This is a genomic window from Roseovarius conchicola (assembly GCF_041403425.1).
In the GTDB taxonomy this organism is placed as follows: Bacteria; Pseudomonadota; Alphaproteobacteria; order Rhodobacterales; family Rhodobacteraceae; genus Roseovarius; species Roseovarius conchicola.
The window spans coordinates 115,343-170,908 of the sequence record NZ_JBGEHK010000008.1; the positions used below are offsets into that span (position 1 = coordinate 115,343).

The 55,566-nt window shown below is 55.9% G+C and carries 55 protein-coding genes; 22 read left to right on the forward strand and 33 right to left on the reverse strand.

All coding sequences use genetic code 11. The features are described from left to right. Window positions 1–34: 34 nt before the first annotated feature. From V6N02_RS18640 to V6N02_RS18650, 3 genes are all read right to left on the reverse strand, one after another. Window positions 35–1,882, reverse strand: a complete 1,848-nt coding sequence (locus V6N02_RS18640; protein ID WP_371228082.1) for a ParB/RepB/Spo0J family partition protein — start codon at window positions 1,880–1,882, stop codon at window positions 35–37. 107 nt (window positions 1,883–1,989) lie between these two features. After that, window positions 1,990–2,364, reverse strand: coding sequence for a DUF3768 domain-containing protein (locus tag V6N02_RS18645; protein WP_371228084.1), 375 nt, complete (start codon window positions 2,362–2,364; stop codon window positions 1,990–1,992). Between the two features lie 5 nt (window positions 2,365–2,369). Then, window positions 2,370–2,729, reverse strand: coding sequence for a hypothetical protein (locus tag V6N02_RS18650; protein ID WP_371228086.1), 360 nt, complete (start codon window positions 2,727–2,729; stop codon window positions 2,370–2,372). Window positions 2,730–3,326: 597 nt separating this feature from the next. Here V6N02_RS18650 and V6N02_RS18655 point away from each other — a divergent pair. The 5 genes from V6N02_RS18655 (at window position 3,327) to V6N02_RS18675 (ending at window position 6,537) form a co-directional block, all read left to right on the forward strand. Continuing rightward, the gene (locus V6N02_RS18655; RefSeq protein WP_371228088.1) at window positions 3,327–4,262 is read left to right on the forward strand and encodes a tyrosine-type recombinase/integrase; all 936 of its coding nucleotides are present in this window, start codon (window positions 3,327–3,329) and stop codon (window positions 4,260–4,262) included. Window positions 4,263–4,480: 218 nt separating this feature from the next. After that, window positions 4,481–4,735, forward strand: coding sequence for a hypothetical protein (locus tag V6N02_RS18660; protein ID WP_371228090.1), 255 nt, complete (start codon window positions 4,481–4,483; stop codon window positions 4,733–4,735). A 292-nt stretch (window positions 4,736–5,027) separates the two neighbouring features. Then, on the forward strand, window positions 5,028–5,399 hold the full coding sequence (locus tag V6N02_RS18665; RefSeq protein ID WP_371228092.1) for a helix-turn-helix domain-containing protein: 372 nt from the start codon (window positions 5,028–5,030) through the stop codon (window positions 5,397–5,399). Next, a complete protein-coding gene (locus tag V6N02_RS18670; RefSeq protein WP_371228094.1) occupies window positions 5,383–5,958 on the forward strand; it encodes an ImmA/IrrE family metallo-endopeptidase in 576 nt (191 codons plus the stop codon). The genes V6N02_RS18665 and V6N02_RS18670 overlap by 17 nt, the downstream gene beginning before the upstream one ends. Window positions 5,959–6,003: 45 nt before the next feature. Next, entirely contained in the window at window positions 6,004–6,537 is a 534-nt protein-coding gene (locus V6N02_RS18675; protein WP_371228096.1) for a gamma-glutamylcyclotransferase family protein, read from the forward strand. Between the two features lie 55 nt (window positions 6,538–6,592). Here the strand turns inward: V6N02_RS18675 and qatD are convergent, their stop codons facing one another. The 9 genes from qatD to V6N02_RS18720 form a co-directional block, all read right to left on the reverse strand. Further along, window positions 6,593–7,354, reverse strand: coding sequence for a Qat anti-phage system TatD family nuclease QatD (gene qatD / locus V6N02_RS18680; RefSeq protein ID WP_371228098.1), 762 nt, complete (start codon window positions 7,352–7,354; stop codon window positions 6,593–6,595). Next, window positions 7,344–8,687 carry a Qat anti-phage system QueC-like protein QatC gene (gene qatC / locus V6N02_RS18685; RefSeq protein ID WP_371228100.1) on the reverse strand — a complete coding sequence of 448 codons (1,344 nt, stop codon included), beginning with the start codon at window positions 8,685–8,687 and terminating at the stop codon, window positions 7,344–7,346. Before qatC ends, qatD begins: the two co-directional genes overlap by 11 nt. Further along, entirely contained in the window at window positions 8,684–9,547 is an 864-nt protein-coding gene (gene qatB / locus V6N02_RS18690) for a Qat anti-phage system associated protein QatB (protein WP_371228102.1), read from the reverse strand. The genes qatC and qatB overlap by 4 nt, the downstream gene beginning before the upstream one ends. Next, on the reverse strand, window positions 9,547–11,475 hold the full coding sequence (gene qatA, locus V6N02_RS18695) for a Qat anti-phage system ATPase QatA (RefSeq protein ID WP_371228104.1): 1,929 nt from the start codon (window positions 11,473–11,475) through the stop codon (window positions 9,547–9,549). The genes qatB and qatA overlap by 1 nt, the downstream gene beginning before the upstream one ends. A gap of 178 nt (window positions 11,476–11,653) precedes the next feature. Continuing rightward, window positions 11,654–12,565, reverse strand: a complete 912-nt coding sequence (locus tag V6N02_RS18700; RefSeq protein WP_371228106.1) for a restriction endonuclease — start codon at window positions 12,563–12,565, stop codon at window positions 11,654–11,656. Further along, window positions 12,562–13,788, reverse strand: coding sequence for an ATP-binding protein (locus tag V6N02_RS18705; RefSeq protein ID WP_371228108.1), 1,227 nt, complete (start codon window positions 13,786–13,788; stop codon window positions 12,562–12,564). Before V6N02_RS18705 ends, V6N02_RS18700 begins: the two co-directional genes overlap by 4 nt. Before the next feature lie 133 nt (window positions 13,789–13,921). After that, window positions 13,922–14,551: a peptide arginase family protein gene (locus tag V6N02_RS18710; protein WP_371228110.1), complete on the reverse strand. Its 630-nt coding sequence runs from the start codon at window positions 14,549–14,551 to the stop codon at window positions 13,922–13,924. A gap of 162 nt (window positions 14,552–14,713) precedes the next feature. Continuing rightward, on the reverse strand, window positions 14,714–15,304 hold the full coding sequence (gene scpB / locus V6N02_RS18715; protein WP_371228195.1) for an SMC-Scp complex subunit ScpB: 591 nt from the start codon (window positions 15,302–15,304) through the stop codon (window positions 14,714–14,716). Between the two features lie 17 nt (window positions 15,305–15,321). Further along, the gene (locus V6N02_RS18720; protein WP_371228112.1) at window positions 15,322–16,281 is read right to left on the reverse strand and encodes a DUF1403 family protein; all 960 of its coding nucleotides are present in this window, start codon (window positions 16,279–16,281) and stop codon (window positions 15,322–15,324) included. Between the two features lie 157 nt (window positions 16,282–16,438). Between V6N02_RS18720 and V6N02_RS18725 the strand changes: the two genes are divergently transcribed. Both V6N02_RS18725 and V6N02_RS18730 read left to right on the forward strand, forming a co-directional pair. Further along, window positions 16,439–17,536 carry a tyrosine-type recombinase/integrase gene (locus tag V6N02_RS18725; RefSeq protein WP_371228114.1) on the forward strand — a complete coding sequence of 366 codons (1,098 nt, stop codon included), beginning with the start codon at window positions 16,439–16,441 and terminating at the stop codon, window positions 17,534–17,536. A gap of 49 nt (window positions 17,537–17,585) precedes the next feature. Next, complete coding sequence (locus V6N02_RS18730) at window positions 17,586–18,149, forward strand: hypothetical protein (RefSeq protein WP_371228116.1); 564 nt, start codon at window positions 17,586–17,588, stop codon at window positions 18,147–18,149. 87 nt (window positions 18,150–18,236) lie between these two features. Here V6N02_RS18730 and repC read toward each other — a convergent pair whose 3' ends face one another. The 8 genes from repC to pqqA form a co-directional block, all read right to left on the reverse strand. Further along, on the reverse strand, window positions 18,237–19,475 hold the full coding sequence (gene repC, locus V6N02_RS18735) for a plasmid replication protein RepC (RefSeq protein ID WP_371228197.1): 1,239 nt from the start codon (window positions 19,473–19,475) through the stop codon (window positions 18,237–18,239). 176 nt (window positions 19,476–19,651) lie between these two features. Beyond that, window positions 19,652–20,671, reverse strand: coding sequence for a plasmid partitioning protein RepB (gene repB / locus V6N02_RS18740; protein WP_371228118.1), 1,020 nt, complete (start codon window positions 20,669–20,671; stop codon window positions 19,652–19,654). After that, a complete protein-coding gene (gene repA, locus V6N02_RS18745) occupies window positions 20,668–21,855 on the reverse strand; it encodes a plasmid partitioning protein RepA (protein ID WP_371228120.1) in 1,188 nt (395 codons plus the stop codon). Before repA ends, repB begins: the two co-directional genes overlap by 4 nt. Window positions 21,856–22,904: 1,049 nt before the next feature. Continuing rightward, window positions 22,905–23,987 carry a pyrroloquinoline quinone biosynthesis protein PqqE gene (gene pqqE, locus V6N02_RS18750; RefSeq protein WP_371228122.1) on the reverse strand — a complete coding sequence of 361 codons (1,083 nt, stop codon included), beginning with the start codon at window positions 23,985–23,987 and terminating at the stop codon, window positions 22,905–22,907. Further along, the gene (gene pqqD, locus V6N02_RS18755) at window positions 23,984–24,271 is read right to left on the reverse strand and encodes a pyrroloquinoline quinone biosynthesis peptide chaperone PqqD (protein WP_371228124.1); all 288 of its coding nucleotides are present in this window, start codon (window positions 24,269–24,271) and stop codon (window positions 23,984–23,986) included. The genes pqqE and pqqD overlap by 4 nt, the downstream gene beginning before the upstream one ends. Continuing rightward, window positions 24,268–25,020, reverse strand: coding sequence for a pyrroloquinoline-quinone synthase PqqC (gene pqqC, locus V6N02_RS18760; RefSeq protein ID WP_371228126.1), 753 nt, complete (start codon window positions 25,018–25,020; stop codon window positions 24,268–24,270). The genes pqqD and pqqC overlap by 4 nt, the downstream gene beginning before the upstream one ends. Continuing rightward, a complete protein-coding gene (gene pqqB, locus V6N02_RS18765; protein WP_371228128.1) occupies window positions 25,017–25,904 on the reverse strand; it encodes a pyrroloquinoline quinone biosynthesis protein PqqB in 888 nt (295 codons plus the stop codon). The genes pqqC and pqqB overlap by 4 nt, the downstream gene beginning before the upstream one ends. A gap of 21 nt (window positions 25,905–25,925) precedes the next feature. Next, window positions 25,926–26,033, reverse strand: a complete 108-nt coding sequence (gene pqqA / locus V6N02_RS18770) for a pyrroloquinoline quinone precursor peptide PqqA (RefSeq protein ID WP_371228130.1) — start codon at window positions 26,031–26,033, stop codon at window positions 25,926–25,928. A 138-nt stretch (window positions 26,034–26,171) separates the two neighbouring features. Between pqqA and V6N02_RS18775 the strand changes: the two genes are divergently transcribed. Both V6N02_RS18775 and V6N02_RS18780 read left to right on the forward strand, forming a co-directional pair. Continuing rightward, the gene (locus V6N02_RS18775; RefSeq protein ID WP_371228132.1) at window positions 26,172–28,253 is read left to right on the forward strand and encodes a 4Fe-4S binding protein; all 2,082 of its coding nucleotides are present in this window, start codon (window positions 26,172–26,174) and stop codon (window positions 28,251–28,253) included. Continuing rightward, window positions 28,250–29,134 carry an FAD:protein FMN transferase gene (locus V6N02_RS18780; protein ID WP_371228134.1) on the forward strand — a complete coding sequence of 295 codons (885 nt, stop codon included), beginning with the start codon at window positions 28,250–28,252 and terminating at the stop codon, window positions 29,132–29,134. The genes V6N02_RS18775 and V6N02_RS18780 overlap by 4 nt, the downstream gene beginning before the upstream one ends. On the opposite strand, the gene V6N02_RS18785 is transcribed toward V6N02_RS18780, so the two are convergent. Further along, the gene (locus V6N02_RS18785) at window positions 29,131–30,033 is read right to left on the reverse strand and encodes a substrate-binding periplasmic protein (protein WP_371228136.1); all 903 of its coding nucleotides are present in this window, start codon (window positions 30,031–30,033) and stop codon (window positions 29,131–29,133) included. The genes V6N02_RS18780 and V6N02_RS18785 overlap by 4 nt on opposite strands. Before the next feature lie 18 nt (window positions 30,034–30,051). Further along, the gene (pedF, locus tag V6N02_RS18790) at window positions 30,052–30,729 is read right to left on the reverse strand and encodes a cytochrome c-550 PedF (protein ID WP_371228138.1); all 678 of its coding nucleotides are present in this window, start codon (window positions 30,727–30,729) and stop codon (window positions 30,052–30,054) included. 162 nt (window positions 30,730–30,891) lie between these two features. On the opposite strand from pedF, the gene V6N02_RS18795 reads away from it, so the two are divergent. The 7 genes from V6N02_RS18795 (at window position 30,892) to V6N02_RS18825 (ending at window position 36,170) form a co-directional block, all read left to right on the forward strand. Then, on the forward strand, window positions 30,892–32,055 hold the full coding sequence (locus V6N02_RS18795; RefSeq protein ID WP_371228140.1) for an ABC transporter substrate-binding protein: 1,164 nt from the start codon (window positions 30,892–30,894) through the stop codon (window positions 32,053–32,055). After that, window positions 32,052–33,011 (forward strand): YVTN family beta-propeller repeat protein, encoded by a 960-nt coding sequence (locus tag V6N02_RS18800; protein WP_371228142.1) that lies wholly within the window; start codon window positions 32,052–32,054, stop codon window positions 33,009–33,011. Before V6N02_RS18795 ends, V6N02_RS18800 begins: the two co-directional genes overlap by 4 nt. Before the next feature lie 66 nt (window positions 33,012–33,077). Further along, on the forward strand, window positions 33,078–33,500 hold the full coding sequence (locus V6N02_RS18805) for a cupredoxin domain-containing protein (RefSeq protein WP_371228144.1): 423 nt from the start codon (window positions 33,078–33,080) through the stop codon (window positions 33,498–33,500). Further along, window positions 33,497–34,216 (forward strand): ABC transporter ATP-binding protein, encoded by a 720-nt coding sequence (locus tag V6N02_RS18810; RefSeq protein ID WP_371228146.1) that lies wholly within the window; start codon window positions 33,497–33,499, stop codon window positions 34,214–34,216. Before V6N02_RS18805 ends, V6N02_RS18810 begins: the two co-directional genes overlap by 4 nt. After that, window positions 34,213–35,004, forward strand: coding sequence for an ABC transporter permease (locus tag V6N02_RS18815; protein WP_371228148.1), 792 nt, complete (start codon window positions 34,213–34,215; stop codon window positions 35,002–35,004). Before V6N02_RS18810 ends, V6N02_RS18815 begins: the two co-directional genes overlap by 4 nt. 73 nt (window positions 35,005–35,077) lie before the next feature. Further along, window positions 35,078–35,626, forward strand: coding sequence for a tetratricopeptide repeat protein (locus V6N02_RS18820; RefSeq protein WP_371228150.1), 549 nt, complete (start codon window positions 35,078–35,080; stop codon window positions 35,624–35,626). 127 nt (window positions 35,627–35,753) lie between these two features. Then, entirely contained in the window at window positions 35,754–36,170 is a 417-nt protein-coding gene (locus V6N02_RS18825) for a c-type cytochrome (protein ID WP_371228152.1), read from the forward strand. Between the two features lie 24 nt (window positions 36,171–36,194). On the opposite strand, the gene V6N02_RS18830 is transcribed toward V6N02_RS18825, so the two are convergent. Beyond that, window positions 36,195–36,740 carry a hypothetical protein gene (locus V6N02_RS18830; protein WP_371228154.1) on the reverse strand — a complete coding sequence of 182 codons (546 nt, stop codon included), beginning with the start codon at window positions 36,738–36,740 and terminating at the stop codon, window positions 36,195–36,197. A gap of 174 nt (window positions 36,741–36,914) precedes the next feature. Here V6N02_RS18830 and V6N02_RS18835 point away from each other — a divergent pair, with 174 nt between their 5' ends. The 4 genes from V6N02_RS18835 (at window position 36,915) to V6N02_RS18850 (ending at window position 42,918) form a co-directional block, all read left to right on the forward strand. Further along, window positions 36,915–38,681, forward strand: coding sequence for a PQQ-dependent methanol/ethanol family dehydrogenase (locus V6N02_RS18835; protein WP_371228156.1), 1,767 nt, complete (start codon window positions 36,915–36,917; stop codon window positions 38,679–38,681). Window positions 38,682–38,813: 132 nt separating this feature from the next. Then, on the forward strand, window positions 38,814–39,512 hold the full coding sequence (locus V6N02_RS18840) for a LuxR C-terminal-related transcriptional regulator (RefSeq protein WP_371228158.1): 699 nt from the start codon (window positions 38,814–38,816) through the stop codon (window positions 39,510–39,512). Window positions 39,513–39,543: 31 nt separating this feature from the next. Further along, window positions 39,544–40,713, forward strand: coding sequence for an FIST N-terminal domain-containing protein (locus V6N02_RS18845; protein WP_371228160.1), 1,170 nt, complete (start codon window positions 39,544–39,546; stop codon window positions 40,711–40,713). Between the two features lie 3 nt (window positions 40,714–40,716). Continuing rightward, window positions 40,717–42,918: a hybrid sensor histidine kinase/response regulator gene (locus V6N02_RS18850; protein ID WP_371228162.1), complete on the forward strand. Its 2,202-nt coding sequence runs from the start codon at window positions 40,717–40,719 to the stop codon at window positions 42,916–42,918. Here V6N02_RS18850 and V6N02_RS18855 read toward each other — a convergent pair. From V6N02_RS18855 to V6N02_RS18885, 7 genes are all read right to left on the reverse strand, one after another. Further along, window positions 42,915–43,244 (reverse strand): DUF779 domain-containing protein, encoded by a 330-nt coding sequence (locus V6N02_RS18855; RefSeq protein ID WP_371228164.1) that lies wholly within the window; start codon window positions 43,242–43,244, stop codon window positions 42,915–42,917. The two genes, V6N02_RS18850 and V6N02_RS18855, sit on opposite strands and share 4 nt — an antisense overlap. Before the next feature lie 90 nt (window positions 43,245–43,334). After that, on the reverse strand, window positions 43,335–44,879 hold the full coding sequence (gene adh / locus V6N02_RS18860; RefSeq protein WP_371228166.1) for an aldehyde dehydrogenase: 1,545 nt from the start codon (window positions 44,877–44,879) through the stop codon (window positions 43,335–43,337). Between the two features lie 678 nt (window positions 44,880–45,557). Further along, window positions 45,558–46,091: a tetratricopeptide repeat protein gene (locus V6N02_RS18865; protein ID WP_371228168.1), complete on the reverse strand. Its 534-nt coding sequence runs from the start codon at window positions 46,089–46,091 to the stop codon at window positions 45,558–45,560. Window positions 46,092–46,209: 118 nt separating this feature from the next. Beyond that, window positions 46,210–46,776 carry a tetratricopeptide repeat protein gene (locus V6N02_RS18870; RefSeq protein ID WP_371228170.1) on the reverse strand — a complete coding sequence of 189 codons (567 nt, stop codon included), beginning with the start codon at window positions 46,774–46,776 and terminating at the stop codon, window positions 46,210–46,212. A 100-nt stretch (window positions 46,777–46,876) separates the two neighbouring features. Beyond that, window positions 46,877–47,704 carry a winged helix-turn-helix domain-containing protein gene (locus tag V6N02_RS18875; protein ID WP_371228172.1) on the reverse strand — a complete coding sequence of 276 codons (828 nt, stop codon included), beginning with the start codon at window positions 47,702–47,704 and terminating at the stop codon, window positions 46,877–46,879. A gap of 1,183 nt (window positions 47,705–48,887) precedes the next feature. Continuing rightward, window positions 48,888–49,763 (reverse strand): DMT family transporter, encoded by an 876-nt coding sequence (locus V6N02_RS18880; protein WP_371228174.1) that lies wholly within the window; start codon window positions 49,761–49,763, stop codon window positions 48,888–48,890. Further along, window positions 49,760–51,427 carry a hypothetical protein gene (locus V6N02_RS18885; RefSeq protein WP_371228176.1) on the reverse strand — a complete coding sequence of 556 codons (1,668 nt, stop codon included), beginning with the start codon at window positions 51,425–51,427 and terminating at the stop codon, window positions 49,760–49,762. The genes V6N02_RS18880 and V6N02_RS18885 overlap by 4 nt, the downstream gene beginning before the upstream one ends. A gap of 156 nt (window positions 51,428–51,583) precedes the next feature. Between V6N02_RS18885 and V6N02_RS18890 the strand changes: the two genes are divergently transcribed. After that, on the forward strand, window positions 51,584–52,042 hold the full coding sequence (locus V6N02_RS18890; RefSeq protein WP_371228177.1) for a hypothetical protein: 459 nt from the start codon (window positions 51,584–51,586) through the stop codon (window positions 52,040–52,042). A gap of 125 nt (window positions 52,043–52,167) precedes the next feature. Continuing rightward, window positions 52,168–52,923: a hypothetical protein gene (locus V6N02_RS18895; protein ID WP_371228179.1), complete on the forward strand. Its 756-nt coding sequence runs from the start codon at window positions 52,168–52,170 to the stop codon at window positions 52,921–52,923. Window positions 52,924–53,072: 149 nt separating this feature from the next. Here V6N02_RS18895 and V6N02_RS18900 read toward each other — a convergent pair whose 3' ends face one another. From V6N02_RS18900 to V6N02_RS18910, 3 genes are all read right to left on the reverse strand, one after another. After that, window positions 53,073–53,408, reverse strand: a complete 336-nt coding sequence (locus V6N02_RS18900) for a hypothetical protein (protein WP_371228181.1) — start codon at window positions 53,406–53,408, stop codon at window positions 53,073–53,075. Window positions 53,409–54,000: 592 nt separating this feature from the next. Then, on the reverse strand, window positions 54,001–54,933 hold the full coding sequence (locus V6N02_RS18905) for a ribose-phosphate pyrophosphokinase (protein ID WP_371228183.1): 933 nt from the start codon (window positions 54,931–54,933) through the stop codon (window positions 54,001–54,003). Between the two features lie 36 nt (window positions 54,934–54,969). Beyond that, window positions 54,970–55,566 (reverse strand): phosphoribosyltransferase family protein (locus V6N02_RS18910; RefSeq protein ID WP_371228185.1); only part of this gene is annotated, 597 nt, incomplete at its 5' end.

A 55,566-nucleotide genomic window follows, 5' to 3' on the forward strand; every position in this document is an offset into this window, starting at 1 on the left:
GATTGGGGGCGGTGTTGCACCGCCCCCGTCCTGCTCACGCGAAGTAATCAGGCACCCACGCGTCGATACGGGCCTTCTGTGACGCGGAAACGCCGTGCAGCTTCTGTATCGCCGGGTCCGAGAACAGGTCTTCCAGCGTCTCCGCCTTCTCCCCCTTTTTCATCTTGGCAAAGGCCTTCGCCCGCTCGTCAGTTGGAGCAAGGTCCTGCAATTCGCAGTAGATGCTCTCCAGCATCGGACCAGACACCCGTTTGAAGAAATTGTCCGCGGTCGGCGTCCAGACTTTGCGGATCGCCGCGCCTGATTTCTGTTCGAGGAAGCCAGAGAAGTCGGCATCGCCTCCGGTCAGCAATTTGGCCAAAAGGCGGGTCAGTTCCGCGTTGCGGAATATCTTGCCCTTCTTCTTGAACGTCGCGAAGGCTTTTTTGAGATCCACGTCCCAGCGATCCACAGGCTCATGCGTGGGCTTGCTCAGACGCTTGTCCACGGCGAATCCATCTTCACAGGACGGCGAATTGCTCGGCTGTCCAACAGTGATGTCCAGCACATCGCGGAACCCTGCCCTCCCACTCAACTGGAAGGTCAGCAGATCAAGCAACATGTCCGGCTGGTCCAGCATGGCGTTCTGCAGCGCGGCCAGTTTTATCACATCCAGATCACCGCGCAGCTTTTGCGAGTACGGGTTTTTGGGGGTCTTCTCGGCTGAGCCATGCTGTGAGGCTTGCAGAATACCTGCCTCAATCGCGGCTGTCTTGTCCTCGGGCCGGATCAGCCCGCCAGTGATCTGCAGCTTGCCACTCTGGCCCACATGGACGACACATCCAGCGAGCGCCTTCTGCTCTTCGGTGAAGTCACCGTCCAGTATGGATTGCAGGGTTTCGAGTTCAGCTTGACCCGCGTCGTTCAGCACATCGCCCTCTGCCAACTCCGCAAGCTCGTCATAGCGTTCGGACTGATCGTCCGACAGCACACCTTCTACCGGGTAGATGCGCGCGAACTTATGCTCTTCCATGAAGCTCCACGGCAGATAGGCCTCCTCACAGGTCATCACCCAGGCCCAGCCCTGATCCTGTGCAACCCCTTCGCTGGCCTCGGACAACCGCGCGGCGAAGACCTCGTCCAGAATGTCCCGGTTCTCGAAAAACACATCGTCTGAGAAGAGATCGCACGAAACCTTTCCGCCTGCCGCCACATAAGCCTCGCCCCCGACAAACGCGGCGCGGCGGTCCGTGGATTTCACGGCCTTCGGATGCAGCACCCCATCGACTTGGTTCGTATGCGTGATCCGACCCTCCGCAATGAGCTGGAGCACTTCGAGGATAAGCTTATCGTCCTCCGCTGTCGTGAGCTTCTGCGCCACGGTCAGATTGATGGTCTTGGCCTTGAGCGCGCTCAGGGCGGCCTCAGGCAAGTGCGCGAGTTTCAAGCGGCCTTTGACGTGCGCCACGGTCACACCGAAGGCGCTGGCGATCTGATCCGCATTGGCTTGAGATTGTACCATTCGGCCATAAGCGCGGATTTCGTCTGCCGGATCAAGGTCGGCCCGGGCCGTGTTTTCGGCGTTAGCCCAGATTTCGGCCTGCGCTGCATCCTTGGCGAGTAAGACCGGAACAGATTTGGCGGTTTCCAGCGCAGGGTCGTGTTCGGCAAGATAGGCCAGAGCACGCAAGCGGCGGCCTCCGGCCACAATGCCGATCTTGCCGCTATCGTCCTGCAGCCCGCCAAGGTTTTGCAGCAGCCCGCAGGTCTTGATGCTCTCGGCCAGAGTTTCAACGGCCTCTTGCGCCACTTCTTGGCGCGGGTTCATGTCATGCAGGTATAGCTGATCAAGTGCGGTGTAGATGATGCCGGTGTCGGTAGTCTCATTGGAATGGTCAGTCATAGGAGTCTTCCTTCTCGGTTGGATAGTAAGCGTGTGTGGGGGATGCCGCCGGGACGGAAAAGCACGCGCTTACGCATTGGAATGCCCGCCCCGACGGTCGTTCGGGGTCAGTATTCAGAGGCGTGCATGATGGTGAGGACGCGGCGCGTGACTTCGGGGTCACCCGGATCACTGCTGCCCATGTGGTAGTCGATGTCGTAAAGATCGATCTTCCAGAAGATGTGGTAGCCGTTGCCGCCAACCTCGAACTCGAACGCACCAAAGCCGTGATCTCCATAAGGATCGTTGTCCTCGGTGAAGTCTTCAAAGCCTTGAACGCGCTGCACGATGATGGCCTTGGCCACCGGGGACAGGTCAGCGACGCCACGCTTCATCACGATCTGGCCCGGCACGGTGACATCCGCACCCAGTGACATGCGGAACCGGTCGTTTTGATTGGCTATCAAACGCGCTTCGGGTGTGGGGTTGATTATGTCGGTCATGGCGCTCACCACCAGCACGAGTAGATGACGATCTGCCCGTCCGAGAGCATCCGTTTGGCCCATTCACAGAACGCGGCGTCCTGCGCGGCATAGGCCTCGGCCCGTTCCTCCTGAAGCTGGTGTCCATAGAAGAACCCGCCTTCGGACGTTGGCAGGCCCTGACCTGTCAAAAGGCCTTCCAGTGCCGCGATGTCATCCTGATTGAGGGGCAGTTCACCGCAGTTGAGCTCACGTGCACTGCCGCCGGTTTTTTCTGCGAACAGGCGCTCGGCCCATTCCTGCAACCGCGCATGTTTGCGCCAGTAAAAATCCGGTTCTCGCGCTTCGTCATCTGTATTGATGTAGGCATATTGATCAAGGCCCATCGGCATGCTCCTTTTTGTCTGGTTTTGAGCCGAGCCCTTTGGAGGGGCCTCGTCTCTAAAACCTGACCCACTGGCGAAGTGCCGGAGTGAGCAAACGCCACCAAAATCGATGGGACTGGTGCGGCCCGCAGCGGCAGCGCCGCGAGGACACGGGTCCTGTCTATTTTGGTTGCGTGCGCGAGAACCCAGCGGGTTCTAAAGCAACGTCCCCTTGGCGTGAGTGCGAAGCGCGAGCGACGAGGGGACTAGGATAAATGAGGGGCCGAAGGTCCCCTGCCCCAGTGATCGAAACCCGAGAAGGGTGGATCATCAACCCGGGGCAGACCCATGCGAACGGTTCTGCCAGCGGCGCCGGAGGAGACGGTGGAAGGGCCTCATGTGAACAGGGTCTGACCGGGGCGCATGTTCCGGGCTGAGGGCGGCAACGCCGACTGAAGCCTGAGAAGCACGGTGGCGTACCCGCAAGGGTGCGGCAGGGGCCGTCAGCCAACAACAAAGATGATAAGCAGGGCCATTATCGTTACCGATCTGGAGGCCGATTTCGAGGCGCTGATGCGCCCGTGCTGAACTGGCTGAACACCATTCAAGGAGTTCAGCATGCGTCATCTCAACCACACCGCCTTCGTCAACGCCTGCCGCGATGAGCGCGGCGTCGGACATCACACCCTGCGAGCCTATGTCCAGGATTTGCGGACCTTCGCCCGCTACGCCGATCTTCACCAGATCACAGAACCGATCTCGCGCGACAACATCCTTGGCTTTCATCGGTACCTGCGGGATGTGATCGAAGCGAAACCGGCAACCATCGAGCGGCGGCTGTCGACCCTGAGGTCGTACTTCGCCTGGCGCGAGGACCGGAACAGCGCCCTGCCCTCTCCGTTTGCCGACCTCCGCATCTCCGTCCGGATCCCGCGCCGCCTGCCGCGGCCCGTGGACCGAGAGACACTGAAGATCATTCTCGGAGCGGAAAAACGGAAATCATCGGCACCCTCTCAGTCAAAGCCAGGTCGAGCGATGCTGACCGAGATGGCTGATGTCACGATCCTGATCATCAAGCTGCTGATCGTCACGGGACTGCGGATTAGCGAACTCACGAATTTGAAGGTCGGCGACGTCTCTTCAGATGGTGGCCAGATCCTCGTGCGCGGCAAAGGCAGCAAAGAGCGGATCGTCTTCGTGCCAAACCGGGAGCTGCAGAAAGAGTTTCGACGTTACTGTGATGCGCGGCGCGAACACGGTTCCCTCATGTCGCCGCTGTTCTTCAACACGGTAGGACGCAGGCTCCGCGCGGCCACATTCCGCAAGCGGTTGCGCGCATTATCAAAACGTCTCGGCATCGAACCGCACCTGACCCCACACCGGTTCCGGCATTCGGCCGCGACGCTGCTGATCGAAGAAGGCATAGACATAAGGATGGTCCAGGCCCTGCTCGGGCATGCGAACCTCAAGACCACCGAAATCTACGTGCGGGTTTCGAACCATGCGTTACGACGCGCGCTCGAAAGGGCTAACGTCTTAAATGAGCTAGTTTAGTAATATTGATGCGCTCGGACGTTACTGAGGTGCCCCTAGTTTCGCCACTGCTGCTTAAACTCTTCGTCAAACCAGAGCTCGGCGTCCGCTGACGCCCCTCTTACCGAGCGAAAGTTCAAGTAGTGCCCGTATCCCTTTCGATCCAGCCATGACTTAAAAGTCAGAAAACTTGGTTCGCTTTTTGCTGCACGGGGAATTTCAACCTCACCCCCCCAAACATGGCACAAGTGCCTGATCACGGGTTCCGCCTCACTCTTCTTCATAATCAAAGTCCTAATTTACGAGCAGAAAATCACCGGTACACAGCTTCGGCCTATCCGATGTGCTATTTTCAGTATTTTCAATACTCATTTTTTGCCCTGATCAAATCCATTGTTCAAATGTTTGATGGCAAAGCTGCGGGAAATGAAGCCTCAGCCTTGCCATCGCTTGGTTCACGCATTGCCTCAAATTTCATCCGTCGCGCATCGTAGTGCGGGGATTGCGGGCGCCATATCCAGCGCTGACGAACTTTCCCGAGACAGCGCTGCGTGTTGCACCGTGAGTTGACCCACCACCAACTCTTTCGTTCACAGTTGTGCGTGGACTGCGGTTCGCGTGAGCTTTCGTAACGAAGCGACCGGATATGGTGCTTCGGGCACGAGTGCCACTTCCTTTTTTAGCCATGTGATTTCCTTTCATTTGCTAGACTGACGTTATGTTGCTAGATAGCAATTGCTGTATATCCGATTCCCGGTGTATTGCAATAGTGAAACGGGAGATCACATGTCGAATTTTTTTGATGCTGAAGGATTCTATGCGGCCCTCGACGCCATCAGACGTGACCGGGAGATATCTTGGAAGAAAGTCGCGGAAAAAGCCAAGGTATCTGCCTCGACCCTTACCCGCATGGGACAAGGGAAACGCCCCGACGTTGATAGCCTCGCAGCCCTTGCTTCGTGGTCAAGCCTCGATGTTAGCCAATTCTATCGGACTGAAACGATGACACGGGCGCAAAAAGATACCTTGGCCGAGATCACTACTCTCCTAAGGGCCGATAGGAACATCAGGGGCGAGGACGCCCAAACAATGGAACTGATGATTAAGACGCTGTATGAAGACATGAGGAAACGTAGAGCGGATGGCACACAAGTTTAAGTACGGTTTCAAGGCAGAGGCAGAGCGATACGCCGATGAGTTTCGAGGTGAAATGAATCTCGAGCCACATGCTCCACTGTGCCCACGAAAACTTGCCGATCACTTGGAAGTGCCGATCTTTGGAATCAAGAACAATAGCTGCCTTCCACCAGAAATCCCAAACTATTGGGCCGTTCATCCAGATGATCCCTTCTCAGGTTTGATCATCTCTGACGGAAGTTACAAGGAAATCCATCACAACGATTTCAGTCACCCTCGCCGACAAAATTCAGACCTGGCCCACGAGCTTGCTCACATCATTTTGGGGCACGACATGGACGTTCCAATCAAAGAGAACGGCGAGCGTGCCTTTGATCGCAACATTGAAGAAGAGGCCAAATGGCTCGGCGCGACACTCTTGTTACCGAAAAGGGCGACGGTCTTCTTAGTTATCAATGGCTATTCAAGACCACAAATTGAGGATGAATACCAAGTGAGTTGGCAACTTTATCAATATCGGGTTGGGGTAACTGATGCGGTGCGCGCATCAAAAAACATCCGGCGAAAGAACGTCGCTTAATTGCCTCCGCTAATCACCTGCAAGCCACGCAAACTTGGATCGACAATGAGTTTCCTTTATTTCGCCTACGGATCAAACATGTTGAGTAGCCGGCTGACTGCGCGGTGCCCTAGTGCCAAAGTGATTGGACTTGGAACTGCAAAATACTGGAATCTAGAGTTCTCCAAGAAGAGTATAGATGGATCCGGGAAAGCGACGCTGATATCAACAACGGAAACTTCCCGCACTACCGGTGTTCTGTTCGAAATCGGTGCAAGTGATCTGAACGAGCTAGATCGTTTTGAGGGTGCAGGCTATGAACGCTCCGACAAATTCAGCATTGAGACGGACGATGGTCCCCTTTCAGCTACGACTTACTTGGCCTCTGAAAGACACAGCGATATGGTTCCTTACGATTGGTATCTTGCACTCATCGTTGCGGGGGCTCTTGAGCATAAACTGAACGATGCCCACACAGCACGACTTCGGATGGCCACCCGTAAGCCGGATCAAAACCTTACCAGGAAATCCCGAAATGCAGCACTCAAAGCATTGGCTCTGCACGATCACGTTGACTACCTAAAACTACTGGAAAACTAGTCAGAACCACTGGAACCTGACAGCAAGGATGGGTCCTGATGTTCTTAGGGTTGAATCAATTGGAGATCAGAGCCATCGCAGTCTGTCTGATCTGTCGCTTCACCCACTCACGATCTTTGCAATAAGCTTCCGCGATGAGACGGGTCACACTCGCAATATCGCCCGGTGATATCTTTGTGTCAGTAGGAGAAGCCTGAAAAGGTGCATCGGTCTCGGTCAGCAGACGCTTGATAGGGACGACACCCAACAACGCCTTTCCTCTGGGCGAGAGCAACATTTGTTCGTTAACCGAAAAGAGACAGCCTAGGTCAAGCGCGCGTCTTATCTCGGCGTCTGAGGCACTGAACCAGTGTAGGACCGGGCGGCAAGTCCGATATGCGCCGGTGCGTTCCAACGCGTCTAACACATGCTTAGCCGCTCTGACGCTATGAAGGCTTATGACCTTGTCGCCGAGGTTCGCACATACCGTCAGAGCGCGCTCAAACACTTGCTTTTGTCGATCGAACGAAGGATAGAATTGGCGTCCGGCGTCAAGGCCGATTTCTCCTATGAATCTGCTTGTTGCCGCAAAATCCTCAAATAGCGTGATCTCCGCGGACCGCTGTGCGACAAGTTGTGGATGCAGTCCCAAGGCGGCATGAATATGACTGGTACGTTTGGCCATAGCGTCGTTCCGACCAAACGCTTTCGGGGTAGTTGTGACGGCTAGAGTGATGCAACGCATCCGGTCGCAATCCGTATATGCTTTCTGCATATCCTCACACAAATCGAGATGACAGTGGAAGTCGACCGGGCCTAAACCGTCATCAGCTGCCATGTTTCGAACCCACGCCTTTTAGAAGGTCTGAAACCTCGTCCATGCCGCGGCGGTATACGTCGATATAGTCATCCAGCTCGCTGCGATCGAGTGGTCCGGGCTTCAGTACGAGATATTTGGCCCTTTCCGGGCTACGTCTGAGATTATCAGCGGCGAATAGAAAAGACCGGATGTTTTTTCCGTCTGCGGATTTCGAGTCCAATGTATTCGAATGGAGGTCGTCCAAAAAATATTCGGTTGTATCGGGGATCTTCAATCCGGAATTAAGTGATGCTCTCCTGATCAGGCAAGGGACGCAACGTCCGCAATGTTGAGGGGCGGCGCTCTCGAAGCGGACCTGTGCTGGGTGAGAGCAGGACATGGACATTGGAGAGAGTCCCGCAAGAAGATCTGGATCAAGGCAGTCCGCCACCATCTCTCCCTTGGTCTTAAAGCGATACGGGTTTTCGAGTGTCGCGCCGATTCCAAGATCGCCAATGAGGTCCGACATAGAGTTGATGAAATGTGGGTGCGCGGTGCGTGTGCTAAGTGAACCCAGCCTGAGAGATTCCATGGGCACATTCAATGCGATCAATCCATTCTCCGGTATGAGTACTTTGCCGGTCGAGCCGACAGCGTCCGCCGCGAGGATTGCGAGACTGTAAAACAGGAACGATCGAGCTCTCTGATTATTGTCGCTCCCTGCCTCAGCAAAATCTGTCTTTCGGAATCCGATGTAAGCCCGGATGGATTCGAACGCGTTGCCGTGTCGAGCTTTCAATACTTCAAGGAGTTTCTTTTGCGCGCGTGATGCCTCACCGTCCCAATAATGACTGATTAGAAGTGGCCGCTCCCCGGCTGCGAGTAGATCGATCGTTCCGATGAGGCTATCGAGCCCGCCCGAGAAAAGACTTACATGCGTGAAATCGGTAAGGTCCAGTTTTTCTGGGAGTCGCGCGATTTCTTCAAACCCTTTGGGCCTGGGCCGGAAGGTGAAGGTCCAATGGTCTCCGGTCAAGAAACGCAGCATCGCCGACAGTTTCGGCTCCACCCGATCCCAGATCTCAGGATCGCTGACCGGGATACTGAGATCGATCATGCGCGTCCATCTGTCATCTGCGTAGCGTTCGCGTGACACGCCAGTGTCGGCGGCGTAGACGGATGTGGCCACGATCATGAGGTCGACTGCGCGCTCGCTCGGCCGCACATTAAGCTTGAACAGCCTTTCCAAGAGCTGGTTCATTCCCCTGTCGAGCGTGTTGAAATTATCGATCATATCGATCGTGATGTCCGCGCCACCGGTAACCGGGGAAACGTCTGTTTTTCCCATCCGTATGAAGATGTTTCTTCTCATTGCATGCTCTCCAGCACGGCACCCAGCATCTCGAACGAGTCAGCAAAGACAGCGGAAATGCTGCGGTCGATCTCCGCTTGAGTTGGTTGCGATGCCGGGTCGAACCGGCTGCCTAGTGCATCTCGTACTCTGCCGTGTGTGTAATCTCGGGTGATCTGCTCAGCTTCGCGGAAATCAGCATCGGTTGCGGAGCCGTGTAGCGCATTGGTGCCTATCTCGTTCAACACCTTTGTCACGATACTGCGCTCGATGACATCACAGAGGAAATCATTGAGTTGATCGGATGATAACTCGTCAAAGGCACCAGGATCTTCGGCGGCGAGGTCTCCGATTGCTTCTAGCATAGCATCCCGAGCGATCGCCTCGTCGATTGTACCACCGTCCGGACAGATTATCTCCGCGACAGACTCCAACACCTCTGTGGCGGGTCGACCTGCAAGGTCTTGAAGATTGAAGCGTGCGAGCGCAGCGGCCGGTCCCTCGTTGGCGAAGGTGCTCGCCAGACCTGCGACGCCGGAGGCGACCCGTGTCGAACTCGGCATCCGCCTGGCCGCTCCGGCTCCACCCCCGGCGCTGCTAACGTACCCCTTTAGCGCGCGACCGAGAGCTTTTCCTCCGCCACCGTTCGTGAACCGGGTGAATTGCCCGCGCGGATATTGGAAGTTGCCTGCAGGAGCCGCCTGAGGGGTCGCATCTTGTTCCGAGGTCTGCCCCGCATCCTGACCTTGATCCGCTCCACCGGTGTCGTCCTGCGCCGGTCCGTCATCGCCGCCGCCGGCATCCATACCTGAATCAACCCCGTCAACCCAATCGGGCACGAGTCCGGACGAAGGACCAGAATAAGAACTGGATGTACCCATTAGCTGGCCCCCTTAGACTTTGCCCGTCGGGGCCCGCCCGCCGCGAGTTTCAGTGGAGCATTATTATCGAGTTTAACCCATTCCTGTTTGAGCTTCTTGAATTCTGTCTTAGCGTTTTGATCGGTTAACATGGCCTCCCAGCCCGTGGCCGCCCAGGGCCCAAGACTACCGGTTGGCAACTCTGCAAGCAGACGCACGGTCGGTGTCTGCAACGGAGTAGAAATCTTACAGAGCTCGACAAGTCCGTCGACGCCCGCCGGCTTCTTCTTCATGTCGGTTGCGGCCCTGACACGTGCTGCTACTACGTCAAAAATCTGCTCGATCTCTCCGGGTGTGAGTTTCGCCACTTCAACGGCTGCGGCGCGCGCGCCGAGCGTGCTGCCGCATAGCTTTTCGATCCAATCCTCTTTCAGCGCCAAGGCGGAACCGCTTGTGAATAGGGCCTTACGATCACGTGAGACGAACAGGTACGGTCTGAGATCCTGACCTGTTAGCGCGGGGGACACCGCCGCCCAGCGTCTGACCCAATCGCTTGAGAGTGGGTCGTTTTCTGGCGGCGTATCGATCGTAACTGGTTTTTTCGTTGGAGCCTTTGGCTTAATCGAATCCCGCTCTTCACTCTCCTTCTTCATCGCGGCTTCTATCCGCTCGACGACCTGTGATGAACCGCTAACGGCCGCTTCCGCCTCTATGCGCTCGAAGAATTCGATCTGGAATCGTTCCGCGAGCATGAGCTTTGCGAGAGCGGCTGGGTTCACGTCTTCGATAATCCCTCGCTCTTCGGCTATGGCCAGACGTAGATTGAGCGTGTTTAGGAACCGTTTGATCTGACGCGGATTGCCTTGAGCACCCTCCGCCAACGGATAGGCCAGCTGGTCTGCCAACTGGAGCGCGTTCTCCATTTCAGCTGAAACGCTGCCAAGTTTCTCTTCGATTTGGCTACGATTCAGTCCGGCACCGTCCCAGGGCCGCCTGAGAGACTCGCGACCAAGGTCGAGCAGTGCGCCAAACTCTTTTGAGTCGGCGGCAAACGATCGACCCGCGATCAACAGGCTCAGGTATGTCTTTGTTTCGACGTAGCCGAGCGGCGGCAGCCGAAACGGCACCTGGATCAACTTCTCAAGATAGTTGCGGGCATATGTCGATGGGCCGGAAGACAGCGGCAGATCGGGAAAATGGGAGCGGACTGCATACTCGATCATGCCCTCGTCTGCCGCAATCACGAAGGCAGCGCCCGGTACGAAGAGGAACAAGCGTATCGCTTCGAGCGTCTCGATGGCGGTCTCCGGCAAGCACCTGTCCAAGTCATCGACGACCACGACCAGTCTATCAATATCGGCAGCGCGCAGTAGCTCTATGAACTCGTCTCTGAACGCATGGATGTGGGTCGGCAAAGTCTGGGCCTCCGCCTCACCGAGGCAGCCGGCCACACTGTTTACAAATCCGGTGACGTCGGAGACGTCAATATCCTTGCCAGCCGCGAGCAGCCCCTTGCCCATATCCATAAGGCTAGAAACCATATCAGGGGACGGGATGCCGGTCAGACCGGTGAGGGCCAGTCCGCCAGCCTTGGACGCGACCTTCATGAGATCCACGCGCTTCAAGAGTTTCAGCGAGGCGTCTTTCAGCTTCGTGCTGGTCGCGCGATCACGCAAGAGCTGATCGATTATCGTTTCGATAACAACGGTTTTCGCATCCTCGAGGCCCTGGAACAGCCATCCGTTGAAACGGACGACCGACGTTCGGTCGTCGTCTGCGAACTCGTTTTCGAGCATTAGAAGCACGCTCGACTTGCCCGCACCCCAATCGCCATGGACTCCTATGGTCAAGGGGGCACTACCCGCATCGCGGATCACCCTGGCGACTGAAGCCGAGATCGCCTCGAAATAGATCATGTCGATCGCAGTTTCGTTATCAGGAATGATCATTGTCGAAAGGTCTCTATCTGTTCTTCAAAACTATCGCTTGAAATGTATGTGTTACAATTATTTACACAATTTTTACGCGATGCGGAAGTCATACCAACAATCAGAGAAACAACACTCCGATCGATCCTAACAACGCCTTAGCATTATACGAACGAATTCCACGCATGGAATTGCGATGCTAAATCATACCAAGCTCACGGACGGGGACGAAAGCCCGATTGGTTTCGGCGGCTCGTCGAAGTTTCTCTTCCACAACCTCGATCAATGACAGCCTGTTATGGACGATTTCATGCAAGTCCAGACCATCAACACATATGATATTGGTCCGGCGCCCGGTGCCAAAAGCCGCCAATCCGTCTTGAGAGAATCCCGAATTGCTGATGAACACACCGCGTGACCAGGTCGCCTTGCCTGATACCTTCCCCGAGAAAGCCAGAAGGTCGGATTGGCCCGTCAAACCCGCCTGCCATTTGGCCTCCACAAGATAAGTCTCTCCGTGAAGCTTGAAGCTGCCATCGATCTGTTCGCCCTTCAGCTTGAAAGGCGTCCGGGGTGTCAGCTGATAGGCGGCGAACAGCTCTATCAGGAAGCGCTCATACTCGTAACCTCGGCGCTGTGGCTGTTGCTCGAAAAGACCTAACAAACGTTGTGAGAGAGAAATTGCAGTCTCGTCCGAGAGGACGATTCCAGAGGGCGCAGGCTGCTCCTGAGGCTTTGGTTCCGCTCCATGCAAGGAGTCAAGGAACGCCGCCTCACACAACTCAGGAATCTTTATAGAGAGGCGCGGCAGCAATTGGTTCAGCCGTTCGATCTCGTCGCGTGTCAGCGGCTCGCCTCTGCCTCGACGCCAGGTCATCGACTGACGTACTATCGCTAAGATGAGCGGTGCGAATTTGTGGCGACGATGGCTGAGGGTCGAAGACAGGAGGTGGACGATCGCGGGACGTTTGCTACCCCCTATCCAAAAGTCTCCTGTCTGGACCTTAGCCGCAGCGAGCGGAAATGCCGTTCGGGAGTTTCCACTTCCCGGCAAGAAGTTGTAGAGCAGGTCCGCCAGGTCTTCGACGCATTGTTCCTCGACCAAGCTCATGGCGCACCCCACAGGCAGGAGAGCGGAGCGGCGAACATGTTGTCCGCGAACGGAACGACCTGATCATGGTCGTATAGCACCAAGCCTTGAACAAACTTCTTCCCGCATGCCTCTGCCAGTTTGCGCATCCCGGAGAAGTCGTCTCCGGAAACCGTGGCTGATGATTTTACTTCGATACCGACGATCTCTCCGCGGCGGTTTTCAAGCACGATGTCGACCTCGTTCTTGTCCTTGTCCCGGTAATGCGAGAACGAACATCGTTGCTCGCTCCAGGATGCGATCTTCCGGAGTTCACTGAACACGAAAGTTTCGAGGATAGGCCCGAAAGCCGTTTTGTCCTTCTGTACGGTTTCCGGCGAGACATCTCGCATCGCCGCGAGGAGCCCTGCATCGAGAAAGTGAAGCTTTGGCGATTTGGTCAATCGCTTCAGCCGATTGGTGAACCATGGTTGGAGGGTATGCACCAGAAAGATGTTCTCAAAGATCCGCACATATTTTTGGGTGGTTACATGGTTTAGGTCAACAGCGGCGCCGATGCCCGTGTAATTGGTCAATTGACCGGAATGCTCGGCAAGGACGGAGAGTAGTTTTGGCATGATGGCGAGTTGGTCGATTTGGGCTATGTCTCGGACATCGCGCTGAACGAGCGCGTCGAGATAACCATGATACCAATCCTGCTTTCGGGCCCACCTCTTTCTGCCAAGAGCCTCCGGATACCCGCCCGAAAGGACTGTCTCAACCAGGTCGCCCCCTAATACTATATGGTCAGCTTTGGGCTTTTGCGCCGCGAATGCTCTATCAATGAAGTCCGACTTCTTGCCGAAAATTTCTGCTTGAGAAAGTGGAAGTAGTCGGATGATCTCCATCCGGCCCGCGAGCGAGTCCGCCACCTTCGGGATGGTCATAAGATTAGCAGATCCCGTTAGCAGGAATCTTCCGGGGGTTTTGTCCTCATCCACCGCACTCTTGATTGACAGTAGCAGGTCTGGTGCGCGTTGAATTTCGTCGATCACGGCACGATCCAACCCTCGGACGAAGCTGACCGGATCTTCGCGTGCGGATCGTAGAACGGTCGCATCATCCAACGTGAGAAAGGGAGTTTTGTCGGAGGCGATGTCCGTCGCGAGCGTCGTCTTCCCGGATTGGCGAGGGCCCGAGATGAGAACCACTCGGGTGTCCGACAGGGCTTCCTCTACTCTGGTCTTGGCGAATCTGGGGTACATTTTGCGGGCGTCCTTTCTCGACCGATTGAAAGTACACCTCCGACCGATTGAAAGTCAACGCCCGACCAATTGAAAGTGAAAAGACGTCTAATTGAAAGTTCTAAGGACGTTTGCGCGTAGACAAAAGCACAGCTCACGGGGCAGGTAGTCGGAACTCCACACCAAGGATAGCCAAAACGCGAGCGGCCAGCCGTTCGGTAGCTTCCCATCCGGGCGTGAACGAATCTGGCGTAAGGCATAGTGTCACAACCCCGACAACGCCTCGATCCATAGCATCTTTCAATCCGGTAAAAGTTGTCTCCAGATACTCGTCGGATATCATACGGACAGAACCGTCGTCGGCATCACAGAAAAGGTAATCAAGATCGACGTTAACGATCCAAGGAGCCTCGGTTTCGCCGAGCCAGTACGACATGTTTTCAGGCAAATCCCAGATCGGGCTGAACATCGTACCTTCGTAATTGGGTGGATCGCCATCTTTGTGCGTAAGAAATCTCAGCGTGCTCAGATTTGAACCAAATTCGTGCAGGTAGATGGAAAGGTAATTGTCCCACCGGATAACCGGGCACGTGAAGCCGCCACAATCGTAATTCTTGCCAAGATGCTCGTCGATCCCGGCGGTCCAATCGGGGAGATTCTCGAACCATTCTTCCATCTGGCTTTGAAGGGTGTCTGTATGTCGATCGATATGGATGAGCGAATGTGCCTTGCTCAGGTCGAGCTCTTGGAGCCAGCACCACAGCGCGGCGCGATGATTATCCATCACATAGATGTTGCCAGAACGGCAGAGAAAGTTTTGCTCAGTGGCTCCAGAATGATTCCGCCCCTTGAAAGGTACAATCCAATCCCACTGCGTCATCGCCGTTGCCCAATCATCATGAGTTCTAAGTAGTTTATGCGAGGAACCGATAAACTCGCTATAACTCTAGTCATCCGCCAGTTCCAGCTCCGGCAGATCTCTCAGCGTCTGCAGATCAAACGTCACCAAAAACGTCTCCGTCGTCACGAAGGTATGCGGCGCGCCGGGCCGCGGAGATCTGGGACCTGAAGCAATCAGACCCTTGAATCTCAGCCGTGCCAGCAGATCGCGACTGATCTCTTTGCCGAAGATGTCCTTCAGGCCTGCCCGGTCGATGGGCTGGTGATAAGCAATCGCGCAAAGCACCCCCATTTCCATCTCGGTGAACTCGAGGGCCTGATCGCCTTGATCGGCCACCGCCTTGATCGCGTCGGCAAAATGGGTTCGAGTCCGGAACGTCCAGCCGCCGGCGGTCTGGGCCAGTTGGTAGGGACGCCCCGTCAGCTCCCCCTGTATATCCTCGATCAGCATTTCGACGGAGGCCGCCTGCCCCACCACGCGTGCAAGGTCTTCGCGGCCGACCGGCGTCGCGCTTGCAAACAGCACCGCCTCGATGCGGCCCATCCATTCGCGCCAGCGCAATTCCTGCGGCAGGTCCTTGAGCTCCCGATCAAACACGCCATCGCGTGCCGAGCCCTCCTGCCCTTTCGGGGCCATACCTTTGGCCGCAACACTCATGGTGCTATGCCGTAGAGGCGGAAGCTGGGACGACCCGTCAGTTCACGTGCCACGCCTAGCTCCACCAACCGATCACAGAACCGTCGCGCCGCACGGTCGGTCATCGGGATCGCGGTGCCCTGGATCAGCGGCGACAGCATCGTTGATGGTGCGACCGCATCGTCGGACAAGAATAGGGCGACGGCGGCGTCCGATCCTTTGGCCCGGAGTTTCGGGGCGACGGCTTGGAGCGCCGCTGCCCTGGATGCGAGTTCGCGCGCCAGTCGGATCGTGTCTTCGACGGACTCCAGGATGCGCCGTTGAATAGCCAAGTCAGCCCCCTGCCCGTCCGCAACCAAGTCCCGCAGCATCGCCTTACTGAGACGCCGTGCGGTGACCGGCAGCACCGTTGGCCAATTCAGGAAACGCGCCAGTGCAACATCTGAGAGCAGGCAAGCGGGCCGCTCTGCCCGGTCATCCACCTCGAGAACCGCGCGCATCACCGAGACACAGCCCGCCAGTGGTCCATGGGACTTGAACCGCGCGCGCCCGGTTTCGATCCAGCCATCGACATCGTCCGCGTACACGGGCCCGACCATGTCCTTCAGCTGCGATTGCCAATCTCGCGCCAGTCGAAGCCGATCTGCGTCCCGCCAGAAGGTTAACAGATCGCCCTCCGGGCCCCGCGCCTCGCCGGATGGGGTCAGGTGGTAGGCGTCGCGGATATCCGCCTCCCGTGCCAGCCGCCCTTCCAGTCTCGAGGTGGCGGTCGCCGCAGTCAGCGCCAGCCGGTTGGCTAGCAACCTCACTGGCATACCATGGGCGGGATCGATTACCAGCTGACCGAGCACCGCCAGCGCCGCCCCTGACCGAAAGGCCACAGTTTCAAGGGTTTCTGCACGACCAGAAGTGACCCAGCCGGGGAGTTTCGGTAGGGTCGTCTGGTCGTCCGAGATGGTGGCTGGTTGATATGTCATACCACAACGCTAGCCTCTTGCGGCGCTTTTGGCCACAATATAGTGTGTAAACCGCCCTGCTTTGCTGTTCTTCACTATGTCCAATAAGTTTGCATTATCGGACGTAACAGGATACGCTGCAGCACAGCCTCAAGAATAGTGAATTTGTAGGGAAATAGTGGACTCAGAAAGCGAGAAATCGACCTCAGCGTCCTCTGATACATTTGATGATGCTCAAGTCGACGAGAGGGATCAAGACAAAAGCGATGCTATCGCCCTACCCGCCCATGTGGCCGGGTCCGGCACCCTCGATCGGCTGATCGAGAACGCCCGCGACTATGCCAAAGCCTCAACCGCAGAGAACACCAACAAGGCCTACGCGGCCGACTGGAAGCATTTTACCCGCTGGTGCCGCCGCAAGGGCACTGAGCCCCTGCCTCCCTCGCCTGAGATGGTTGGCCTCTATTTGACGGACCTGGCGGCACCGACAGGCCCCACCCCTGCCCTTTCAGTGAGCACGATTGATCGACGTCTTTCCGGGCTTGCCTGGAACTACGCGCAGCGGGGCTTTACGCTCGGTCGCAAGGATCGTCACATCGCAGCCGTCCTGGCCGGCATCAAGCGGAAACACGCCCGACCCCCGGTACAAAAAGAGGCGATCCTGCCAGAGGATGTTCTGGCGATGGTGGCCACCCTGCCCTACGATCTGCGCGGGATGCGCGACCGGGCGATCCTGCTGATTGGGTATGCCGGCGGGTTGCGGCGCAGTGAAATCGTCAGCCTCGATGTGCAGAAGGATGACACGCCGGACTCGGGTGGCTGGATCGAAATCCTCGAGGAGGGCGCAGTTCTCACACTGAACACCAAAACCGGATGGCGTGAGGTCGAGATCGGCCGCGGCTCCTCGGGCCAGACCTGCCCGGTACATGCACTGGAGCAATGGCTGTACTTCGCGAAGATCGATTTTGGGCCGATCTTCGTTCGGACGTCGCGCGATGGCAAACGCGCTCTGGAAGCCCGACTTTCAGACAAACATGTCGCCCGTCTCATCAAGACCACCGTTCTGAAAAGCGGCATCCGCGCTGAGCTGCTGGAGACTGAACGGCTGGCGCTCTTTTCGGGTCACTCCCTGCGCGCGGGCCTCGCCTCTTCTGCCGAGGTTGATGAGCGCTACGTTCAAAAGCAGCTTGGGCACGCTTCAGCTGAGATGACCCGTCGCTACCAGCGGCGACGCGATCGGTTCCGCGTGAACCTGACCAAAGCCGCCGGGCTCTGAGAGGATGCGGAAACCTGGATCCATGAAAGGCCTTGAGGAGCTCGGCCGTGTGCGGCTCAGCCAAAATTTCTACCTGCGGGATTTCCTGATGTCGGAGATCGCCAACTACTACGGTATTCCGAACATTCCGGAGAACCCGGACCTTGCGATTGAAACAGGCACGCAACTCTGCACCGAACTGCTGGAGCCTCTCCAGAGCAAATTCGGCCGACTTGCCATTCGATCCGGATACCGGTCGGCTGGGGTCACGGGCTTCGGCAACCAGCGAAAACATGGCGCAAGCGTCAAATATAACGCGGGGTATCACATCTGGGACATGCTGGATGCAAATGGCCACAAAGGTGCCGCCGCCTGCGTCGTCATTCCCTGGTTTGCCGATCGCACCGCCGAAGGGGCGGACTGGCGCGCGATGGCCTGGTGGATTCACGATCAATTGCCCTATTCCCATCTGGAGTTCTATCCCAAGCTCTGCGCTTTCAACATCAGCTGGAGCAAACAGCCGCAACGCCGGATCGACAGTTTCATCGCACCCAGGGGGTGTCTGACCAAGCCGGGGATGGAAAACCATGGCGGTAATCACGGTGAATGGTATTCCGGGTTGGGTCCGACCTAGAACTTCTGCCATGAGTTCACAGCTGTGAACCAAGTAATTCACCACTTGAAAGCGCCATCACCAAAGCAGTTCACAACTGTGAACATCTCAGGCCGCATCGCGTCGCGTCAGTGCCATGACCATCGGTCCGCAGGAAAACGCTCCAACGGCAGCTTTGTCCGTAAGCGATCGTAAATAACCACCGGGCGACTGGATCTCCGCAAACCTTTCGAGCATCGCTACAACGACAACCGCTGCTTCCTCAGGACCCATGTGGCGCTTGGCGTCGTCCCAAGCCGACGGAGAAATACCCATCATCGGGCGGAGAATATCGGCGACTCTTACCAAATCGTGCCAGTGGCGCACGGGGCCTTCACAATAGGTTAGGAATTCCCGGCACGCCGCAAGGACAAGACCGAGCGGGATGTTCGGTAACTTATCATCGCCAATGTCAGGCGGCTCCAAATCTTCCTCATCATCCTTTTCGGTATCCTTTGTAGCTGATGGGGTAGGGACCAACGCATCGCCAGCGCCCTTAGCTTTTTCTAAGCAAGGTTCAAAATCATAAGAGTCTTTATTTGAATTTTGATAGTGCTGCTCGATATCATCATCACTGGTGCTCATTTCTTCTGTTTCAGATAGATCAATGCGGTCGCGGGCCTCGTCCAAAGCGAGACTGAGATCTCCCTCAATCCGTTTTAGCTCGCCCATATCCAGTTTGCGCCGAAGATCGCGGGCCACGAGCACCGCCATGTCTGAAAAACGGTCCCATACCCCCAGATCAGGGCGCTGCGCACGGCCATATTCCGCTAGGCCGGCCAGATCACGCCTCATCAGGCTCACAGTGGCGCGCAGGCGCTTGTAGCGCTCCTCGGCGGCCCGGACGGCCTCGGCGGCCTTACAGACCTCCTGGAAGCGCCGAGCGAGCGGGGAGAGGTCGAAGCCGAAGGCAATCTTGTCGTCGCCGTAGCGCCGGGCATAGCGTTTGCCGTTGGGGCTGTCGCGGCGCACGACAAAGCCGATCTGCACCAGGTTGCCGAGATGCCGGCGCATGGTCGAGCAGGGCATGCCGTTCAAACGCTCACAGATCGCCTTGTTCGACGGATGCACAATCAGATTGTCGTCATTCCCGCCGAGGATCGTACCGGGATGAAAGCTAACAAGCGCCTGAAGCACCGACATATCCCGATCCGAGAGGCCAAAGGCCACGCGGGCAGCAGCCAGCTCGCGAAGCGCCTCCCACTTGTTGGCGCCGGTGGGCGGCAGGTCCTGCTGAGCTGCCGCCTGATGTTTCAGAATGGCAGCATCTACTGTTCGCCTGAACGGCGTTACGGGGGTGTAGTCCATTTTTGCATCACGAAGATAAAGAAAATGCGGCCCGCGAATCACTTTGGACTTGCGAAAAAAGGCTCCGGGCACTAGCTTGAGATTGTGAGAAACAAGTTAGGGTCTCGTGGAGCGGTGTCTTTGCGGGACCTTTTCTTTGGCCTGATCGTGCCTCCTTTTTTGGTTTCTGCTCTTCCTCAGTCTTCCGAGCGCTGCAGCCAGCGCCCGTGAAGCTCTTCTATCAACTCCTGTGCCTCCGCCTCGACCCAGTCAGCAAAGGCGCCGTTCTCAAGGCTGATGGACAGGCCCTTGGCCGTGCGTTTGACCGATCCGCCGCGACCACCTGCAAGTTTGAGTGCGAAACTGCTTGAGCGTGCAGGGGAGGGGGGTTTTGCCTCGGTCCGCGCACTTTTCCCCACGGCTTTGGCGACGGCCTCGAAGGCCAGCACGGAAGGGTCTTCGAACGGTCCGCTTTCCTCGACCACCACCGCGACGGCGGCATTGTCGTGCGCCTCGTTCGCGAGGCGGGTGAGTTTGCCCTGATCCGCGCCGGTTTCCTCGATCGCCTTGCCCAGAGCCTCCCATTTCGGACGGCCGATGCCATGGGCAGGGCCAATAGCGCGCGCTAGGTCGGTACCAACCATGTCCACGACCGCAAGGGCCATGGAGATCGCAGATTTGGTGACGGTCAGCACCTCTGCAACCTGTGATTGTGTTCCAAAGCCTGATTTGACCAGTTCCTGCGCGAACAGAGCCTTTTCGATATAGGACAGATCGCGCCGCGCCATGTTTTCGGAAATCTGCGCCCTGAGGGCTGCGTCCTCGTCGAGATTGGCGACAAGCGCGCGAACCTTTGCCACCTTATCGGAGCCACAGATTGCCTCGAGCCGACGCCGGCCATAGACCAACAGGTATCGGTCGGCGTCGGACGGGTGGCGGCGCACCAGGATCGGCACGGTCTGGCCGTTTGCCTCGATCGCATCGCGCAAATCGTGCACGTCCGCCGGATCCAGCCGGTCGGCCATTCGGTCATCAGTGATCGTGGCCGGGTCCAACTCCCAGACGTGGTGGGCATCAACCGCATCGCGGGCAGACCGCAGCGCGCGGTTCGAAGACATCATCGGCGTCGTCACCGTGGAAGGCGGGGCAGGGGAGGGGGCCCCGGCACCTGCGAGGCTGTCGAGCATCGACATGCGTTTTTTCTTGCTGCTGGTCATGGGCGCCCCCAGGTGTGCTGAATCAATCCGGCGATTTCGTCATTGACGGCGTTCAGGCTTTCGATGGCCCGGTCATAGGTGGTGCGGGTGAAGGCGCTGCGTTCGACCTCGTAAAGCGTCTGTTTGGTCAGGCCGGCATCCGAAATCGCAGTGGATTTGAGCATTGGCGCGTTCAAAACCGCGTCGCCATACATGGTGCGCAGGAAGGCGACGATGCGGTTTTGCGGCGCGTCGGCGGGCTCGTACCGAGTGAGGACGTAGCGCATCCAGTCATGGGACATGTCGGCGCCACTTTCGGCGATCACGTCCATCAGATCAGCCGTCATGCGCAGGAATTGCGACATCGACATCACGTCGAGCATTTCGGGGTGGATGGTGACCAGCACGCCCGTGGCCGCCGAAAGCGCCGACATGGTGAGGAAGCCGAGCTGCGGCGGGCAGTCGATCACCACCACGTCATAGTCCATTTCCACCTGTGTTAGAGCCTCTTTCACCCGAAAAAAGAACAGCCCGGCATTGCCTTGCGCCAGAGCGCGGGGGGTGTCGTGTTCAAACTCCATCAGTTCGAGATTGCCGGGGATCAGGTCGAGATTAGGGATATAGGTCTTGCGGATGACTGAGCGGATCGGATCGGGGTCGTCGTAGCGAATTGCATCATAGAGCGTGCCGCCATCCTCAAGATCAAACTCGGGCTGGACGCCGTGAAGCGCGGTAAGCGAGGCCTGCGGATCAAGGTCGATGGCCAGGACTCTGTAGCCGCCGAGCGCCAGGCGTTGCGCCAGATGGGCGGAGGTCGTGGTTTTGCCGGAGCCGCCCTTGAAATTCATCACGCCGATGACCTGAAGGTGGTCGCCTTCACGCCGTCCCGGCAGGTAATCGCCAGGTTTGCGGGCGGTTTTTTCCAGGAGCTCGCGCAGGGCCAGGATGTCCTGCGCCGAATAATGGCGGCGGTTGCCCGGCGTCAGTTCGGGGGAGGGGCCCTTGCCATCGAGATGCAGTTTGCGCAGATAGGAATCGTTTACGCCCAGAAGCGCCGCTGCCTCACCGGAGGTGAATGTGCGCATGGTCTTTTCGGCATCGGGGGGAAATAGGCTTTCACGCTGCGTATGCAGCTGGCTTGCCAGCCATTCCGAATGCTGCCGGATCACGGCATTCAGGTCGTCCTGCGCGAATACCTTGTTCATCTGCCCTCTCAACGCCGTGCCGTGTTCACGGAAATTGACGTTTATCGCCTCTTTTCCGTGACTATTGTCTCAAGAGGCAGATTCGCGCAAGGATTTTCTACATCTAGTAGCTGATACTTGCCGAAGATACTACGTAACCCAAGTCGGCTTGGGTGGTTCTGGATTAACCGAACCATCCAGGATCGCGCTGAATGCCATGCACTCCGACACCCCGAAATGCAGAGGAGTACTGCATCAGCCGAATTTCGTGTGCGTCGCAGCGGCCTGCGGTCAACAGACCAATCGGCGCAATATGAAAAAGCACTAGTTAGCAGCTAGCGAAATGAATGAAGACAGTACTGGAAAACAAATTTGGACGACGATCTTCTATGCTGACATTGGTCATAGCCTCATTGGATGGCCGCAATGCGGACATAACCGCCTTTTGCTAACACTGCTATTGCTGGCGCAGCATTTTCTCGCAATTGCGACACGTTATTTGTTGCACCGCAGCGGCTTTCACGATTGCGGCCATTCAAAGCCACTCAGGTGGTCAATTTTCAAACCGCCATTTCGCTGCGGTGGGATCGGACAAACGAGAGGCGGACTTGTGCAGGCGCGACTGTCGCTCGCGCAGAAAAGGTTTGCGCTCGCGGCAAGGCCTGCTCCGCGACGCAGTGAAATTCACTGACCAGCCGTTCAGCCGTATTAATGGGCGTGGAAATCAAACCGCCCTTTCGCTACCTCCAAATTCAACAATCGAGACGCGGGACTTTCCAAAACTGTACGATAGAAACGAATACACATGCAGTAAGTTCAAGACGACGTACACATCTGCAACAACGAGTTCATGACTAAGGGTCGCGATCTCCACCAAATTTCCGTTACTTTCGGTAAACCAGGCCCAATAAAGGGTTTGTCAGAGAACTGATGAACCGCATTCCTCTCCGTTATGACTATCCGTTTGGGCTCAATCTGACCGATGGTTTTGCAGCGGGAGATTTAGAATACATCTAGCCCATCAGAGTATGAGATGGCCGTCTCGGCGGTCTTGGAACCACGCATCATACTCAACGACGAAAAGTAAATTTGGTCTCGGTTTCTGACTCCGCCAACGCGTTGATCAGCAGATTTGATACGACACTATGGTGGGGGGCCTTTCGACAAACCGGGTCTGTCGCCCCGGCATCGCCCGCCAATGCCAGCGCCTGACAACGGCAGCCTCCGAAATCCACCTCTTTACGCTCGCACCTTTGACAGGGTTCGGGCAACCACTCTGCCCCGCGATAGGCGTTGAACGCTGCGCTGTCATACCAGATTTCTGCCAGTGACGTATCGCGCGCGTTCGCAAACGCAAGATGTGGGATGCTCTGGGCCGCGTGACACGGCAGCACCGTTCCATCCGGCGTGATGTTCATCCCGGCGGAACCCCAACCGCCCATACAGGCCTTGGGATAATCCGCGTAGTAGTCAGGTGGCACGAAATCAAAGGCCAGCACACCGCGCAGGCGTGCCTCGGCCTTGGCGACGATGCGTTTGGCCTTTTCTGTCTGATCGCGGGTTGGCAACAGCTGGTTTCGGTTCACCGTTGCCCAGCCGTGAAACTGCACACAGGCCACTTCCAGCCGCCGTGCGCCCATTTCGACCGCCATCTCGATAGTCTGCTCCAGATCATTCAGGTTATGCCGGTGCATCACCGCATTCAGCGTTAGCGGTATGCCGCGTGACTTGATTTCGCCAGCCACGGCCATCTTGCGATCGAACCCGCCTTTGTAGCCCCCGATCCAATCGGCAAGATCGGCATTGGTCCCTTGCAGCGACAACTGGATATGGTCCATCCCCGCAGCCTCAAGCTCATCCAGCCGCTTTGGTGTCAAGCCAATGCCGCTGGTAATCAGGTTGGTATACAGACCGGCGTCATGGGCGGCCTGCATCAGCTCGACAATATCACGCCGCGAGGCCGGTTCACCCCCCGACATATGCAGTTGCAACACTCCCATGGCGGCAGCCTGCCGGAACAGATCGGCCCAGGTTTCGGTGTCCAGCTCGGCGTCACGCGTCAGCATTTCAGTGGGGTTTGAGCAATAGGGGCAGGCCAGAGGACAGCGATGGGTCAGCTCAGCCAGCATGGCGATGGGGGGTGGAGTGCTCATTTTTCCACCGTCAGAAACATCCGCGCACGCAATCCAACAAGGAAACGTTGCACATCCTGTGTAATCTGGTCCTCGGGTGCTGCATAGGTCTGGGCCAGATCGGTGATGATCGCACCAAAATTGGTTGTCCCGTCCACCCGGCTCAGAATGGCCTCGCCAATTGCATCCAGCGTAATCGCCTTTTCCGGCCCCAGCAACACCTTGCCGCCGCGCACTCGGTCCGCAACCACGCGCACGCCACGAGGCAGGCGGGGCCGGTCTGTCGCCGCCAAAGCCAGGGTCACGCCATGCCCTCGCCCGGCTGCCACGCGCCCGGCGGAATGCGCCCCGGTTCGACATAAGCCCCCCAAAGTGCATCCAACTGCGCCCAGAGCACGTTGGTCTTGAAAACTAGTGCCGCACAGGCGGCATTTTCTTTCTCGGGGGTATCGGCATGTTCCAACACCCAGGCCAGGCCGAATCTCACATCTTTCGGCGCCTCGGTCAGACGTTTCTTGAAGTAGGACATGCTGTCGGCATTGGCGAAGTCATAATGTTCGAGCATGCCCTCGATCCGTCGTTCATGAATGGACGGTGCAAACAGCTCGGTCAGCGATGAGGCGACAGCCTGCAAAAGTGGCATATCGCTCACATATCGCACATAGGCATCGACAGCGAATTGCGTTGCGGGCAACACACCGCGTCCGCTGGCCACGTAATCGGGGTCCAGCCCCACCGCCTCGGCCAATTTCAGCCAGCGACGGATGCCCCCGCCTTCGTCGACTCCGCCGTCGTGATCTTCGATCCGCGAGCGCCATTCACGGCGCATCTGCGGGTCATCACAACGCGACAGGAACGCCGCGTCTTTCATCGGGATCGCCGCCTGATAGGCCCAGCGGTTGATCACCCATGCACGCACCTGATCTGGGGAACATTGGCCGCTGTGAAGCAGATCGTGAAATGGGTGTTTGTCGTGATAGCGTTCGGCCCCTATGGCGCGCAACCGCGTCTCAAGCGCGCCCATGGAACTGGTTGCCTGGCTATATGCATTCATGTCGTGATCTCCATTCCATCGGCCGCCACACGCCATCCGCTTTCCATCACGAAGGCACGCTCAGCACTGCCTGGTTGCCAGACCGGGTTGGTGTTGTTGATGTGGATGAACGTCTTTTGCGCCTTCAGGCCAGCCAGCCGTGCGACAGATCCCTCCGGTCCGCTGATCGAAATATGGCCCATGCGACGAGCGGTTTTGGTGCCGGTGCCCGAGAGGATCATCTCATCGTCACGCCACAGCGTCCCATCAAAAAACAGCTGATCGGCATCTGCCAGCATGTTCAGAAGATCCTGGGTCACATCGGCGCAGCCGGGAATATAGTACGCGGTGGTGTCCCCATCGCTCAACCGTACACCCACGGTTTGCTCGCCAACGAGATCGGTTTTGACATTCTCGCCTTCCATAAACAGCGGCACTTTTCCCGGCACCGCAAAAACCCTTGCATCAAGTCCAGGCAAAAGCGCGAAATCATGACCGATCTCGACAGGGTTGCGTGCTACTTTTTCAGTACTGACGGCATCGAACACCCGGTTTTCAGCCAACACTCGAAGGATTTCTGAAGTGGCAAACAGGGTGAACGGCGTCTGCTCGCGCAGGGATAACAGGCCAGCGATGTGATCTATATCACCATTGGTCAGCAATACGGATGTCAGGGGGGTGTCGCGTAAGGTACGGGGGTGCATCGACGGACAGGCCTGCATCTGGGCACGAATATCGGGAGAGGTATTCAATATGGCCCAAGCCCGACCGTCGATGGAAACAGCCAGTGATGACTGGCTTGCCGACGCGATCCTGCCACTGCGTGCATCCTTGCAGTTGGGACACCCGCAATTCCATTGCGGCAAGCCTCCGCCTGCCGCAGCACCAAGTACCAGAAACCGCATGATCTTTATTCTGTCAGAAGATCAGAACAGATCGCGTTCGTATTCGCGACCTTCGTCCTCGGACGGGGCGTACATGTTGATTTCCATGCCGCAGTTCACTTCTTTCAGTTTGGGCGCACTCCAAGCCATATTCATTCCTCCGCTGGTTGGTTTATCCTTGTACCATAACAGTACCATTGCGGCATTCGAATAGGCCTTTGGTCGTAGGCCGGACCTGCGACCATGGTCGCATAGAAACCAGATTTGTTCGCCGTTTAAAATCAACCCATGCGCGCGATACAATTGATAGCCATTGCCATTTTTGGGCTTGCCACGTCCCTGTCCACGGCAATGGCGCTGGACCGCGCAGCGCTGGCCGAGCTTGTCATGCCGCCTTTCTCGCTGGGCGAACAGATCAATGAGCGCGGCGTGTATGCGCTCCTGAATTCCGGCGGGGCAGACGCGGGATATGTCTTTGAGACCGAGCCTCTCGCCCCCTTGCCAGGCTTTTCAGGCGCACCGATCAATGCGCTGGTTGTGCTTGATCTTGAAGGAAAGTTTCTGGACGTCCGCCTGATTGAGCACAATGAACCGATCTTTGTTTCGGGGCTGGGTGAGGCGCCGTTCCACAAGTTCTTTGAGCAATATCCAGGGCTTTCAATCTCGTCTTCCATCGTCGTTGGCACGCCCTATGGGGCAGGCAGCGCGGGAAGCTCGCTGGTTTATCTGGACGGGGTCACCAAAGCGACGGCCTCGGTTCGGATCGCGCACGAATCTGTTATGGCGGCGGCTCTTGTCGTTGCACGAGAGAAAATGCAGGGCATTTCTACCGAACCACCCGCGTATCCCAACCCCGATCACATAGAATCACTGAGCTGGGAGGATCTGCTGGCTCAGGACCTTGTCACCCACAAAACTGTCAGCAACGCCGAAGTTGACGCCGCGTTTGCCGGAACCCTGTGGGAAGACGACGACCCCGAGGCCCACGAAGACCCTGATGCTCCGTATCTTGATCTTTGGATTGCTGATCTTGGGCCGCCGTCGATTGCCCGTGCCCTGCTGTCTGCCGATGGCTATGCGGAATTGCAGAACTTCCTTGCCATTTCCCCTGATAGTGAGCCGATCCTTTTGATCGAAACCGCGCGCCATGGCCTTGTCAGTCCAGATTTTGTCCGCAACACCGCGCCGGACTGGTTATCGGCAGAACAGGGGGGCCTGCCAGTGGCCCTGCGCGACGCCGATATTCTGATCGATCTGTCGCCGGACCTGCCCGAAGAGTTGCACGACGGCACCGTGCTGATCCTGCGCACGGATCGCCGCCTTGGCTTTGATCCGGCGCGCGAGTGGGTCCTCAACGTGGCGGCTATCCGCGAACATGGCATGTTCCAGCCCGAAACCGGGTCGATCACTCTGCCGGTTACCCATGCCACCGATGAAAGGTTCTTCACCCGGCCCGAGGTGGTGAAGCCGGTCCCGCCCTGGCGTGAAGCCCTGCGTGCACGGCAGGGGGACATGAGTGTGCTGGCCGCATTTTTGATCGGCCTGACGGGTCTGTTATTGTTTGCCCAGAACCCTTTGGCCAACAGTGCCGCCTTTACGCCCTATCGGTTGGCGATCCTTGCCTTTGTCACTGGTTTCATCGGCTGGTGGGGGCAAGGTCAGTTGTCCATCGTCACGGTTCTGGGTGTTCTCCGCACCGCATGGGAAGGCGGCAGCTTTGCGTTCCTGGCCTATGATCCATTTTCGCTGCTGCTCTGGGGTTTTGCCGCACTGGGGTTTGTCCTGTGGGGGCGTGGCTATTTCTGTGGTTGGCTTTGTCCGTTTGGGGCGTTGCAGGAATTCACCCATCATATTGGCCGATTTTTGCGTCTGCCCCGGATTGAGCCTTCTTCGACATGGGATACCCGGTTGAAAAAGTTAAAATACCTTATTTTGATCGCGTTAATCGCAACGGTCTTTCTTGCCCCCGACCATGTCGACAAAGCGGCCGAGGTTGAGCCGTTCAAAACGGCGATCACCACCTTTTTTGTCCGGGAATGGTACTATGTCGCCTACGCAGCGATCTGGCTCTTGTCGGGAATGGTCCTGTTCAAGGGGTTCTGCCGCTATGTCTGTCCGCTGGGCGCGGTTATGGCCATTGGTGGATTGATCAGGGGACGCGATTGGATTGAGCGTCGCGACGAATGTGGATCACCTTGCCAGCTTTGCAAAGTCAAGTGTAGCTACGGCGCGATCCGAAAATCCGGCGCCATCCACTATTCGGAATGTTTCGGCTGCCTTGATTGTGTGACCATCCATAACGACCCGGTCCGCTGTGTTCCGCTTGTGGTTGCCGCGCGTCGTCAGGTCCGACAGGAGGCTGCGGAATGAGCATCCTGACCCGTCGACGTTTTCTGGCCGTGTCCGCCGCCGCTCTGGCTGCCCCGGCATATGCCGAACCCGTCCGCTGGCAGGGCCATGCGCTGGGGGCCGAAATCAGCCTCAGCCTCTATGCTCCTGAGGCACTGACCAAAACCGCCATTCAGGTCACGCGATCGCGCCTGCGGCAGGTTGAGCAACTGTTTAGCCTTTACGATTCGACATCGGTTCTATCGCGTCTAAACCGGACCGGCAGATTGTCGTCTGCGCCCGGCCTGTTTCAGGTGCTTTGCAATCAGTGCAGCAGGGTTCACAGAGCGACCGAAGGCGTGTTCGACCCAACCATTCAGCCGCTTTGGCAGGCATTGGCCGCCGGTCGCTACTCTGCCCCGGCGCGCGCGCTGATTGGCTGGACACGTGCAGGCGTTGGGCCCGACATCCACCTTGCCCCGGGCCAGCAGATCACGTTCAACGGTATAGCCCAGGGATTTGCCACCGACCTTATCCGCGCCGACCTGGCACGGATCGGCCTGGCCCGCGCACTGATAAATATTGGTGAGTTCGCGGCGATTGGCGGGCCTTTTACCCTTGGGCTTGCCGATCCGGCGCAGGGCCTGTTTGCAACGCGCCGGATCACCGAACGGGCCATCGCCACCTCCAGCCCCGGTGCCATGTTGCTGTCGGGTGCGTCCCATATTCAGCACCCCCGGAACGACCGGTCTGCTCGATGGTCTACTGTCAGTGTCGAGGCAGACAAGGCGGCCATCGCCGATGCGGCCTCAACCGCCTTCGCGGTTATGACGCGACCTGAGATCGAACAGGCACAAGAGCGATTATCCCCCGGCATCCGGGTCACGCTTCTATCACATAACGGGGATCTTTTGACGCTTTAGCGCAATTCCGGAGGGCGATAGCTGAGCCCGTGGGCAGCAAAAATTGCGGCCATGCGTCCGTCTTGCATGGCTGTAAAAATGGCGTCTTCCACCGCATAAGCCAGAGGCCGATACGCAAAATGTACGGCCACACCTGCGGTCCATGTACCGACTGAAAACCCCGGCAGCGGTGGCGTATGCACCGCTACACCATCCTTTACACCATCCTCAAGCTGCGCCAGCGGACCCATTGCGGCCATGGTTTCGCCTGCGGCCAGTTTTTCCATGGCGTCCGCCATGGTTGGATAACGATGTACATTGTGGCCCAATTGCCCGCCGGGAAAAGACGACAGATAGAAGTCGGCGATCGAGTCGTTCTCAACCGCCACAGTATCGAACCGAAAATAGGCAGGGATCGGCGGATCTTCGGGATAAGCCGCTTTGCGATAAGCGATTGCAATTTCTTCCACATGGTATTGCCCGGTGAACACCACCTGTTCGACCCGACAGGCAAATTCACTGTCATAAGGCACGTGCAGCATGACGTTGGACACAGCCCCGCCGACGATTGGCCCCTTCCAGATCCAGTTGCGCAGATCGGCCTGCAAATCCTCACCCGGGGCCACAAGGGTGAACCGGGCTTCAACACCCAACTCATCCGCGATAAGCTGACCAATGTCGATATCCACGCCTGCGGGCTTTCCACCGTTGTTCCACGACCAGGGCGGAAAATCCTCGTAGGCAGCGAAGGTGATGAACCCCTGTTCCTGTATCGTGTCCAGATCCTGCCCGACCCGATCCCGCGAGGCATTTTGCGGCTTGGCCTGAGGGACATAATCCTCGCACCGAGCCAGCCCGGCTCGGGGAGTTGCACTGATCACCATTAGGCAAACGAGCGCGCCAGCAAGATATCGTGTCATGCCAGTCATGGTGTCCTTTTAATGCGCCGCTGAAAGCCCAACAGTCAACGCCTCGGCGGCGGCCAGGAAATCCGGCTGATCGCCGGTAATCAGGTTGGCTGCGCGGAACGCGGCACTGTCGGCAACCGGTGCGCCTGATCCTGTCTCGACTTCGCCTGCGATCCCGGAGAGCTCAGCCTGCAATGCAGCGATGTCGCCGTCGCCACCTTCTGCCATCGTCTTCAGTTCGTCCCGAACTTGCAACAGGCGTGGCGTCGCATCGTCAAGCGCGCCGTCATCGGGGCGGGTCTCGATATAGGTGCGGATGGCCCAGGCGGCTTTCTGACCCAGCAATTCACCAAAGGCTGGCATCTTGGTGATGCCATTTTGAGTGTATCCTGTCTGGAACCGTTCAACGAACCATTCGTCACCATATTCCTCTGCTTCGAGATACCGCAGATCAGGGGCAAGACCGCCCGAGACGCCACCTAACCCGTGACACCGAGCACAATTCTGATTGTAGCCACTGTCACCGATCTCGATCGCGGCTTTCCAGATGTCCTCACCTTGATCACGATACGGGTTTTCGATCAACCATTCCTCACCGACATCGGGCAAGGCGTCGGTATTCACCGGTTGTGGTGCCACGTCGCCATGGGCATGCGCCATCGAAGTCGCGGCAATCAGGCCAAGTGCGGCCAAGGGCAATTTAAGCATGATGTCCTCCTGTTCATGAGCTTCCCCCATTCATACCGGAGACAGTCGGAGGCATTATACGGGACTTAAGTTTGAATTTGCCTCATAGACCATACGACCTTGGTGCAATGGAATCGGTACGCAACAGCGCTTTAGGGTAATATGACACATGTAGGAGGAAACGTGCGACGCCTTAGTCTGATCCTTGCAAGCCTTGCCATCTTCGCGCAGGCTGCAATCGCTGAGGTCGCAGTTTCTGTGGTCTATCTCAAGCTTGAGGTTGATCGCCCGCCAACGCTTTCTAATCTTGATCCAGTCCCCGACAATCTGGGTCAGACGGGTGCCCGCCTTGGTCTTTCGGGCAACCTGACCACGGGCGCGTTTCTGGGCCATAAGTACAGTCTTGAAACGGTTATTGTCCCTGCTGGTGGCGATATCCTCTCTGCCGCGAAGGCTGCATTGGGCCGCACGCCTTTGGTGATCCTTGATGCCCCGGCGCAAAGCCAGCTTCAGATCGCCGATCTGCCCGAGGCCCAGTCAGCAATTCTGTTTAATGTCGCCCGCGCCGATGTAGCTTTGCGAGATGAGGCGTGCCGCGCCAACCTGTTGCATACTCTACCGTCCTACCAGATGCGCAGTGACGCTCTGATGCAATTCGCGCGCGCCAAAAAATGGAACACACTCGGGCTTATTGTTGGCACTTATCCCGACGACATTGCCTTTGCCGCAGCATTGCACCAAAGCGCGGTGAAATTCGGTATGAAAATCGCTTCTGAGAAGACCTGGGCCTTCGATGCGGATATGCGCCGGAACGCCACGCAGGAAGTGCCGTTGTTTACTCAGGAGATGGGCAAACACGACCTCTTGTTGATTGCGGATGAGTTGCATGATTTCGGCCGTTATGTCGCCTTCAACACATGGTTGCCAAGGCCAGTTGCAGGGTCTGAGGGGCTGAGGCCCGTAGCGTGGGCTCCAGTGGTTGAACAATGGGGGGCGGCGCAGCTTCAATCCCGCTTTCGCGAAATGTCAGGGCGTGACATGCAACCGGTGGACTATGCCGCATGGGCCGCTATCCGCACTTTGGGCGAGGCTGTGACCCGAACCGGCTCGTCCGATCCGGCGGTACTACGCGCCTTCATTCTGTCCGACCAGTTCGAACTTGCAGGTTTCAAGGGTCGCCCTCTCAGTTATCGCAAGTGGAATGGCCAGCTGCGTCAGCCCATCCCGCTTGTTACGTCACGCGCACTTGCGGCCCAGGCGCCGCTGCCGGGCTATCTGCATCAGCACAGCGAGTTGGATACGCTTGGACTTGATTCCCCTGAAAGCAAATGTGAGTCATTCCAATGACACGATTGATCCCTCTGTTGGTTCTTCTTTTGACTGGGATGCCGCTGGCCGCCGCCGAAATCTGGGTCACCAACGAAAAGGATGATACCATCAGCGTGATCGACATTGCCACGCTTGAGGTTACCCGTACGATTGCCACCGGGGAACGCCCCCGCGGCATCACGTTCTCGCAAGACCATTCGCGCGTCTACATCTGCGCCTCTGACAGCGATACAGTGCAGGTGATGGACCCTGATACCGGCGAAATCCTGCATGATCTGCCTTCTGGTGAGGATCCCGAGCAATTCATTCTGCATCCCAATGACCGCCATCTTTATATTGCCAACGAAGACGACGCTGTGACCACCGTGGTCGACACGCAGACACGCAAGGTGATCGCTCAGATCAATGTTGGCATCGAACCCGAAGGCATGGCAGTTTCGCCAGATGGGAAATTTGTCATCACCACCTCAGAAACCACCAACATGGCGCATTGGATTGATACTGAGACGCGTGAGATTGTGGCCAACACGCTGGTCGACGCCCGCCCACGTCATGCGGAGTTCACCTCTAAGGGGGCTGAACTGTGGGTAAGCTCTGAGATCGGTGGCACGATCAGTGTCTTTGACACTGTCACTCAGGCTGAAAAAGGCAAAATCAGCTTCAACGTCAAAGGCGTGCATCCTGACAGAGTTCAGCCTGTGGGGTTTGAGTTTACCGAAGACGAGAAAACCGCCTTTGTCGCCCTTGGCCCATCGAACCATGTTGCCGTCGTGAATGCAGAAACATTAGAGGTTGAGGACTATATTCTTGTAGGTCGCCGAGTTTGGCATATGGCGTTTTCACCGGACAAATCGCTGTTGTTTACCACCAATGGCGTCTCCGGGGACGTGACCGTAATTGACGTCGCCCGTCGTGAGGCGATTAAATCCATCAAAGTGGGCCGCTTTCCCTGGGGGGCTGCTTTACGCCCCTGACCCTGGCTCCCGTCTTATCGCTCGTACGAAAAAGGAAACCTGATGCTCAAACTTGTTGCACTTGTTATGGCTCTCACACTTCCATCTCTGGCTCTTGCGAATGACAGCGATGATCGTCCGCAGCTTGGTCTGGCCGGGCTTCTGTCCGGCAGCAACAAGCAGGACCTGCCTCCGATCATGCTATCCGCCGGAATGCCTCTGGCCGAGACCCCTTGGGTGCTCAAATCAGGCACCTATTATGAGTTTGAAATTCAGGGCGACGGCAGTCAGGAATTGGGTTTGGCCGGGGCTGAGTTTTTCCGAGCCATCTGGATTGACGAGATCGTTGTCGAAGGGCTGGAAATCCGGCCGCTTGGCTTGGACAGTATCGAATTTGACGAGGCCGGAGAGATGGAGATTGGGTTCGTCGCGATCAAACCGGGTCAGTATCACCTGAAAGTGCCGGGCTCGACAGGTGATACCCAGCGACTTGAGATTACCATTAAGTGACCGGACTGAGTGTCAAAAATCTGAATTATGCTTACGGGGTCAAACAGGCGCTGAAGGATGTGAGCTTTCATGTGCCAGCAGGGCGGTTCTGTGCGCTTCTGGGCCCAAATGGTGCAGGTAAATCCACCCTCTTTGCGCTTCTGACCCGTCTGTTTGTCGCGCCACAGGGCCAGATCGAGATTACAGGTCACGATATGTGCCAAACGCCGCGCAAAGCCTTGCAACAGATGGGTGTGGTGTTTCAGCAACCCACCCTTGATCTTGACCTGAGCGTGCAGCACAACCTCACCTATTTTGCTGCCCTGCACGGCCTGTCCGGCAGATCTGCGCAGACCCATATCGACACGGCTCTGGATCGGCTTGAAATGCGTGAGCGGTCCGGTGAAATCGTGCGCGCGCTGAATGGCGGACACCGCCGCCGCCTTGAAATCGCACGCAGTCTGATTCACCGCCCTAAGGTACTGTTGCTGGATGAGCCGACAGTCGGGCTTGATGCCGCTACCCGCCGTTCGATCACCGACTATGTGCACAGCCTTTCAACCGATGACGGGCTGACCGTCCTTTGGGCCACACATTTGTGCGATGAAATCCGCGATTCCGACCAGCTTCTGATTCTGCATCACGGCCACCTTCTTGAGGCAGGTGAAACCCGCGCCTTGCGGGGCGAGCGCCCGCTGACCGATCATTTTCTTGCCCTCACCGGAGGCCTTGCATGACAGCGTATCTTGTCGTTCTCAGGGCCATAATCGCGCGTGAAGCCAGGCGGTTTATCGGTCAACGCAGCCGATTTATTGCCGCGCTCATCCGTCCACTTTTATGGCTCATCGTCTTTGCAGCCGGGTTTCGTGCGGCCCTTGGATTGTCGATCACGCCACCCTACCAGACGTACACCACTTATGAGGTTTACATCATCCCCGGCCTGTGCGGTATGATCCTGCTGTTCAACGGCATGCAAAGCTCGCTTTCGCTGGTCTACGACCGTGAAATGGGATCAATGCGCCTGCTGCTAACCAGCCCCTTGCCGCGGTGGTGGCTTCTGTTTTGCCGCCTTCTGGCCAGCACAGCAATTTCGATCCTTCAGGTCTATACCTTCCTGGCCGTGACCGCAGTTTACGGAATCCGATTTTCCCCGATTGGATATTTTGCCATTCTGCCGGCATTGCTGGTGGCCGGGATCATGCTGGGTGCGCTTGGCCTAGCGCTGTCCTCGGCGATCAAACAGCTGGAGAACTTCGCCGGGGTCATGAACTTTGTGATCTTCCCGATGTTCTTTCTGTCTACCGCGCTGTACCCGTTATGGAAGATGGCCGAAAGCTCGGAGCTTCTGCATGACATATGCGCCACCAATCCGTTTACCCACGCCGTCGAATTGATCCGGTTCAGCCTCTATGGTCAGTTCAACGGTGCAGCACTGATGTGGACCAGCCTGTCTGCCCTTCTGCTACTTGGCGCGGCATTCTGGGGCTATGATCCGGCGCGCGGCATATTACGACACAAAGGATGACCCAATCTACGACCATCGCAAGGGTGAAAATTTGCGCCAGTTCCGCTATGTTTGGATCAAACGGAGGAACCTCATGTTGCGCATCACTCTCGCCTTTTTGTTGACCACCGCCTTGCCGCTTGCCGCTGAAACCACAACGGTTGAGGATGAATTTGGTACGCTGAACCCACAGGATACCGGGTTTGGACGGGTGATGAGTAATATCGAAAATGGTGTCACGGATATGACCACCTGCGCCACCGGGTATTATATCACCAAATCCGGTCGTCACGAGGCGGCACGCAAATTGTTCGAGGCTTGCGCAGGCGCGGGTTACACAGGTGCAATGACGTGGATGAGTCAGCTGGACAACAACGGGCTTGGTGGGGATTACAACCCCGATGCCGCCGCAAACTGGGACAAACGCGCGGCGGATGCAGGTGATCCTGTCGGCAAGTTTAATTACGGACTTGACCTCATGCGCGGCCACGGCGTTGCCCGAGATGAAATACGTGGCCGCGCGCTGGTGGATGAAGCCGCCTCAGAAGGGCTTCAGATCGCCCGCCGCCTGCAATCCGCGCAGTATGATCTGGACGAAGTCACCCCGGACGCCGACAATTGGAAATACGCACCTTCGTTCTAGATGGGGCCGAAAAGCCAACCGGGCCTACGACTAAAGTACAAGCAGAAACCCTTGATTTCGCTTATTATTAAGGTGAATTGACATTGTACATGTCGTACTCTTGGAAGACTCACACCCGGAGGACGACATGAAACGGATCATCACAGCCATATGTCTCACCATGGGCGGACTGACAGTTCCAGCCATGGCAAGCGATACCACTTTTGAAAACATAAAAGTAGAAGCCGGCGCGCAGCTTTTTGCATCGGAATGCCGCCGCTGCCACGCCACGGACGCCACGCACGAAAGCTATGGTCCCCCGTTGGAAAACATCATTGGTCGGGCAGCAGGCAGCTATCCGGATTACGACTATTCGATTGCGCTTGAGGCCTCGGGGATCGTCTGGACCCCGGCCGCTCTCCGCGCCTGGATGGAAGACAACTCGGGCTTTATGCCGGGTACAAAAATGCGCCATGTGGGCATTGAAGATCCCACGGTTCAGAGTTTCATCTTGGCATATTTGGTCTCCATCACCACCCGCGACGCCAACGCTATTTCCGAATGAAATCGGTTCGCTTCGCTCATGCATTTACTCGATAGTCAATCCCGGCAGCCAATGACTGTCGGGATCAGCTTCATGTAGGTCTGCATCAGAAATCGGGCGCAACTCGCCATCGGCGGGCGGGGCAGATAACAGATCCATGTCCAACTCGTACAACTGCCCGGTTAGGGCTGAGCCGTCCTGTTCCAGTTGGTAATACACCCCGTTCCACATGTTGATCCCATACTCTGATGTCCCCCTCCACAAGAACAGAAGATCATATTCCAGATCAGTCAGATCGTTGCCGGTCAGTTGCCGCCGGTTGGGATAGGGATAGGGGACGTGACACCAGTCTTTTTCGCTTCCCTCCAAACACTTAAATGGCCGCATGGACAAAAAGTGGTCCGTAAATACTGCATCAGCCCAGTCGATCCTGTATCCCCCATCATCGCCAATAAACAGTTGGCCAATCGAGTGACGTGTTCCATTTTGTTCGACCAACGCAATTGTCTTTGTACCGCTCAACGCATCCCCTGATGCCATTTGCCCGCTCAGTGCAACGATAATTGCAAGACATGTTCTAAGACGTAACACGCCATATCCCCTTTGCTGTTTGCGAGATTGGCTTAAACCTATCAAATGGCGTGATGCGGCGCCCTACGACCATTGTGCAATACCGCAGCACCTGACCTTTCCCGATAATATGTCTGGCCGGCACCCTGCAAAACGGGGCCGGTTTGGAACAAGAGACAGATGGGAGGAGCCCAAATGAATCGCTTTATTGCAGCGGTCGCAACAGGGGTCATGATGGCGGGCATGGGCCATGCCGGCGTGACCGAGGATGACCTGAAAAACGACCAAACCGTCACAACTCAGATTGTGACCAACGGCATGGGGCGGCATTTGCAGCGCTATAGCCCACTTGAGACACTTAACAAGGACAACGTCAAAAACTTGGTTCCGGCTTGGGCCTTTTCGCTTGGTGGCGAAAAGCAGCGCGGCCAGGAAACCCAGCCGCTGATTTATGATGGTGTGATGTACATCACCGGCTCGTACAGCCGGGTTTACGCGATTGATGTCAAAACCGGTGAGGAGCTGTGGCAATATGATGCGCGCCTGCCCGAAGGCATTCTGCCATGCTGTGACGTGGTCAATCGCGGTGGTGCGATCTATGGCGATAACTTCTATTTTGGCACACTGGATGCGCGTATTGTTGCGCTGGATCTGAAGACCGGCGATGTGAAGTGGCGCAAGAAAATCGCCGACTACAAGGCGGGTTATTCCTATACGGCCGCTCCGCTGATCGTGAATGGCCTGGTAATCACCGGCAATTCCGGCGGCGAGTTTGGCATCATCGGCGAAGTACAGGCCCGTGACGCTGAAACCGGTGAAACGGTCTGGACGCGTCCGGTAATTGAAGGCCACATGGGTACGCTGAACGGCGAAGAAAGCACCATGACCGGCACGCTGAACGCGACTTGGCCGGGTGATCTGTGGAAAACCGGCGGCGGGGCTACCTGGCTGGGCGGTTCTTATGACGCAGATACCGATACGTTGGTGTTCGGTGCGGGCAACCCCGCGCCGTGGAACAGCCATCTGCGCAACGCAGGCACCCCGGTTGAGGGCAACACCGGCGACAATCTTTATGCCGCCAGTCGCATTGGCATTGACCCCGAAACAGGCGAAATCAAATGGCACTTCCAGACCACCCCGCGTGAAGGCTGGGACTACGACGGCGTGAACGAAGTCGTGGCCTATACCGACCGCGACGGCAACAAACGCTTTGCCACCGCAGATCGGAATGGTTTCTTTTACGTGCTGAATCGCGAAGACGGAAAATTCGTCAGCGCTACGCCGTTTGTGAAAGATATCACATGGGCCGAGGGCATTGATGATACCGGACGTCCAATCTTTAACGAGGCCAACCGTCCCGGTAATCCGGCAGATGCCGCTGATGGCAAGAAGGGGGATGTGATCTTTGCCTCGCCGTCCTTCCTGGGTGGCAAGAACTGGATGCCGATGGCGTATTCGCAAAACACCGGCAATTTCTATGTGCCTTCAAACGAGTGGGGCATGGATATCTGGAACGAGCCGATCACCTACAAAAAAGGTGCCGCCTATCTGGGTGCCGGCTTTACCATCAAGCCAAACTATGAAGACCATATCGGAAGCCTCAAGGCGATTGACCCCGACACCGGTGAGTTGAAGTGGGAATTCAAGAACGACGCGCCACTTTGGGGCGGCGTTATGACCACCGCTGGCGGGTTGGTTTTCACGGGCACACCCGAAGGCCGGTTCATCGCCTTTGATGACGAAACCGGAGAAGAGCTGTGGTCGTTCCAGACCGGCTCGGGCATCGTGGGTCAGCCTGTGACTTGGGAACAGGATGGCGAACAATATGTGTCGATCATTTCCGGCTGGGGTGGTGCTGTCCCTCTGTGGGGTGGTGAGGTTGCCAAAAAGGTGAACTACCTTAATCAGGGTGGCCTGGTCTGGACCTTCCGCCTCCCCAAAGAGATGGCCATGGCCAACTGATCTCAACGGGATCCATTGTAGAAAACGCGCGCTCTGCGGGGCGCGCGTTTGTCGTTCTACGACTTTAGGCGTATATCCGGCAGGTGCCCCGTTTTGTAACCTGATCCGCATAGGATGACACCCGGACACACCATGCGCCCATATACCGAAGTACCACGCACCAACGAATTTCACTCGGCCCTGATTGTCGATGATCATCCGCTGTTCTGCGATGCTCTTTCGATGACATTGCAGGCGGTATCGTCGATCAACAGCATGCACACCGCACCCACGTTGCAGGATGCGCTTGATTTGATCGGACAAGGCATGCAGATCGACCTTGTGGTGCTGGATCTGAACCTGCCTGACGTGAATGGGCTGGACGGGCTATTGCGCCTGCTCAAGACCACCAAAAGCCCAATCATCGTCGTGTCGTCGATGGCGGACAATCGTATTATCAGCTCGGTGATCCATGCCGGTGCCGCCGGTTTCATCCCCAAACACAGCCAGCGCGATGTGTTCCACAAGGCGTTGGAAACCCTGTCCCATGGGGGCACATTCGTTCCGGCCGGGTATGTTCTGCTGGAGGAGAACGAAGTTTCCGGCGAAACCGACGCAGTCGAGCGGCTTGCCTCGCTTACCACTCAGCAGGCACGCATTTTGCAACTGATCTGCGAAGGCAAATTGAACAAGCAAATCGCCTATGACCTGTCGATCGCCGAGACTACGGTCAAGGCCCATGTCACAGCGATCATGAGAAAACTAGGGGTGCAGAGTCGTACGCAGGCGGTGCTGATTGCGAAGCAAACCAGTTTTGCAAATGTATTGAACGATACCAGCCCCTCTGCGTAGGTTGACGGACGTTCGGTAGGGAGAGAATACGATGGGTCAGGCTGATGACCCGTCCGGGGTAACGCCCGAGGCGGCGCAGATCGTGCGATCAGCATGTGTCGATTGCCACGCCGGGGATGCGGTTGCGCAGCTGGCCCAAAAATTGCGGCCCGGTGATTTGTCGCTTGTCGTGATGTTCTTGTCGCCCCAAACCGACGCGTCCCGTCTGATTGATGAGGCGCAAAAGGCGTTTGCACCGGCCCAGGTTGTGGGCTGTACAACGGCGGGCGAGATTTCCGAAAAAGGGTATTCTGAAGGCGAGATTGTCGCGATTGGATTTCCCCAGGCCTACTTCCAGAGCCGGACAATCCTGATTGATGACCTTGGCGATTATGACCCGCAGATGCTGATCGAAAGGATGATCCGTAACCGCAACCATATGGCAAAAGAAACGCCTGACTGGATCTCGGATTTCACTTTTTTGCTGATCGACGGGCTTTCGACAAAAGAGGACGCACTGACCTCAGAACTGTCCGTTGGCCTTGGGCCCGTGCCTTTTTTTGGCGGCTCTGCCGGGGACGGTTCGGATTTCGGTGAAACCTATATCCTGCATGGCGGGCAGGCCCATCGAAATGCCGCAGCCCTGATCCAGATCAGAACCCGCTGCCCGATCGAGGTCTTTAAAACCGATCATCTGATTCCTGCACAATCGCGCATGGTCGTGACGGGTGCCGACCCGGCCCGCCGTATCGTACACGAAATTAACGCGGAACCCGCAGCGCGTGAATATGCCCGGCTGTTGGGTAAAGACCCCGAGCAGCTTACCTCATTCACTTTTGCCGCCCATCCGGTTGTCGTGCAGATCGGCGACCAGCACCATGTGCGCGCAATCCAGCAGGTCGCGGAGAATGGTGATCTGGTGTTCTTTTCCGCGATTGATGAGGGCGTTGTTCTGACCCTTGCCGAGCCGGAAAACATGGTTACCCACCTGACCCGAGAGATCAACGATCTTGTGACACCACAGCGCCCCGAAATCATTCTGGCCTGCGATTGCATTCTGCGACGTGTTGAAGCCGAGCAGAAACAAATGACAACCGGCATTTCCCGCATTTTGTCCGAAAACCGTGTCATCGGCTTTTCCACCTATGGCGAGCAAATCCATTCAATGCATGTGAACCAAACCCTGACCGGGGTTGCGATCTATCCACCGGACGAAAGCTGAACCATGGCGCATGATCTGATCGACCCAAGGGATTCCCTTGAACGCCAGAATGAAAAGCTGCTGAAGATCACTGAAACGCTGATGCGCCGAGTCGAGCAGAGCAGCGTGACCTCCGGCGCTGCATATGGCCAGTTTCAGCGCGCCGTCATGCTAGAGGAAGAGGTGCGCGCGCGCACCAAGGAACTTGAACACGCCCTTGATCTTCTGAACGAGTCAAACTCAAAGCTCGCCAATGCCAACTCCGAAACCGAAGCCGCACGGGCCAATCTCGCTAATGCCATAGAAACGTTGCAGGAAGGTTTTGCCCTATTTGATCCGCAAGACGAAATGGTGATGTGCAACAGTCGATTTGGCAAGCATATGCTGGACATCCACCACCTGTTCAAACCCGGCCTGCGCTTTACCGAATATGTACACCGGGTTTCGGTCAGCCCCTATCTGTCGCTGCCCGAAGGCGAAACACCTGAGGCGTGGGAGGCCTATCGCCTGTCCCGGCACAAGGACAACCACGCTGTGTTCAATGCCCGGATGGCCGCCAACCGATGGCTTCAGGTCAGCGAACACCGCACTGCCGATGGCGGTACCGTCATCATCCAGACCGACATCACCGACATGATGCGGCTGGAGCGACAGGAGCGTGACAGGTTACTGGATGACCAGGCCCGCCTGATCAAAGCCACCCTTGAACACCTCAATCAGGGGGTGTGTATCTTTGATGACCAAAACCACCTCATTGGATGGAACCACCGTGCCGGAGAATTGTTGTCGATTGAGGCCAACCGACTGCAGATCGGGGCGTATTTCTCGACACTCTATAAACATATCCGTGACGACATAATCCTTCTTGAACAGACCAGTCATGATCAAGTCGAAGCCTGGGTCGCCAGCGGGGCCAAGCGTGCGCCGCTATCGTTTGAAATCCAAGTCGGCAATGACCGGATTCTTGCGGTCTTTGCCCAGCAGATGCCAGACGGCGGCTTCGTGATCAGTTTCACCGATGTGTCAGCCGAACGTGCGGCGGTGCAAGCGATCAGTCAGGTTAACCGAACACTGGAAAAGCGCGTTGCCGAACGCACGCTTGAGCTTGAAGATGCGCTTTCAGAGGCGGAACGCGCCAATGCTTCGAAATCCCGCTTTGTGGCAGCCGCCAGCCACGACCTTCTGCAACCGCTTTCGGCGGCAAAGCTTTACGTTGCTTCACTGGAAAATGACCTCGACACGCCAGAGCACCGCGAACGTCTTACCAAAGCAGGCAATGCCCTGCTCAGCGTTGAAAGCATCCTCGCGGCCTTGCTGGATATTTCCAAACTGGATTCCGGGCTTGCATCGGTCGACATCTCGGCGATCAACCTCAAAGATATGCTAAGCCAGCTCAATGATGAACTGGAACCTCTGGCCCGCCAAAAGGGGCTCGATTTCAGGCTGGTTCATTGTGATGCGCGGGTGGACAGCGATGCATCCTATCTGCGGCGCGTTTTGCAAAACCTTGCCTCGAACGCCATCCGCTATACCGAAACCGGCAGGGTTCTGGTCGGTGTACGTCACCGAAAATCCTCGATCCGTATCGAAGTCTGGGATACTGGACCCGGCATCCCTGAAGACCAGCAGGAAAAAGTGTTTGATGAGTTTCACCGCCTGAATGCCATGGCCAGCCCCTCCGAAGGGATGGGTCTTGGGCTTGCGATCGTCGAGCGAGCCTGTCGGTTGCTGAAGCACCCGTTGCATTTGTCCTCAACTGTTGGGAAGGGGACCTGTTTTGCGATTGAGCTGCCTCGCAGCACAGCCGCTCAGACGTACAAGCCGGTGGACATGCCGACGCCCAGAGGAATTTCGCTAGACCATAATATTGCCGTTCTAATTGAAAACGACGCCGATCTTCGCGCGGCCATGACCATTACACTCGAAAACTGGGGGCTCGATGTTCTGCCTTGCGCCAGCCAACCCGAGGCCGAGGAGATTCTGCGTGAAATTGATGTGGCACCGGACGTGATCGTGGCCGATTATCAGCTGGATAATGATGTCCTCGGCACTGACGTTATCTCGGCGCTCAGGGCGGCCCACGGCCATGTGCCCGCGTGCATCGTGACAGCCAACCGGTCACCCGATTTACACAGTGTTTGTGATGCGCTTAGTGCCGCATTGTTTCACAAACCAATCAATCCTGACGAATTGCTCAGTTTTCTCGAAGGCGTGCTGACGGGTTAGCGCATACAGATATCAGACCGGGTAAGAAACCGTCGACCACTGCCATTTTCCAACGAGAACATGCCGCCGATACCATCAATAGCATCAATCACCAGATCTGTGTGTTTCCAACGCTCATGCTGATCGGCATTCATGTAAAACGGTAGGCCGCCGATCTCTCCTATCAAAACGTCCTGATCGCCGATGATGTAGTCACCTTGCTGGAAACACATCGGCGCTGATCCGTCACAACATCCTCCCGACTGGTGAAACAGCAATTGCGGGCCGTGCTGACCCTTGAGTGTTTCAATCAGATCGAGTGCGCTGTCGGTTGCTGTGACCGTCATGGTTTGGGGGGCTGACATCGAATTATCCTGTTCCAACAACAAATGAAAAGGGCCCCGCGCGAGGCGGGGCCAGTTCAGGGAGAGTTAAGTTTAGAAGAAACCCAGAGCGTTGGGGCTGTAAGACACCAACAGGTTCTTCGTCTGGCGATAATGGTCCAGCATCATCTTGTGGTTCTCACGGCCGATGCCTGACTGCTTGTAACCGCCAAAGGCCGCATGGGCCGGATAGGCGTGATAGCAGTTGGTCCAGACACGTCCGGCCTGGATGTCACGGCCAAAACGGAACGCGCGGCTACCGTCGCGGGTCCAGACACCGGCACCAAGGCCGTAAAGCGTGTCATTGGCAATCTCCAGCGCCTCGGCGTCGTCCTTGAACGTCGTCACCGACAGGACTGGGCCAAAGATCTCTTCCTGGAAGATGCGCATCTTGTTGTGACCTTTGAACACGGTTGGTTCGATATAGTTGCCACCTTCAAGCCCATCGAGGTTTGAGACATTGCCACCGGTCAGAAGCTCGGCGCCTTCGTCCTTGCCCAGTTGTAGGTAGGAAGCGATCTTCTCTTTCTGTTCAATCGAAGCTTGCGCTCCAATCATGGTGTCCATCGCCAGCGGATTGCCCTGCTTGACGGCCTTCACCCGCTCAATCGCCCGCGCCATGAAATCTTCATAAATCGATTCCTGGATCAGTGCCCGGCTTGGGCAGGTGCAAACCTCGCCCTGGTTCAGGGCAAACATGGTGAAGCCTTCCAGGCATTTGTCGAAGTAGGCGTCGTCGGCGCTCATCACATCCTCAAAGAAGATGTTGGGCGACTTGCCACCCAGCTCCAGCGTCACCGGGATCAGGTTCTGGCTGGCATACTGGCTGATCAAACGGCCGGTTGTGGTTTCACCAGTGAACGCGATTTTGGCGATGCGGTTGGACGATGCCAGCGGCTTACCGGCCTCAAGGCCAAACCCGTTGACGATGTTCAACACACCAGCAGGCAGAACATCGGCGATCAGTTCCATCAGCACCAGGATCGAGGCCGGTGTCTGTTCGGCAGGTTTCATGACCACGCAATTGCCAGCAGCCAGTGCAGGTGCGAGTTTCCACACCGCCATCAGCAGCGGGAAGTTCCACGGGATGATCTGGCCCACAACGCCCAGCGGCTCGGGGATGTGATAGGCATATGTATCGCCGTCAATTTCCGAAATGCCGCCTTCTTCGGCACGGATGCAGCCCGCGAAATAGCGCCAGTGATCAACGCAAAGCGCCAGGTCAGCAGCAATCGATTCACGGATCGGCTTGCCGTTGTCCAGCGTTTCAGCGGCGGCCAGCGTTTGGGTGTTGGCTTCCATGATGTCGGCGATCTTGAGCAGCGCGTTTGAGCGCACGGTCGTCGAGGTTTTGCCCCATGCCGGGAACGCCGCATGTGCCGCGTCCAGGGCGGCATTGACGTCATCCGCATTCGAGCGGGCAATCTCGCAGATCACTTCGCCGGTAATCGGCGTTGTATTCTCGAAATACTGGCCCGAAAGAGGGTCAGTGAATTCGCCATTGATAAAGTTGCCATAGCGCGCTCTGAATGGAAATTCTACGCCAAGGTGCGATGTATCCAGTGCAGCACTATGCTGTACGGTGTTCTGAATGTTCATGTTATTCCTCCCCATGAAAAGAGATCCAAAATATGCAGCAATGCCCACGGGCCTAATCCTTTGATGTTCAGACACCCAGGCTGGTGCTGAACTCACAATATTTGGCAAAGGCAAAGGCGGGTATTGGACCATGGTCTTTCAGACTATGGTCGCATATCTGCGTAGAAGAATCAGCGTCATTGCAACGACAAAAAAACGCGATACTTCCCAGAAAGCAGAAGCCATCATGTGAATTCATCGCTGATCGTTGTTGCGCTTTGCACGAAAGACCGCTGTTCTCACTGTTCGGCAGCATGATGTTCTACGCGATTGCAGCATTTTGCGCGCCGCGAGCGCATGCAGCGAGAAATTGAGACTTCTCCTATGGGCTTGTAACCCTGTTTCGCCGCTTACGGCGCAGAGGTCGGCTCAATAGACGCGAACAACCGCGTTGCAAAAGAGACGGCGGAACAACAGAAGCTTGGTTGATTCTGTCGATGACTGGTTCCGTGCCGCCCTAAGCAAGGTGCTTGCTGCATCGGCATTCGGCGGCAGAGAGCCCTTTTTACCAATGCCGCATCCTGAATGAATGACCGCCTCGCAGAGTCGCTGGCGTGGCCGTCTATCCTGCAGCACGATTGGCTTTCCGTCTGCTGGCAGGGGATGGGACACCAATCAGTCAGCGACCGGCGCGTTTCTTCAGTTGTCGGAATCCGGCGTTACTTCATCCAAATCGTAGCCCATATCTTGAAGGTACTTGGCGATATCCAGTTCGCCGGCCGCGGCTTGATCAATATATTGCCGCCCGAGAGCTTCGTCTTGGGCAACGCCATGTCCTCGCATCAGATCGAGGCCATAGTTGTACATCCCGACCGGATCCCCCGCCTCTGCAGCGCGCCGGTCCCACTCTGTTGCTGCAACAGGATCAATTTCTCCACCTATTCCGTTGTTTTCAAAATGGCTCATCCAAGTCATCGCCTTGGTGAAACCCGCTTCCGCACATTGTGTGGCCAGTTTCCTTGCAAGCTCGTGATCATCGTATTTAGAGGTATTTATGCCAAGTGAGCATGTCACTGAATCGATGACCCCCATCTCGATCTTCCGAACTAGCATCTCCCGCCCTGTGTCGTCAGGATTAAGAATACCATGATCGTCTTCAACTTTGAGAGGCGCTTCGGCATGTACGTTGCCTGCCCAACTAGCCAGAATTGCCATTAGAACGTAGGTTCTCATTTGCATATCCTTCCTAGAAGAACTGATTCAGTGTAACCGGATTAGGCCGGACCGGCTTGAATCCAAGTCGTCGTAAGAACTTGGGCTATAAGACGAATATCGTAGTATGCTGGCGCGCCTAGAAAAGGTTCTTTTCGTACTTCCACTCGTCAGCATCTGGCGTGACCGAATCCAGGTCGAATTCATTATCGATCAGGTGCTGGGCACGAGGGCTTCCCATTTTGGCGGCCCTCTCGATGATTTCTTCTCCCAACTCGCGATCATATGGCACGCCGCGCCCCCTCAATACGTCGAGACCGTAGTTGAAAGCGCCGACTTCCGACCCAAACTGCATTGCACGGCGGTCCCAATATGCCGCAGCTTCTGGATCTTCAGGTCCAGCCAGCCCATTGTCTTCCATCCAAGAAAGCCAGGTCATGCCTTGCACATTGCCGCGCTGCGCACTGTCGGTAAATATCTCGCGGGCGACGTCGTGCATGCCGGCCTTTGCAGCACCGTAACCTAGCGTGCTTGTCATCGGGTGCCATTCGCCGTGTTGTAGTCGATCAAGCGCGCCACGCAGCGAAAGCTCTTCTGGGTTCTTGGTTCCGAATTCATCGGAGACATGGCTCTCGCGTTCATCCGCCAATGCGTGCGACGGGGCTAAGAACGCGGCAACAAACAAGAGTGCAGTCAGTGTTTTCATCGTGAGCCTCCATTCGTTCTGATTAGGATAAAAAAGCGTTTCAGACCGGTGGATGTGTCAGGGTTTTGCAAAACAACTGCAAAAAAAATGCAAAAAAGCGTTATTTAGCCAAGCGGTAACCGACGCCATGAGCTGTCTCTATTAATACCGGCCGAGATTTGTCAGGGTCCAGTTTACGACGCAGGTTGATGATGTGTTGATCCAAGGCCCGCGAGTTCGGCATGTAGTCACGTCCCCAGCCTGTATCATAGAGCTCGTCTTTGGTGACAATCGCGCCAGCACGGTCTTCAAGGATTATAAGCAGTTTGAGATCACGAGGCGTCAGGGAGACCTCCAACTTACCACGCATCGCGATGTGGCGTTCGGGTATGATTTTAAAGTTCAGCGTCTCTTCATCCGATTTCCGTTTCAGCCAAATCCCGACCCCACAGAAGAGGCAGGCGACCATCGCGAACATCAAACCGATCGCACGGTCATTCCTCCTTGTCAGGAGATCACCTGGCTGCAATTCGAGCTCTTCCTCAAGGATTACGCGGTCATAAATCATACATACTGCTGGTGTTGCGCGACAGTACAAGAGCTCATGAATGGCCAAATCAAATGGAAGCCACTCAACCGTGTCGACATCGGACTGCACAGCGGTCAGTTTTCGGATACTATCCTCGGAAAACTCATATGCTAGAGGCGTCAATCCTCCTGCCGGTGGATACTGAAGCGCGCCCTCAGTGTCCCAAATCATGGCGCGCAGCAAAGTTACGTCTTCCGACAACCGCCAACCAATCCTGTCGGGACTAGCGACAAGCTCGGCTAGTCTCTTCGCATCCAGCGTCGCCTTTTGCTCTGCTTTGACCCACGGATCAGGCCACAACGCAAAAAACATCGCGCTTGCAAGGCAGGCCAAGCCGAGTATCGCTATCAATCGAACCATCTTTGCAATCTTATCGCAAACGCACTTGGAAATCATGTTGGGCTTTGGTCCAGTATTGTTGGGGTACGGCTGGCAGATGAACCGGTGCCGCGAAAGTCGAATGGAGCAAAACCCGACATTGGCGACTGACCGGTCGATGGCTGTTCTGTCCGCGTCTTGCTTGTTGCCTGACAAATTCTCGCTGCGCGTGGCGCGAATGGCAGGATTTCACGCTGCGTTGCCAAGCTAACGGTGATGCGCACGCGGCAAAATTCGTGCTGCGAGCGCGCGCAGCGAGAAAACTGAATTCACAGGTTGGGACTCTCCACCACCATTCTCTGCATGATTCTTGAAAGGCTGGTTCGGGGCACCACTATCCGTTTTTTGGTGACCCAAATTTTTGACCCATGCATGTCATCTCTGCCGAAAGTCGACCTCCTTACACAAATTGATTCCGTGTTTTGCTTTCGTTTTCCCATAAAGTAATCCTACGAAGCAACCTTGCGATGGGGCCGTGCTATGGAGATTGTGCGTGACGGTGAAATTTGCCGCACCACCGCAATTATACTGCCGCGAGTGCGAGTAAATGCTGCACAAGCAATAGCTGCGTCGGCAAAAGGCGGTTGTGTCCCGCATCTTTCGAGTCGGTGCGCGGTGCAGCGAACGGCCGACCTTGTACAGGATGGGGCGAAAAGGACCGGTTTTGCGGCACTTATCGCGCACCTGACAAGTCATTGATTTCAATTGCGCTGGACTGCTGCAAAAACCTTGTGCAAAAAGATTACATGAAAATCGGCTATGCACGGGTAAGCGATCAGGGCAGGGCACCTATTCGCCCGACAATGTCTATAGAATGATCCTACGCCGTGAAACTAGTTGTCTGAGAACCGTGTCTGCTTTCAGATGTGCCCAATGCGTGTCGCAGTCGACGATCGTATCGCTGCAGGCTGAAACAAGCTTGATAAGCCTAAATCAGCAAAATCCATCAAAATGGGTAAAAATCTTAAGTCGTTGAATTAGAGGGAAGACGAGTCTCATTATTTCGGTCTCATTATTTACGTACTCCGACACGCAGTGTTCATGATATGTTCTTATCCCATAATCTATATTATGTTATTAAATGTGCGTTGTATCCCCAGAAACAGGCTTTGCCTGCATCAGATTGCATTCGATATTCGAACTCTGTTCCGTAAATCTTGGATGATCAAATTTGCGCCCGGAATCCTTTCCGCGCTTTTCGTTCGAACGCATATAGCCCCGCCGAAACGATCAGACCAATACCAAGCAGAGTCATCGTGTCCACACGCTCTCCAAAGACCATGGCGCCTACCAGAATTGCGAAGAGGATACGGCTGTATCGGAACGGGGCAACCACGGAAGCTTCTCCCAAGCGCATACCGAGAACGATGCAGTAGTAGCCGATAGCTCCAAAGACTATTCCACCGAGCGTCAAAGCCAATTGGAAACTGGAGACCGGCTCTATCACCTCTCCCGTCGCGAAATGCCAAAGTAAACCAATTGGGATCAGGATGATAAAGCTCTGAAAAGATATCAATGTCGACGACAAGGTTGCCTCAATTCTACGCGTAACCAAATCCCTGCCGGCGACAAAAAGCGCCGATAAAACCGCCCAAAGTGAATTAGGATCGAATTCAGCGAAGCCAGGGCGCGTAATCAGCATGACCCCAACCAATCCCACCAGAACGGCAAGCCATTTGCGCCAGCCGACGCGCTCTCGCAGAAAGATAAATGCCCCGAGGACGATCACCAGTGGCACCGCCTGATAGATGGCCGCAACGAGTGTCAGATCGTTTTTCGAAAGAGCCAGATAAAATGTTAAGGCTGCGCCAGCCTCGAAAAGTGTCCGCAAAAGAGGGACTTTGCCCCAAGCACCTGGATTATCAAAGCGATTTCCGCTGACACACATTATGATCGCGAATAGTGAAGCCGTTCCGAGCCCAAACATGCAGAGCATTTGACCAATAGGCAACTGCACCGACAGAATCTTTATGAACATGTCTTCGAGAGTGAACGCAGCCATGGAAAGTATGGTGAATGCGATACCTTGCTGGTTGCTCATGGATCGCGCCGTATCAACACCTGCGCCTCAATTTTATCGCGCAACTCGGAGCCATTTTCATTCCAGCAGATCGCTGCAATGGCAACAAATAGCGATGCAGATAGTAAGACTGTGAATCCTACAAACTGCCCTAGCAGGACAAAATTCAGACAAAGGAGGCCCAACACACAAAGTTGCCTAGGCAAGGGATCGTGAACGAAACGCTTCCGTTCGCCCGTCTCCTCCCCCGGCGAGCTTTCGGACCCAAAGGTTTGTAAGCGGGGCGCTCTCATGGCGGAACGAACTTTGGTTGTGCACACACCGAACAACGCCAAGTGTAATAACAGCAATATCGAACTCGTGAGAGATGATACCGAAGATTGGTCGAGAAATACCCACCCAGTTGAATGCCAACCCAGCCCGGCGGCAAAATCGCCAACCAGCCAGCCTAAGCTCGTTGCTCCGTCCGACTTCAAATAGATTGCATTCAGCTGGATTGCAGTTGCGGCAAGGATTCCGATCACGGTACAGCGGAAGATGCATCTCTGAAGCTTCTCACCAACGAACTCAAATAAACTGCCATCGTGAAGCCGTTCAGGTGAAGTAGCTCTCCTATGGTAGTCCTCGCAGACGGCAAACAACAAAAGCAGCCCTACAAAATAGAACCAGTAAATCAGACCAGAATAAAGGAATGCAACCAGGGAAACCAATAGAGCTTCCCAAAACGAGACAATGTCAGGCCGAAGCTGGGCGACGAGTATCCAATCGATAAGATCTGGCGCATCTCTTTGCGTAAGACCGAGAAGGTAAACGCCGCTCCACTGGACTGCAAACACCAAGCCGAATGCCACAAAGGCCACGATCCAGAGTGGTAAGCGCAAGCTGTAGATAAGTCCGCTCCAAGCGCGGCATTGGTCCTCAGATTGTGCCGCGGCCCTGCACTCCCGTTTCCAGAAAGAGACGAGGTGCGCAACAAGTAAAAACAGTGTGGGATACAAAAAAAGGCACTCGACCGGCCAACTGAGGGACCAGAAAAAACCAACCTGTTTGTTCAAATCTGGTCGCGCTGCATATGTCACATCGTGGTTTTCAAATACAAATGACATCAAGCAAAGAAGAAAGAAGCCTGCCCAAACGACGACGCTGATGCCGAACCCTTCTGCGGTTGTGAACAATCTTTCGGACAGCTCGGGTAAGCTGCTTCGTTTACTCTGCGACACAGCGTCTTCGCATGATAAATCGGCACCAGCCGCGTTCTCTTTCTCAGCCGATTTAAGGTTGCTTTTGCGGCGCGTTCTGCGCTTCGATGCAAGACGCTTGTTAGCCGATCTCAGCTCCGTTCTCCACGCTGCAATCGCGGCAGGATCGCCCATACCAAATACCCGCGCGAGGCAAACGATATTCTCGGAGCTGATCCCTCTGTCATTGTCTTGAAACCAATTCTGAACGGTCCGCACGTCCACTCCGCGGCCCTTTGGGTCTGCATCCAAAATCGCATCTGCCAATAAGCTCGGTGTCCATCCCGAGCTTGTTTCATCTGAGCTCACTCCGGAAAGGCCTGCACGAGCGGCAATTGCTTCCTGGAAGAGCTCCTTGAATTCAAGGTCGCCGCGGAGCGGTCTGGCTACGAAATTCTCGTCGATGTGCACCATCTTCGGACCTTCGTTTTGTTTTTCGCGAAACACCTATTGATAGATCGACGGCTGCGCAGAATTGTTTCGTTAATTTTCAGGGGCTTATAAAACCCGATTTCGCCTTGATCGTCTCCTTCGTGCCAAAGCAGAAGGGACGCGGTTAAATACACCCATAGCGAGAATATCGTGTTGCGACAAGGTGAGTGGATGGCCAACAACAATTTCGGCGGAAGTTCTTTTAGTATGTATCGGCCTTTCGATGTCCCACCCAAAATCAACGACGCAGGTTTGTGGCGTCAGGATGTTGAGGCGACCGCCGATATCAAAGTGATGCAACGCGAGATCTCTGTGAATCGAGAAGAAACAGAAAACGTGGAGCGTAGGATGGACGCCAAAACCAACCCAATTTCGGAAGAACGAGGAGAAGGAAAGGCCATCTGCCGCCTTATCGATCCGACCACGAGGGAGATTGTCGGATGGCTTTATCTTTGGGAGTCTGGGAGAACAATGCCTCGGTTCATAGGTGAAGTTCCGACGTCTAATTTTGTGGAAGTTCCTTGCGAGTTGGCAGCCCGTGACCTGCAATTTTCCGAGGCAAGCCCACCCCCAAAATCTGTGTCCGGTAGCTCGTCCAAACGGAATATTGCCCGGAAGCTTCGGGACTGATCAACGCAGTCGTTGGTTGTCGTCGATCAATCAGGCGCCGCGAAGAGCGTCGAAGATGGAAAGCCAGAGTTCCAAATTCTTTCAATCCTACGGGATTTCAACTCTCACTTGGTGAAGGAGTCAAAATGCTGAAGATTATTGGAAAAAGAACCTATCTCTTGTTCGCGTTTTTGGCCGTCGTCTTTGGTGCCACTCCACGACTCGCTGAGGCGCAGTCCTACCCGATAGATTGTGCAATCCTCCTCTGTCTCTCGGGAGGTTGGCCGGCATCCGAACCTTGCACGCGTGCCCGTGCTGAGTTTATCCGCCGAATAACGCCATGGCCTGTCGAGCCACCGCTTCAAATCTGGCGTTGTCCAATGGGAGCTTCATATGATCGAGGTGGAAATGGAGAGTTCGAAAACTGGGTCGAAGATGTAACGTTAGCGAGAGCGCACAACCCCCTGCCCCACTTACGTTCAGATGCCCTAATTCAATCCAGCCACCAGCCTTATTCTGGAGTTCAACGCCTGGGACAATCAGGACCTGGTCGGCTGCTAAAAGGACTTGTGCTTCGGCTTGTGCAGGACCGTGCAGACATCGATATCAGCGGTGCCGAGTTCGACTTCGTGCGTTCGATCCGCGTTTTTGATATACGCATTGCATCACAAAGATTGGCTGGAGAGAACGACGAGTGTCGTCGATTTGCGCTTGTCTATCTGGGCACATATGGTGACCAGGGTGAATTCTCGTGGCGTCTTTCTTCACCGTTGACCGTCCCTGCAGCGCACATCGGGCTTGAGGGATGGGGAGACGAATGCCCGGTGATTTCAAATCGATCCGTATTCGTTGATTGGCGGGACTTTGAGGGCAACTATGGTTTCGAGCGAGTGGATTACTGAGCCGCAATAAGCTATCTGAATTTCTCAGAAGTTTCAATTACATGCGTCGAATTGCCCAAAATCTTGAAGCGCGTAGTCAAGGTTATGTTAAATAGACTACCGGTCTGCAGGGTTTACATTGTGAATTTTTGAAGCCTGAACCGTTAGGTCTATCGGTTTGCATCAATCCATTTTGACATCATCGTGCGATCCCGAAAGCATTCCTGGGGAATGTCTCGGCGCTTCATCCGCGCGATCCGCTCAGCAAAGCCAACCTGCTTCGAAGACGGATAGTTTGAAAACTGGCCCGCTAGTTTCGCAATTTTGTTCGCGTCAATCCAGCGCGAAAGCGCATAGCGGTCCTGTTGCGCCTCCTGCGGTAGCGTGACCCCCACACGTTCAGAAATTTGTTTGGCAAACGATATCTGTTTGTCGGTCGCTGGAACCCGGTAGTAGTCATTCGACTGACCTTGAGAAAATGAACTCCGTTGCTGGGCCGCTGACATGGGAATCGCTCCTCTCTTCGCGTGCCGATGAGTATAGAACATTTGCAGAACAAATCAAGATGGTGTGACATGTGGTGAATAGAATACACCATATGGTATACTCAGATGCCACTCTGCAAGGTAAAAGTTGCTGCATGCTGTGATCAAGAATATCTAATCTTGCGTGGAGATGCGAACCGGATTGCCAGTCGCCTACTTCTGTAGCGGCTTAATTTCTAAGCGGGGCGTGATATATGCTTTCCTGCCCCCTCCCCTACCCGCCTGCACCTGGCCACTCCGTAGTAAGCAGAGCTCGTTGTCCCGCTTTATTGGTTTTTGTGGGTAGTCATGCAGTCAGAATCCGCGCTGGCGCCAGGCTATGAAAGAGAAGAAGAGCCCCCTGCCCTACTATCATATTGCGCTATCCGCATGGGAAAGCTGCGATGGCAATACATTCGCCAAATAACTCATCCATCTCCTCGAGCGGACGTTCACACACTGTGTAGCTAAGGTCAGGACAGAGCCCAAATTACCAATTGCTGCGTTGTGCTTAAACTGAAGCAATGCGTACCGGAGCGGACATTTGGCCTTCAGGAGATATTCCAGTGCTCAATCAATCGAAGAGAACACTAACCGATTCCGAATTGGCGATTCTGACGATGGCTTTTCCGAACATCGGCGCGACCGATAGCACTCGTACAGTTGATGAGGCCAACACGTCATCTGTCGCTTTGATTGTGTCAGTGATTACAAGTGACTTCAGGTCGGATTTGTTGACCCTGTCAACGGCACTCCCAGACAGAACACCGTGGGTGATGTAGGCGGATACATCGCTGGCGCCATTTTTGAGCAGTGCGGATGCTGCGTTACACAATGTGCCGCCTGAATCGATCATATCATCAACCAATATGCATGATCTTCCTGATACGTCACCGATGATGTTCATGACTTCGGACTGTCCGGGCTTGTCGCGGCGTTTGTCGACAATAGCGAGCGGAGATTTGATGCGCTTTGCAAGTTGGCGCGCTCTCACAACACCACCAACATCAGGCGAAACCACAATCGTATTGGCCAGGTCGTAGTTTTCTTCGAGATCGCTTACCATCTCGGGGACGGCAACAAGGTTGTCTGTCGGAATGTCAAAGAAACCTTGAATCTGACCTGCGTGTAAATCCATCGTCAGCACGCGGTCTGCGCCTGCGGTTGAAATGATGTTGGCAACCAGTTTTGCAGAGATCGGTGTTCTAGGTGCCGGTTTCCGATCTTGGCGCGCATATCCAAAATACGGAATAACGGCAGTAATCCGTCCCGCCGAAGCCCGTTTAAGCGCATCTATCAGCACCAAAAGCTCCATCAGGTTGTCATTCGCTGGAAACGACGTTGACTGAATGACATACACGTCGTCTCCGCGGACGTTTTCTCCGATTTGCACATACACTTCTTCATCCGCAAAGCGTCGTACAAGGCACTCGGCCAATGGGGTTTTGAGGTATCCTGCGACCGCCTCGGCCAGAGGGCGATTGCTGTTGCCACAAATGAGTTTCATCGGGTGAGTTCCTTGTACGGGCTCAGGGAGAGTCTTCTAGGAGTTGGTTGGAAACGCCATTTCTGGTTTGTAGGTCTTGAAGCTTTCCAAATATTGATTGTTGGCCTCTTCCTGCCATTTCGTGCCAGGCTGAATTGCCGTAATGCACTTGTATTTCTCGCGGTAGGCGTTTGTGGCTTCGTTTTCTTCCATCACCACAGCGACCATTCCGGCGACAATGCCTTGTTGCTGTTCGACCAATTGAACGGCCCCTTCCATTGTGCCACCTGTCTCGACCCATTGGTCAACAAGCAAAACACGTGTTCCCGGAGCATATGCGGGCAAGCGCATTTCCATATCCTGTGTCTTGCCTGAGTAGTTTGTCATCGACGAACTATCTGTATCTACACATAATTTTCCGGCTTTGCGTATTGGCAAAAAGCCTTTTCCAATACGTGTCGCTATGCCTGCGGCAAGCACAAATCCCATGGCGTCCAGCCCGGCGACAACATCAACTTCGTCTGCGTCGATCTCGGCGCAGAGGTCATCCAGTAGATCGTGGTAGGCAGTGCCGTTGATGTAAATTGAGGTCGGATCAAGCCAGGCAAATTTGTCGCCCTTGGTGTTTGGTGCCATGATACCAAAGTACCAGCG

Excerpts from the sequence above, each read along its gene's own strand:
- qatA (WP_371228104.1), bottom strand. The coding sequence starts at position 11,475 with ATGATCATTCCTGATAACGAAACTGCGATCGACATGATCTATTTCGAG.
- pedF (WP_371228138.1), bottom strand. The coding sequence starts at position 30,729 with ATGCTTAAATTGCCCTTGGCCGCACTTGGCCTGATTGCCGCGACTTCG.
- V6N02_RS18900 (WP_371228181.1), bottom strand. The coding sequence starts at position 53,408 with ATGTCAGCGGCCCAGCAACGGAGTTCATTTTCTCAAGGTCAGTCGAAT.
- qatC (WP_371228100.1), bottom strand. The coding sequence starts at position 8,687 with ATGAGAAGAAACATCTTCATACGGATGGGAAAAACAGACGTTTCCCCG.
- V6N02_RS18660 (WP_371228090.1), top strand. The coding sequence starts at position 4,481 with ATGGCACAAGTGCCTGATCACGGGTTCCGCCTCACTCTTCTTCATAAT.
- V6N02_RS18870 (WP_371228170.1), bottom strand. The coding sequence starts at position 46,776 with ATGAAAACACTGACTGCACTCTTGTTTGTTGCCGCGTTCTTAGCCCCG.
- V6N02_RS18655 (WP_371228088.1), top strand. The coding sequence starts at position 3,327 with ATGCGTCATCTCAACCACACCGCCTTCGTCAACGCCTGCCGCGATGAG.
- V6N02_RS18645 (WP_371228084.1), bottom strand. The coding sequence starts at position 2,364 with ATGACCGACATAATCAACCCCACACCCGAAGCGCGTTTGATAGCCAAT.
- V6N02_RS18705 (WP_371228108.1), bottom strand. The coding sequence starts at position 13,788 with ATGTACCCCAGATTCGCCAAGACCAGAGTAGAGGAAGCCCTGTCGGAC.
- V6N02_RS18710 (WP_371228110.1), bottom strand. The coding sequence starts at position 14,551 with ATGGATAATCATCGCGCCGCGCTGTGGTGCTGGCTCCAAGAGCTCGAC.
- V6N02_RS18820 (WP_371228150.1), top strand. The coding sequence starts at position 35,078 with ATGTTGCGCATCACTCTCGCCTTTTTGTTGACCACCGCCTTGCCGCTT.
- V6N02_RS18805 (WP_371228144.1), top strand. The coding sequence starts at position 33,078 with ATGGCTCTCACACTTCCATCTCTGGCTCTTGCGAATGACAGCGATGAT.
- V6N02_RS18800 (WP_371228142.1), top strand. The coding sequence starts at position 32,052 with ATGACACGATTGATCCCTCTGTTGGTTCTTCTTTTGACTGGGATGCCG.
- pqqA (WP_371228130.1), bottom strand. The coding sequence starts at position 26,033 with ATGGCTTGGAGTGCGCCCAAACTGAAAGAAGTGAACTGCGGCATGGAA.
- V6N02_RS18845 (WP_371228160.1), top strand. The coding sequence starts at position 39,544 with ATGGGTCAGGCTGATGACCCGTCCGGGGTAACGCCCGAGGCGGCGCAG.
- V6N02_RS18650 (WP_371228086.1), bottom strand. The coding sequence starts at position 2,729 with ATGGGCCTTGATCAATATGCCTACATCAATACAGATGACGAAGCGCGA.
- V6N02_RS18890 (WP_371228177.1), top strand. The coding sequence starts at position 51,584 with ATGGCCAACAACAATTTCGGCGGAAGTTCTTTTAGTATGTATCGGCCT.
- V6N02_RS18865 (WP_371228168.1), bottom strand. The coding sequence starts at position 46,091 with ATGAGAACCTACGTTCTAATGGCAATTCTGGCTAGTTGGGCAGGCAAC.
- qatB (WP_371228102.1), bottom strand. The coding sequence starts at position 9,547 with ATGGGTACATCCAGTTCTTATTCTGGTCCTTCGTCCGGACTCGTGCCC.
- V6N02_RS18665 (WP_371228092.1), top strand. The coding sequence starts at position 5,028 with ATGTCGAATTTTTTTGATGCTGAAGGATTCTATGCGGCCCTCGACGCC.
- V6N02_RS18700 (WP_371228106.1), bottom strand. The coding sequence starts at position 12,565 with ATGAGCTTGGTCGAGGAACAATGCGTCGAAGACCTGGCGGACCTGCTC.
- V6N02_RS18835 (WP_371228156.1), top strand. The coding sequence starts at position 36,915 with ATGAATCGCTTTATTGCAGCGGTCGCAACAGGGGTCATGATGGCGGGC.
- pqqC (WP_371228126.1), bottom strand. The coding sequence starts at position 25,020 with ATGAATGCATATAGCCAGGCAACCAGTTCCATGGGCGCGCTTGAGACG.
- qatD (WP_371228098.1), bottom strand. The coding sequence starts at position 7,354 with ATGGCAGCTGATGACGGTTTAGGCCCGGTCGACTTCCACTGTCATCTC.
- V6N02_RS18840 (WP_371228158.1), top strand. The coding sequence starts at position 38,814 with ATGCGCCCATATACCGAAGTACCACGCACCAACGAATTTCACTCGGCC.
- pqqE (WP_371228122.1), bottom strand. The coding sequence starts at position 23,987 with ATGAGCACTCCACCCCCCATCGCCATGCTGGCTGAGCTGACCCATCGC.
- V6N02_RS18815 (WP_371228148.1), top strand. The coding sequence starts at position 34,213 with ATGACAGCGTATCTTGTCGTTCTCAGGGCCATAATCGCGCGTGAAGCC.
- V6N02_RS18875 (WP_371228172.1), bottom strand. The coding sequence starts at position 47,704 with ATGGTTCGATTGATAGCGATACTCGGCTTGGCCTGCCTTGCAAGCGCG.
- V6N02_RS18720 (WP_371228112.1), bottom strand. The coding sequence starts at position 16,281 with ATGACATATCAACCAGCCACCATCTCGGACGACCAGACGACCCTACCG.
- repC (WP_371228197.1), bottom strand. The coding sequence starts at position 19,475 with ATGGACTACACCCCCGTAACGCCGTTCAGGCGAACAGTAGATGCTGCC.
- pqqB (WP_371228128.1), bottom strand. The coding sequence starts at position 25,904 with ATGCGGTTTCTGGTACTTGGTGCTGCGGCAGGCGGAGGCTTGCCGCAA.
- V6N02_RS18905 (WP_371228183.1), bottom strand. The coding sequence starts at position 54,933 with ATGAAACTCATTTGTGGCAACAGCAATCGCCCTCTGGCCGAGGCGGTC.
- repB (WP_371228118.1), bottom strand. The coding sequence starts at position 20,671 with ATGACCAGCAGCAAGAAAAAACGCATGTCGATGCTCGACAGCCTCGCA.
- scpB (WP_371228195.1), bottom strand. The coding sequence starts at position 15,304 with ATGGCCCCGAAAGGGCAGGAGGGCTCGGCACGCGATGGCGTGTTTGAT.
- V6N02_RS18675 (WP_371228096.1), top strand. The coding sequence starts at position 6,004 with ATGAGTTTCCTTTATTTCGCCTACGGATCAAACATGTTGAGTAGCCGG.
- adh (WP_371228166.1), bottom strand. The coding sequence starts at position 44,879 with ATGAACATTCAGAACACCGTACAGCATAGTGCTGCACTGGATACATCG.
- V6N02_RS18880 (WP_371228174.1), bottom strand. The coding sequence starts at position 49,763 with ATGAGCAACCAGCAAGGTATCGCATTCACCATACTTTCCATGGCTGCG.
- V6N02_RS18895 (WP_371228179.1), top strand. The coding sequence starts at position 52,168 with ATGCTGAAGATTATTGGAAAAAGAACCTATCTCTTGTTCGCGTTTTTG.
- repA (WP_371228120.1), bottom strand. The coding sequence starts at position 21,855 with ATGAACAAGGTATTCGCGCAGGACGACCTGAATGCCGTGATCCGGCAG.
- V6N02_RS18825 (WP_371228152.1), top strand. The coding sequence starts at position 35,754 with ATGAAACGGATCATCACAGCCATATGTCTCACCATGGGCGGACTGACA.
- V6N02_RS18775 (WP_371228132.1), top strand. The coding sequence starts at position 26,172 with ATGCGCGCGATACAATTGATAGCCATTGCCATTTTTGGGCTTGCCACG.
- V6N02_RS18850 (WP_371228162.1), top strand. The coding sequence starts at position 40,717 with ATGGCGCATGATCTGATCGACCCAAGGGATTCCCTTGAACGCCAGAAT.
- V6N02_RS18785 (WP_371228136.1), bottom strand. The coding sequence starts at position 30,033 with ATGACACGATATCTTGCTGGCGCGCTCGTTTGCCTAATGGTGATCAGT.
- V6N02_RS18640 (WP_371228082.1), bottom strand. The coding sequence starts at position 1,882 with ATGACTGACCATTCCAATGAGACTACCGACACCGGCATCATCTACACC.
- V6N02_RS18670 (WP_371228094.1), top strand. The coding sequence starts at position 5,383 with ATGGCACACAAGTTTAAGTACGGTTTCAAGGCAGAGGCAGAGCGATAC.
- V6N02_RS18855 (WP_371228164.1), bottom strand. The coding sequence starts at position 43,244 with ATGACGGTCACAGCAACCGACAGCGCACTCGATCTGATTGAAACACTC.
- V6N02_RS18780 (WP_371228134.1), top strand. The coding sequence starts at position 28,250 with ATGAGCATCCTGACCCGTCGACGTTTTCTGGCCGTGTCCGCCGCCGCT.